The organism is Allobosea sp. P4_H5 (assembly GCF_056400825.1).
Genome location: NZ_JBFUKM010000012.1, coordinates 1 through 56274, shown reverse-complemented (window position 1 = coordinate 56274; position 56274 = coordinate 1). Strand labels below are relative to the sequence as shown.

The 56274-nt window shown below is 67.0% G+C and carries 49 protein-coding genes and 1 pseudogene (1 of these 50 only partly in view); 24 read left to right on the top strand and 26 right to left on the bottom strand.

Annotated features, from left to right (window positions below):
* The 5 genes in view from AC1DS0_RS23060 to AC1DS0_RS23040 are tightly spaced (at most 20 nt apart) and all read left to right on the top strand, a layout consistent with a single transcriptional unit that may run on beyond the window.
* Positions 1-1057, top strand: the 3' portion of a protein-coding gene (locus AC1DS0_RS23060) for an ABC transporter substrate-binding protein (protein WP_476816586.1). The gene continues 221 nt to the left of window position 1, outside the view; the window shows 1057 of its 1278 coding nt (coding positions 222-1278); its start codon lies off the left edge, out of view; the stop codon is at positions 1055-1057.
* A gap of 5 nt (positions 1058-1062) precedes the next feature.
* Positions 1063-2091 carry a carbohydrate ABC transporter permease gene (locus AC1DS0_RS23055; RefSeq protein WP_476816585.1) on the top strand — a complete coding sequence of 343 codons (1029 nt, stop codon included), beginning with the start codon at positions 1063-1065 and terminating at the stop codon, positions 2089-2091.
* Positions 2088-3140 carry a carbohydrate ABC transporter permease gene (locus tag AC1DS0_RS23050; protein ID WP_476816584.1) on the top strand — a complete coding sequence of 351 codons (1053 nt, stop codon included), beginning with the start codon at positions 2088-2090 and terminating at the stop codon, positions 3138-3140. The genes AC1DS0_RS23055 and AC1DS0_RS23050 overlap by 4 nt, the downstream gene beginning before the upstream one ends.
* Positions 3140-4207: an ABC transporter ATP-binding protein gene (locus AC1DS0_RS23045; RefSeq protein ID WP_476816583.1), complete on the top strand. Its 1068-nt coding sequence runs from the start codon at positions 3140-3142 to the stop codon at positions 4205-4207. Before AC1DS0_RS23050 ends, AC1DS0_RS23045 begins: the two co-directional genes overlap by 1 nt.
* Positions 4208-4227: 20 nt before the next feature.
* Positions 4228-6504 (top strand): TIM-barrel domain-containing protein, encoded by a 2277-nt coding sequence (locus tag AC1DS0_RS23040; protein WP_476816582.1) that lies wholly within the window; start codon positions 4228-4230, stop codon positions 6502-6504.
* A 57-nt stretch (positions 6505-6561) separates the two neighbouring features.
* Here AC1DS0_RS23040 and AC1DS0_RS23035 read toward each other — a convergent pair whose 3' ends face one another.
* The 6 genes from AC1DS0_RS23035 to AC1DS0_RS23010 form a co-directional block, all read right to left on the bottom strand.
* Positions 6562-7884 (bottom strand): MFS transporter, encoded by a 1323-nt coding sequence (locus AC1DS0_RS23035; RefSeq protein WP_476816581.1) that lies wholly within the window; start codon positions 7882-7884, stop codon positions 6562-6564.
* Between the two features lie 53 nt (positions 7885-7937).
* Complete coding sequence (locus tag AC1DS0_RS23030; RefSeq protein WP_476816580.1) at positions 7938-9014, bottom strand: Ldh family oxidoreductase; 1077 nt, start codon at positions 9012-9014, stop codon at positions 7938-7940.
* Positions 9015-9018: 4 nt separating this feature from the next.
* On the bottom strand, positions 9019-10317 hold the full coding sequence (locus AC1DS0_RS23025) for an MFS transporter (protein WP_476816579.1): 1299 nt from the start codon (positions 10315-10317) through the stop codon (positions 9019-9021).
* 62 nt (positions 10318-10379) lie between these two features.
* A complete protein-coding gene (locus AC1DS0_RS23020; protein WP_476816578.1) occupies positions 10380-11111 on the bottom strand; it encodes an SDR family oxidoreductase in 732 nt (243 codons plus the stop codon).
* 1 nt (position 11112) lies between these two features.
* Complete coding sequence (locus tag AC1DS0_RS23015) at positions 11113-12243, bottom strand: mandelate racemase/muconate lactonizing enzyme family protein (RefSeq protein ID WP_152015377.1); 1131 nt, start codon at positions 12241-12243, stop codon at positions 11113-11115.
* A gap of 24 nt (positions 12244-12267) precedes the next feature.
* Positions 12268-12951: a GntR family transcriptional regulator gene (locus AC1DS0_RS23010; RefSeq protein WP_152015378.1), complete on the bottom strand. Its 684-nt coding sequence runs from the start codon at positions 12949-12951 to the stop codon at positions 12268-12270.
* Positions 12952-13097: 146 nt separating this feature from the next.
* On the opposite strand from AC1DS0_RS23010, the gene AC1DS0_RS23005 reads away from it, so the two are divergent.
* Together AC1DS0_RS23005 and AC1DS0_RS23000 are read left to right on the top strand one after the other, a co-directional pair.
* The gene (locus tag AC1DS0_RS23005; protein WP_152015379.1) at positions 13098-13802 is read left to right on the top strand and encodes a GntR family transcriptional regulator; all 705 of its coding nucleotides are present in this window, start codon (positions 13098-13100) and stop codon (positions 13800-13802) included.
* 277 nt (positions 13803-14079) lie between these two features.
* Positions 14080-15039: a dihydrodipicolinate synthase family protein gene (locus AC1DS0_RS23000; RefSeq protein WP_476816577.1), complete on the top strand. Its 960-nt coding sequence runs from the start codon at positions 14080-14082 to the stop codon at positions 15037-15039.
* A 435-nt stretch (positions 15040-15474) separates the two neighbouring features.
* Here AC1DS0_RS23000 and AC1DS0_RS22995 read toward each other — a convergent pair whose 3' ends face one another.
* On the bottom strand, positions 15475-16509 hold the full coding sequence (locus AC1DS0_RS22995) for an Ldh family oxidoreductase (protein ID WP_476816576.1): 1035 nt from the start codon (positions 16507-16509) through the stop codon (positions 15475-15477).
* A 102-nt stretch (positions 16510-16611) separates the two neighbouring features.
* On the opposite strand from AC1DS0_RS22995, the gene AC1DS0_RS22990 reads away from it, so the two are divergent.
* Positions 16612-17613 carry a 4-hydroxyproline epimerase gene (locus AC1DS0_RS22990; RefSeq protein WP_476816575.1) on the top strand — a complete coding sequence of 334 codons (1002 nt, stop codon included), beginning with the start codon at positions 16612-16614 and terminating at the stop codon, positions 17611-17613.
* Positions 17614-17667: 54 nt separating this feature from the next.
* On the opposite strand, the gene AC1DS0_RS22985 is transcribed toward AC1DS0_RS22990, so the two are convergent.
* The 8 genes from AC1DS0_RS22985 to AC1DS0_RS22950 form a co-directional block, all read right to left on the bottom strand.
* Positions 17668-18513 (bottom strand): sugar phosphate isomerase/epimerase family protein, encoded by an 846-nt coding sequence (locus AC1DS0_RS22985; RefSeq protein WP_476816574.1) that lies wholly within the window; start codon positions 18511-18513, stop codon positions 17668-17670.
* A 113-nt stretch (positions 18514-18626) separates the two neighbouring features.
* Positions 18627-19241, bottom strand: coding sequence for an NIPSNAP family protein (locus AC1DS0_RS22980; protein ID WP_476816573.1), 615 nt, complete (start codon positions 19239-19241; stop codon positions 18627-18629).
* A gap of 21 nt (positions 19242-19262) precedes the next feature.
* The gene (locus tag AC1DS0_RS22975) at positions 19263-20981 is read right to left on the bottom strand and encodes an FAD-dependent oxidoreductase (protein ID WP_476816572.1); all 1719 of its coding nucleotides are present in this window, start codon (positions 20979-20981) and stop codon (positions 19263-19265) included.
* Positions 20978-22699: an FAD-dependent oxidoreductase gene (locus tag AC1DS0_RS22970; RefSeq protein WP_476816571.1), complete on the bottom strand. Its 1722-nt coding sequence runs from the start codon at positions 22697-22699 to the stop codon at positions 20978-20980. Before AC1DS0_RS22970 ends, AC1DS0_RS22975 begins: the two co-directional genes overlap by 4 nt.
* A gap of 9 nt (positions 22700-22708) precedes the next feature.
* Positions 22709-23515 (bottom strand): shikimate dehydrogenase family protein, encoded by an 807-nt coding sequence (locus tag AC1DS0_RS22965; RefSeq protein ID WP_476816570.1) that lies wholly within the window; start codon positions 23513-23515, stop codon positions 22709-22711.
* An 81-nt stretch (positions 23516-23596) separates the two neighbouring features.
* Positions 23597-26119: a branched-chain amino acid ABC transporter ATP-binding protein/permease gene (locus AC1DS0_RS22960; protein ID WP_476816569.1), complete on the bottom strand. Its 2523-nt coding sequence runs from the start codon at positions 26117-26119 to the stop codon at positions 23597-23599.
* Positions 26116-26985 carry a branched-chain amino acid ABC transporter permease gene (locus AC1DS0_RS22955; protein ID WP_476816568.1) on the bottom strand — a complete coding sequence of 290 codons (870 nt, stop codon included), beginning with the start codon at positions 26983-26985 and terminating at the stop codon, positions 26116-26118. Before AC1DS0_RS22955 ends, AC1DS0_RS22960 begins: the two co-directional genes overlap by 4 nt.
* Before the next feature lie 90 nt (positions 26986-27075).
* The gene (locus AC1DS0_RS22950; RefSeq protein WP_476816567.1) at positions 27076-28347 is read right to left on the bottom strand and encodes an ABC transporter substrate-binding protein; all 1272 of its coding nucleotides are present in this window, start codon (positions 28345-28347) and stop codon (positions 27076-27078) included.
* Between the two features lie 202 nt (positions 28348-28549).
* On the opposite strand from AC1DS0_RS22950, the gene AC1DS0_RS22945 reads away from it, so the two are divergent.
* The 7 genes from AC1DS0_RS22945 to AC1DS0_RS22915 all read left to right on the top strand — a co-directional run bounded on the left by AC1DS0_RS22945 (position 28550) and on the right by AC1DS0_RS22915 (position 35990).
* Positions 28550-29596: a Gfo/Idh/MocA family protein gene (locus AC1DS0_RS22945; RefSeq protein ID WP_476816566.1), complete on the top strand. Its 1047-nt coding sequence runs from the start codon at positions 28550-28552 to the stop codon at positions 29594-29596.
* Positions 29597-29600: 4 nt separating this feature from the next.
* Positions 29601-30458, top strand: coding sequence for an IclR family transcriptional regulator (locus AC1DS0_RS22940; RefSeq protein WP_091837826.1), 858 nt, complete (start codon positions 29601-29603; stop codon positions 30456-30458).
* 29 nt (positions 30459-30487) lie between these two features.
* Positions 30488-31345 carry a sugar phosphate isomerase/epimerase family protein gene (locus AC1DS0_RS22935; RefSeq protein WP_476816565.1) on the top strand — a complete coding sequence of 286 codons (858 nt, stop codon included), beginning with the start codon at positions 30488-30490 and terminating at the stop codon, positions 31343-31345.
* A 135-nt stretch (positions 31346-31480) separates the two neighbouring features.
* Complete coding sequence (locus AC1DS0_RS22930) at positions 31481-32908, top strand: FAD-dependent oxidoreductase (RefSeq protein ID WP_476816564.1); 1428 nt, start codon at positions 31481-31483, stop codon at positions 32906-32908.
* A 106-nt stretch (positions 32909-33014) separates the two neighbouring features.
* A complete protein-coding gene (locus AC1DS0_RS22925) occupies positions 33015-34067 on the top strand; it encodes an ABC transporter substrate-binding protein (protein WP_476816563.1) in 1053 nt (350 codons plus the stop codon).
* Between the two features lie 37 nt (positions 34068-34104).
* Positions 34105-34911 (top strand): ABC transporter ATP-binding protein, encoded by an 807-nt coding sequence (locus tag AC1DS0_RS22920; protein ID WP_476816734.1) that lies wholly within the window; start codon positions 34105-34107, stop codon positions 34909-34911.
* Positions 34908-35990 carry an ABC transporter permease gene (locus AC1DS0_RS22915; RefSeq protein WP_476816562.1) on the top strand — a complete coding sequence of 361 codons (1083 nt, stop codon included), beginning with the start codon at positions 34908-34910 and terminating at the stop codon, positions 35988-35990. Before AC1DS0_RS22920 ends, AC1DS0_RS22915 begins: the two co-directional genes overlap by 4 nt.
* A 16-nt stretch (positions 35991-36006) precedes the next feature.
* Here AC1DS0_RS22915 and AC1DS0_RS22910 read toward each other — a convergent pair whose 3' ends face one another.
* The 3 genes from AC1DS0_RS22910 to AC1DS0_RS22900 form a co-directional block, all read right to left on the bottom strand.
* Positions 36007-36696 (bottom strand): GntR family transcriptional regulator, encoded by a 690-nt coding sequence (locus AC1DS0_RS22910; protein WP_476816561.1) that lies wholly within the window; start codon positions 36694-36696, stop codon positions 36007-36009.
* 155 nt (positions 36697-36851) lie between these two features.
* Positions 36852-37670 (bottom strand): sugar phosphate isomerase/epimerase family protein, encoded by an 819-nt coding sequence (locus tag AC1DS0_RS22905; protein WP_476816560.1) that lies wholly within the window; start codon positions 37668-37670, stop codon positions 36852-36854.
* A 10-nt stretch (positions 37671-37680) separates the two neighbouring features.
* Positions 37681-38421, bottom strand: a complete 741-nt coding sequence (locus tag AC1DS0_RS22900; protein WP_476816559.1) for an SDR family NAD(P)-dependent oxidoreductase — start codon at positions 38419-38421, stop codon at positions 37681-37683.
* Between the two features lie 152 nt (positions 38422-38573).
* Here AC1DS0_RS22900 and AC1DS0_RS22895 point away from each other — a divergent pair, with 152 nt between their 5' ends.
* The 8 genes from AC1DS0_RS22895 to AC1DS0_RS22860 all read left to right on the top strand — a co-directional run bounded on the left by AC1DS0_RS22895 (position 38574) and on the right by AC1DS0_RS22860 (position 44626).
* Positions 38574-39287, top strand: a complete 714-nt coding sequence (locus AC1DS0_RS22895) for a hypothetical protein (protein ID WP_476816558.1) — start codon at positions 38574-38576, stop codon at positions 39285-39287.
* On the top strand, positions 39284-40189 hold the full coding sequence (locus tag AC1DS0_RS22890; RefSeq protein ID WP_476816557.1) for an NAD-dependent epimerase/dehydratase family protein: 906 nt from the start codon (positions 39284-39286) through the stop codon (positions 40187-40189). The genes AC1DS0_RS22895 and AC1DS0_RS22890 overlap by 4 nt, the downstream gene beginning before the upstream one ends.
* Before the next feature lie 131 nt (positions 40190-40320).
* A complete protein-coding gene (locus AC1DS0_RS22885) occupies positions 40321-41151 on the top strand; it encodes a transporter substrate-binding domain-containing protein (protein ID WP_476816556.1) in 831 nt (276 codons plus the stop codon).
* Between the two features lie 90 nt (positions 41152-41241).
* A complete protein-coding gene (gene aroQ, locus AC1DS0_RS22880) occupies positions 41242-41676 on the top strand; it encodes a type II 3-dehydroquinate dehydratase (protein ID WP_091837803.1) in 435 nt (144 codons plus the stop codon).
* Complete coding sequence (locus AC1DS0_RS22875; RefSeq protein ID WP_476816555.1) at positions 41673-42503, top strand: aldo/keto reductase; 831 nt, start codon at positions 41673-41675, stop codon at positions 42501-42503. The genes aroQ and AC1DS0_RS22875 overlap by 4 nt, the downstream gene beginning before the upstream one ends.
* Before the next feature lie 27 nt (positions 42504-42530).
* Positions 42531-43193 (top strand): amino acid ABC transporter permease, encoded by a 663-nt coding sequence (locus tag AC1DS0_RS22870; protein ID WP_476816554.1) that lies wholly within the window; start codon positions 42531-42533, stop codon positions 43191-43193.
* A 10-nt stretch (positions 43194-43203) separates the two neighbouring features.
* Positions 43204-43848 carry an amino acid ABC transporter permease gene (locus tag AC1DS0_RS22865; protein ID WP_476816553.1) on the top strand — a complete coding sequence of 215 codons (645 nt, stop codon included), beginning with the start codon at positions 43204-43206 and terminating at the stop codon, positions 43846-43848.
* Between the two features lie 58 nt (positions 43849-43906).
* Positions 43907-44626: an amino acid ABC transporter ATP-binding protein gene (locus AC1DS0_RS22860; protein ID WP_476816733.1), complete on the top strand. Its 720-nt coding sequence runs from the start codon at positions 43907-43909 to the stop codon at positions 44624-44626.
* 161 nt (positions 44627-44787) lie between these two features.
* Here the strand turns inward: AC1DS0_RS22860 and AC1DS0_RS22855 are convergent, their stop codons facing one another.
* The 8 genes from AC1DS0_RS22855 to AC1DS0_RS22820 all read right to left on the bottom strand — a co-directional run bounded on the left by AC1DS0_RS22855 (position 44788) and on the right by AC1DS0_RS22820 (position 54098).
* A complete protein-coding gene (locus AC1DS0_RS22855; RefSeq protein WP_476816552.1) occupies positions 44788-46446 on the bottom strand; it encodes an OFA family MFS transporter in 1659 nt (552 codons plus the stop codon).
* Positions 46447-46544: 98 nt separating this feature from the next.
* Entirely contained in the window at positions 46545-46814 is a 270-nt protein-coding gene (locus tag AC1DS0_RS22850; RefSeq protein WP_476816551.1) for a formate dehydrogenase subunit delta, read from the bottom strand.
* Entirely contained in the window at positions 46811-47563 is a 753-nt protein-coding gene (gene fdhD, locus AC1DS0_RS22845) for a formate dehydrogenase accessory sulfurtransferase FdhD (RefSeq protein ID WP_476816550.1), read from the bottom strand. Before fdhD ends, AC1DS0_RS22850 begins: the two co-directional genes overlap by 4 nt.
* A 79-nt stretch (positions 47564-47642) precedes the next feature.
* Positions 47643-50525 (bottom strand): formate dehydrogenase subunit alpha, encoded by a 2883-nt coding sequence (gene fdhF, locus AC1DS0_RS22840; protein ID WP_476816549.1) that lies wholly within the window; start codon positions 50523-50525, stop codon positions 47643-47645.
* Between the two features lie 10 nt (positions 50526-50535).
* Positions 50536-52107, bottom strand: a complete 1572-nt coding sequence (locus AC1DS0_RS22835) for a formate dehydrogenase beta subunit (RefSeq protein WP_476816548.1) — start codon at positions 52105-52107, stop codon at positions 50536-50538.
* A complete protein-coding gene (locus AC1DS0_RS22830) occupies positions 52104-52571 on the bottom strand; it encodes an NAD(P)H-dependent oxidoreductase subunit E (RefSeq protein ID WP_476816547.1) in 468 nt (155 codons plus the stop codon). Before AC1DS0_RS22830 ends, AC1DS0_RS22835 begins: the two co-directional genes overlap by 4 nt.
* Positions 52572-52798: 227 nt before the next feature.
* Entirely contained in the window at positions 52799-53713 is a 915-nt protein-coding gene (locus AC1DS0_RS22825) for a LysR family transcriptional regulator (protein ID WP_476816546.1), read from the bottom strand.
* 160 nt (positions 53714-53873) lie between these two features.
* Positions 53874-54098 (bottom strand): hypothetical protein, encoded by a 225-nt coding sequence (locus AC1DS0_RS22820; protein ID WP_476816545.1) that lies wholly within the window; start codon positions 54096-54098, stop codon positions 53874-53876.
* A gap of 274 nt (positions 54099-54372) precedes the next feature.
* Here AC1DS0_RS22820 and AC1DS0_RS22815 point away from each other — a divergent pair.
* A pseudogene (locus AC1DS0_RS22815) lies at positions 54373-56274 on the top strand (autotransporter domain-containing protein); the annotation flags it as partial.

Genomic DNA, 56274 nt, shown 5'->3' with positions numbered 1-56274 from the left:
CCAGCTCGCCTCGGGCCAGGGCCCTGACATCGCCCGTGTCGTCGACCTCGGCGGCATTGCCCGCTACGCGCTCGACCTGCGGCCGCATCTCAAGGACGCGGCCTATTGGGAGAAGAATTTCGGGCCGTTCCTGCCCTGGATGCGCCCCGAGGGCGACGCCAAGGCCATCACCGGCTTCATGACGCAGCTCACTGTCACCGGCCCCTTCGTCAACAAGACGCTGTTCGAACAGGCCGGCATCGCGATGCCGGGCGCCAAGGCGACCTGGGAGGATTGGGGCAAGGCGGTCAAGGACGTCGCGGCCAAGGTCCAGGCGCCGTTCCCGCTGGCGATGGACCGCTCGGGCCACCGCTTCTTCTCGGTGGCGGTTTCCGAGGGCGCCAAGGTCTTCGACGCCAAGGGCGAGCCGGCTGTCATCGACGACGGCTTCAAGCGCGGCGCCAAGCTGGTCTATGACTGGCATCAGAACGGCGTGATGAAGAAGGAGCTCTGGGGCTCGGTCTCCGGAACGGCCTATCGCGGCGCCAATGACGAGTTCAAGAACGCCCAGGTGGTGATGTACCAGTCGGGCTCCTGGCAGATCGCCCAGTTCGACAAGACGGTCGGCGATGCCTTCGACTGGATCGCGGTTCCCTCGCCCTGCGGCGCCGGCAATTGCTCGGGCATGCCGGGCGGGGCCGGTCTCGTCGCGATCAAGACGACCAAGAGCCCGGAAGCCGTCGCCAAGGTGATGGACTACCTTGCCAGCGAGCCGGTGCTGAGCGAGTTCTACGCCCGCTCTCTGTTCGTGCCCGGCCATCTCGGCATTGCCGCCAAGGGCCTCGACTATCAGGGCGCGAGCGCGCCGGCCAAGGCCGCGCTCAAGGTCTTCTCCGACCAGGTCGCGCAGCTCTCGCCGGTCGCCTATCAATTGCAGGGCTATACGAGCAACCGCGTCATCTTCAACGCAGTGATCAGCCGGCTCGGCCAGGCGATCTCGGGCGAGGGCAGCCTCGACGAGGCCTATAAGCGGATGGAATCCGACATCGCCCAGCAGATCGCCGAGCGCAAGAAGTAAGGCGGATGGCCTCCGACGCTCCCATCCCCGCAGCGCAGCCGGAACGCGCCGGCGCAGCGAGCCTCTTCGCCGCGCCGCTCGCGGTCCTGATGCGGCTGATCGACTGGCCGATGCAGGTTCTGCAGCGGCTGATCGGCGAGCGCCGGATGGCCTATGTCTTCCTGCTGCCCAATCTGGTTTTCTTCTCGCTCTTCGTCTTCCTGCCGCTCATCATCAACTTCATCTTCTCGGTGACGGGCGGGGCTGGGCTGTTCCCGTCCGAGCGGCCTTATGTCGGGGCGCAACAATACGCCTATCTCTTCGACTGCGGCTCGTTCCTCGACCCGTCCTCCTGCCGCGAGGATCATTTCTGGCGCGGCGTGTCCAACACCGCCCGCTTCACCGTCTTCCAAGTCACGGCGATGGTGCTGTTCTCGCTGCTGACGGCGGTAGTGCTGAACATGAAGATCAAGGCGCGCGGCTTCTTCCGCGCCGTCTATTTCTTCCCGGTGCTGCTCTCGCCGGTAGTGGTGGCGCTGACCTGGAAATGGATCCTGCAGCGCGATGGCCTGCTCAACGCCGCGATCACCTCGCTCGGCGGCGAGCGCATCCTGTTCCTGGTCGATCCGAGCTGGGCGATGTTCTGGATCGTCTTCGTCTCGATCTGGGCCCATATGGGCTTCTACACGCTGATCCTGCTCGCTGGCCTGCAGGCGATCCCCGCCGATCTCTATGAAGCCGCCGAGATGGATGCGACGCCGCGCTGGCGCACATTCTGGCGCATCACCCTGCCGCTGCTCTGGCCGAACATGATCGTGGTGATCGTGCTGGCGCTGATCCGCGGTGTGCAGACCTTCGACGAGGTCTTCGTCCTGACCGGTGGCGGCCCCGGCACCGCGACGCTGATGGTGGTGCACTACATCTACGAGACTGCCTTCGCCAATCAGGTCCAGAATTTCGGCCTGGCGGCAGCCGCCTCCGTCGTGCTCGGCGTCGTGCTGTTCGCGCTGACGCTGGCCCAGCTCGCGGCGAGCCGTCGCAAGGGGGCAGCATGAACAGGCTTGCCCGCATGGCGGTGGCCCGCCGCAACCCCGGTCGCTGGCATTGGACCGATATCGCGGCCTACGCCTATCTCGCGCTCGGCGTCGTCCTGATGTTCGGGCCGGTGCTCTGGCTCGGCATCTCCTCCTTCAAGACGCAGGCCGGCCTGCTCGAATTCCCGCCCTCGCTGCTGCCGATGTCGCAGAAGGAGGTCCGGGTCGACGGCCATGCCCAGCCGCTGCCGCTGTTCGAAGTGACGATGGAGGACGGCTCCAAGCGGGTGCTGGCGCAGGTCCGCCGCATCGGCATCCAGGCGCAGATGGTCGATCCGGCCAATCCAGGCCAGAGCATTCGCGTGCCGATCGACAAGCGCACCCCGGTGCGCGAGTTCAAGCTCGCCACCGAGAACTACACCGAGCCGCTGGAGCGCTTCGCCTTCACGCGCTTCCTCTGGAACTCGGTCTTCGTCACGGTGGTCGCAACGCTGATCACTTTGGTGATCAACTCGATGGCGGCCTATGCGCTCTCGATCTACGAGTTCCGCGGCAAGACGGCGGTGATGCTGATGGTGATCGGCACGCTGATGATTCCGATCACCATCATTCTGGTGCCGGTCTATCTCGTCATCACCGAGCTCGGTTTGGTCAATTCGCTCTGGGCGGTGATCCTGCCGGGCGCGGCGACGCCGACCGGCGTCTTCCTCTTGCGCCAGTATATGCTGACCCTGCCGCGCGACCTGATCGAGGCGGCGCGCATGGACAAGGCCTCGGAGTGGCAGATCTACTGGCGGATCGTCATGCCGCTCGCCATGCCGGCGCTCGCGGTCCTCGCGATCTTCTCGATCATGTGGCGCTGGAACGAGTTCCTCTGGCCGCTCGCGGTGCTGACCAAGACCGAGGCCTATACGCTGCAGATCGGCCTCAACGCCTTCCAGGGCGAGTTGCAGACGCAATGGCATTACCTGCTCGCGATGACGGTGGTGACGCTGCTGCCGGTCGCGCTGGTCTTCGTCTTCCTGCAGCGCTTCATCACCACCGGCATCGCCAATACGGGAATGAAATAATGGCGGGACTGAGCCTCTCCGGCGTCCGCAAGAGCTATGGCGCGACCACGGTGCTGCATGGCATCGACCTTGACGTCGCCGACGGCGAGTTCGTCGTCTTCGTCGGCCCGTCCGGCTGCGGGAAGTCGACGCTGCTGCGCTCGATCGCCGGGCTGGAGACGATCACCGGCGGGTCGATCGCGATCGATGGGGCTGATGTCACCGGGCTGCCGGCTTCCGAGCGCGGGCTCGCCATGGTGTTCCAGTCCTATGCGCTCTACCCGCATATGAGCGTCTACGCGAACATGGCCTTCGCGCTGGAAAACATGGGCTTCAAGCGCGACGAGATCGACAGAAGGGTGAAGCGCGCCGCCGGCATGCTGCGCCTGACCGATTATCTCGAACGCAAGCCCAAGGCGCTCTCCGGCGGCCAGCGCCAGCGCGTCGCCATTGGCCGCGCCATCGTGCGCGACCCAAAAATCTTCCTGTTCGACGAGCCGCTCTCGAATCTCGATGCGGAACTGCGCGTCGCAACCCGCAAGGAACTCGCCGCGCTGCATGCCGAGATCGGCGGCACGATGATCTACGTCACCCACGACCAGGTCGAGGCGATGACGCTGGCGCACCGCATCGTCGTGCTGCATGGCGGGCGGATTGAACAGGTCGGCACGCCGCTCGAACTCTACAACCGGCCCGACAATCTCTTCGTCGCCGGCTTCATCGGCTCGCCACGCATGAACCTGCTGCCGGGCAAGGTGGTGCGAGCTGGTGCGGTCGCGATCGGCGAGGCTGGTCACGAGGTCGCTTGCGCGACCGGGAGCTTGGCAGCGGGTGCATCGGTCACGCTCGGCATCCGGCCGGAGCACCTCTCGCTCGCCACGCAGGATGGCGGCGTGCCGCTCGCTATCGAGCTGGTCGAGCGCCTCGGCGGCGAGAGCTATCTCTATGGCGCCTCGCCCGGCCTGCCGCAGATCACGCTCCGGCTCGACGGCCAGAGCGAGCACCAGCGCGGCTCCGCCGTCGCGCTCGGCTTCCCGCAGCAGCACCTGCACCTGTTCGACGAGAACGGCCGGGCCGTCCGGTCCTGACGACTGACTAGAGAGATCCCATGAAAGCCCTGACGCAAGGCCGCTATCTCGGCCGCGACGGCGAAGCCGCCTTGTTCGATGTCGGCCTCGGCGCGACGATCGCTGTGCGTATCCTTGAAGGCGATATCGGCCGTGTCACGCTGAAGCCGCAGGACGGCTACCGGCTCGACCGCGGCTGGTCGATCGCGCCGGGCGGGCTCGAGCCCGCCTATGAAGGACGCTCGCGCGACGATCTCTCCGGCTTCGCCTGCCCGCAGGCGAGCCTCCGTGAAGGCGAGGGCAAGGTCACGCTCTCGGCTGGCGGCCTCACCGCCGAGGTCACGCTCTCGCCCTTCGGTATTGCCTGGCGCCGCGAGGGCGAGGCGACGCCCTTCCTGCAGGATCGCACGACGCAGGCCTATCTGATCTCGCCGCGCACCGGCGCGGTGGCGCATTTCATGGCGCGCGACTATGCCGAGCGGCATTACGGGCTCGGCGACAAGGCCGGTCCGCTCGACCGGACCGGGCGGCGCTTTGCCATCGACGCGGTCGATCCCTGCGGCTTCGATGCCGAATTGTCCGACCCGCTCTACAAGATGCTGCCCTTCTTCATCGTCGACGGGAAGGCGGGCGCCCATGGCGTGTTCTACGATAACCTCTCGACCGGCAGCGTCGATCTCGGCTGCACGCTCGACAACTATCACGGCCTGTTCCGATCCTGGAAAGGCGATGACGGCGATCTCGACTATTACGTCATGGCCGGCCCGACCGTGCCGGATGTGGTCAAGCGCTTCTCCTGGCTGACCGGCGGGCAGGCCTTCGCGCCACGCTGGTCCTTCGGCTTCGGCGTGACCTCGATGGCGATCGCCGATGCGCCCGATGCCGATGCCCGGATCAGCGACTTCATCGCCAAGTGCCGCAAGCACGCCATCCCCTGCGACAGCTTCCATTTCGGCTCGGGGTATACGCAGATCGGCCAGCGTCGCTACGCCTTCAACTGGAACCGTGACAAGTTCCCGGAGCCGCTGGCGACGATGAAGCGGCTGAACAAGGCCGGCATGCACACGGTCGCCAACCTGAAGCCCTGCCTGCTCGACGATCATCCGCGCCTCAAGGAAGCGCTGGACCAGGGTTTCCTGGTCAAGGATTCCAGGACCGGTGAGCCGGCTGTGGCGCAGTTCTGGGACGGGCTCGGCTTCCATATCGACTTCACCAACCCGAAGGGCCGGGCCTGGTGGCGCGCCGGCATCGAGAGCGCGCTGCTCGACCATGGCTTCACCACGGTCTGGAACGACAACAACGAATACGAGATCTGGGACGAGGACGCGGTCTGCGACGGTGACGGCCGCCCCTTCCGGCAGGCGCTGGCGCGCCCGGCGCAGCCGCTGCTGATGACCAAGCTCTCCTTTGAGGCTCAAGCCGCGCGCGAGCCGGGCAAGCGCCAGTATTCGATCACGCGCGGCGGCTGCGCTGGCATCTCGCGCTACGCCCAGACCTGGTCGGGCGACAACGAGACCGCCTGGAAGACGCTGCGCTACAACCTGACCCAGGGGCTCAATATGAGCCTGTCGGGCATGTTTAGCATCGGCCACGATGTCGGCGGCTTCCACGGGCCAACGCCGGGTCCCGAGCTCTTTGTGCGCTTCAACGAGTTCTGCGCGCTCTGGCCGCGCATGGTGATGAACTCCTGGAACGATGACGGCATCGTCAACCTGCCCTGGATGTATCCAGAGGTGATCCCGCAGGTGCGCGAGGCGATCTCGCTGCGCTACCGGCTGATGCCCTATCTCTACACTCAGATGTGGCGGGCGAGCCGCGACGGCATCCCGGCGGTGCGCCCGCTGCTCTATGATTTCCCGCAGGATGCGACGGCGGTCACGGTCGACGATGTCTTCATGCTCGGCCCGGACGTGCTGGTCGCGCCGGTGCTGGAGGAGGGCGCGCGTGAGCGCGCCGTCTACCTGCCGCAGCATGGGGGCGGCTGGTATGACTGGCACAATGGCGAGCATTATCCGGGCGGCGTCACCGTGACGGTCCCGGCTCCGCTCGGCCGGCTGCCGTTGTTCGCGCGGGCCGGAGCGCTGATCCCGCTCGGCGATGCCAAGGGTATCAGCAATGAGCGCGAGCTCCTGGTCTGCGGCGCGGTCGAGGGCGCTTCCGGCGAGCTCTACGAGGATGACGGCGAGACCGCCGACTGGCGCGGCGCCGGCTCGACGGTGCTGCGCTTTGAGGTCCGCAATGGCGAGGTCGCGATCGAGCAGCAGGGCGAGGCCAAGCCGCGTTTCAACAAGATCGCGATCCGGCAGATCGGCCAGTAGATCGATAGACTGACTCTGAGCCTGCGGCTATGGCCGCAGGCTCAGCCGAGGCGGCCGCTACTCGCTGCCGCGCTCATAGGAGCGCGAGCGGACGGCGATGACCGCGATCGCCGTCACGGCGCAGCACAGCATCAGATACGCGACGACATAGCTCGGCTTGCCGCCGCCCGCTGCCACCAGCGCCGCAGCGATGAAGGGAGTCGGGCCCGCGATCAAAAGGCTGTTGAGCTCGCGGGTCATGGCGATGCCCGAGAAGCGGTAGCGCGTCGGGAACAGGTTGGCGAGGAAGGCACCCTGCGCGCTGGCGAGGCCGCCGAAGCCGATGCCGTAGCCGATGCTGAGGGCGATCGTGCAAAGGACGATGTTCCTGGTGTCGAGCAGGGCGAACATCGGGAAGGCGTAGCAGAACACGAAGATCGCGCCGAACAGGTAGACTTTTGCATGCCCGACGCGGTCGGCGATGGCGCCCATGATCGGCGTCGTGACGATACCCGTCAGAGTCGCGATCATCACCGCGGTGAGCGAGTCGGTGCGGGTCATGCCGAGCGTATTGGTCATGTAGCTCAGGCTGAAGGCGCTCAGGATATAGGCGTTGGCGTTGTGACCGGTGACCGACAGGAAGCCGAAAAGCAATTCGCGCGGGCTCCTGGAAAGGAGTTCGCCGAGCGGGACCTTCGCCTCGTGGCGCTGCTCGGCCGCCTTCTCCATGGCCGCGACATATTCCGGGGTCTCGTCGAGATGCTTGCGGATGTAGAGGGCGACGAGGAACAGCAGCGCCGAGACTAGGAAGGGCACGCGCCAGGCCCAGCCGAGCAGGGTCTCTTCCGGCAGATAGGAGACGAGCAGGAAGCTCAGCGTTGCCAGCATGATGCCGACCACCGTCGCGGCCTGGAGATAAGCAGTGTAGTAGGCCTTGCGCTCCGGCGGCACATATTCCGCGACGAGGGTGACCGCGCCGGCATATTCGGCCCCGGCGCCGAAGCCCTGCAGCAGGCGCAGGATCACGAGCAGGATCGGTGCCCAGATCCCGGCCTGGGCATAGGTCGGCAGCAGGCCCATCGCCACGGTCGAGGCACCCATCAGAGCGATGGTGAAGATCAGCGCCGGCTTGCGGCCGAAGCGGTCGCCGATATGCGAGATCACGATGCCGCCGAGCGGCCGGCTGAAGAAGCCGACGGCGAAGGTGGCGAAGGCGGCGAGCACGCCGGCCGATTCCGAGAATTGCGGGAAGAACAGCTTGTTGATGATCAGGCCGGCCGCTGCGCCATAGAGCGCATAGTCGAACCATTCGATCACCGTGCCGATCGTCGCCGCCGTGACGGCGCGCCGGATATTCGCCTGCTCGGCCGGTGACTTTCCGGCCGCGATCGCCTGGGACATGGGGTTTCCTCGAAGCTTCGTTGTTTTTGGGATGACGGCCGACGGACTCGCGATCAGGCGATGGTGGCCGGCATGGGAAGGTCGAAGCGCGCTGCGCTCTCGGAGAGCCCGGCGACGATGCCGGCGGAAAGCTGGATGCCGTCGCGCATCTGGCGCTCGCGCCTGGTGAGCGCATGGGCGCCCGGCAGGTCGACATGGGCGAAGCCCGGGCGGGGCTGCGCCGCATGACAGCGCGCCGCCAGGACGGTGACCTGACGGTTGAAGTTCTCGGTTCCCCCGAAGGCGGCGGGGTCCATCACCAGAATGAAGACAGCGGCGCTCCAGCCATCGCCGCCCTCGGCCCGGCCGCGCCCGGCGAGGCAGCCGGTGAGGAGCTCGACGATGAGCCCGATCGAGAAGCCCTTGTGCCCGGCCTCCAGCCCACCGAGCGGTAGGATCGAGCCCGGCGGATCGGCTGCGATGATGTTGGGGTCGGTCGAGGGCCGGCCCTGCGCGTCCATCAGGAAGGGGTGCGGCAGGTGTTCGCCGCGCTGGCGGAAGGCGGCGACGCCGCCATTGGTCATCAGCGCCGTCGACATGTCGATCAGGATCGGCGCATCCGGCGTGGGCGCGCCGAAGGCGATCGGGTTCGAGGTCAGCACTGGCGTCACCCCGCCGAAGGGAGCGACGCTGCTGTGGCCGGGATCGGTCAGCGTCAGCAGCATCAGGCAGCCGGCGTCGATCGCCGGCTGGAGATAGGCGCCGAGGCAGGCGGTGTGATGGCTGCGCTGGATCGCGACCGCGCCGATGCCGAAGCGCTTGGCCCGGCCGATCGCTTCGGCGGTGGCGCGCCGCGCCAGCCAGGGACCGGGCAGCTTGCGGCCATCCCAGGTCTGGCAGGCGCCGATATCGTTGAGGATCCCGGGCTCGCCGGCGGCGGTCATGCCGCCGCTCTCGATCTCGCGCAGATAGAGCGGCAGCAAGGCAAGGCCATGCGTCGACTTGCCGAGCAGGTCGCCTTCGACGAGGACCTCGGCGACGTCGCCCGCCTTGTCCTGCGGCAGGCCGGCGCGCTCCAGCAAGGTGCGCGCCAGCGCTGCGAGTTCGTCGGCGCGATAGCGGGCGCCCACCGTCTTCGTCTCCTGGCTCATGGCCTCACCGCGCCCTTTTCGGCCAGAAGGAGGCGATCAACAGGCCAGCCACCACCATCATGCCGGCAATGACGTTGATCGCGAGCTGGGTGCTCTGCATCCGGTCGTTGACCCAACCGATGAAGGTCGGGCTGAAGATGCTGCCGAGATTGCCCATCGAGTTGATGAAGGCGATGCCGCTCGCCGCCGCCACGCCGCCCAGGAAAGTCGACGGCACGGTCCAGAACACTGGGAAGATGGCAAGGATGCCGAGCGTTGCCAGCGATAGCCCTGCCACCGCAATGGTGAGATCATGCGGGAAGGCGGCGCTCACCGCATAGCCGATGCCGCTGGCGATGGCCGAGAGTGCGAGGTGCCATTTGCGCTCACCGCTCCGGTCCGAATTGAAGGCGACGGCGAGCATGCCGAGACCGCCGATCAGCCAGGGGATCGCGGTGACGAGGCCCACTGTCTGGGTGTCGAGCTTCCCGGCGTTCTTGATGAGCTGCGGCATCCAGAACGTGACGCCGCCCAAGCCGACGAGGATCAGGAAATAGACACCGGACAGGAACAGCGCGCGCGGATCGGAGAAGGCACGCGTCAGCGAATGCTGTGCAGGCGCGACCGATTCATTGGCGGCGATATCCGCCTCGATGGCGCGCTTCTCGGATTCGGATAGCCAGCCCGCTACGGCCGGCCTGTCGTCGAGAAAGAAGAACACGACGAGACCGAGAAACACGGCTGGAAGGCCTTCCAGCAGGAAGAGCCACTGCCAGCCGGACCAGCCGTTGATGCCCGCGAAATGTGTCATGATCCAGCCCGCGAGCGGGCCGCCGGTGACACCGGCCAGCGAGATCGCCGTCATGAACAGCGAGTTGGCGCGGGCGCGGCGCCGCGGCGGAAACCAGTAGGTGAAGTAGAGCACCACGCCCGGCAGAAAGCCGGCCTCCATCGCGCCGACGATGAAGCGCATCGCGTAAAACTGGAACGGCGTCGCGACGAACATCATCAACGCCGACACGATGCCCCAGGAGACCATGATGCGCGCGATCCATTTGCGCGCCCCGACCCGGTGCAGGATGACGTTGCTCGGCACCTCGAAGAGGATGTAGCCGACGAAGAACAGGCTGGCGCCGAGGCCGTAGACCGTGTCGGAGAATTTCAGCTCGTCCTGCATCTGCAGCTTGGCAAAGCTGATGTTCACCCGATCGTAGTAAGCCACGATGAAGCAGAGGATCAGCAGGGGAATGAGCCGCCAGTAGACGCGCTTATAGAGAACGTCCCCGGCTGCGCCCGCGGTGAGCGGCAAGGCCTGTGTCGTCATGAATATTTCCTCCTGTCGCCGCCGGCTTGTTCTTGTCGTTCGGGCGCGAGGCTGTGGGGCCTTCAGATCGTCCAGCCGCCGTCGATGATGTGAGCCTGGCCGGTGGTGTAGGTCGCGCCTGCCAGGTAGACGACGAGATCGGCGATCTCCTGCGGCGTGCCGATCCGCCCGATCGGTTGGCGGGAGACGAAGGCGGCACGGGTTGCCTCATAGTCGCCTTGCGCACTCAGCCGCTGCTGCAATGACGGGCTCTCGACCGTGCCGGGGCAGATCGCGTTACAGCGGATGCCCTGGGCGACATAGTCCGCCGCGATCGACTTGGTCAGGCCGAGCACCGCCGCCTTGGTCAGGCCATAGGCGAAGCGGTTCGGCACGCCCTTCACGCTGGAGGCGACCGAGGCCATGTTGACGATGCAGCCGGATTTGCGCGCGAGCATGCCGGGCAGCGCCGCCTTGATCGTGCGCACCATCGCCTTGACGTTGAGGTCGTAGGCGAAGTCGAGGTCGGCCTCGCTCACCTCCAGTACCGTGCCGCTCTGGACGATGCCGGCGCAGTTGAAGAGCACATCGACCCGGCCGATCCCGGCGAAGAGGGCAGCGACGGCGGCGGCATCGAGCACGTCGAGCCTGCGGCGCTGCAAGTTCGGCCCGGCCTCGATCGCGGCCAGTGCGCCCTCGTTGATGTCCGTCGCCCAGACGATGGCGCCGGCACGGTCGAAGGCCTCAGCGGTGGCGCGGCCGATGCCTTGCGCCGCGGCGGTGATGACGACGATCTGTCCTGCGAGCGTACTCATCTCAAGCTCCCGCTTTGAGGGACGGCGCTGCGCCATGGCTCCTGCGGTGGACGATCGTGCGCTCCAGCGCCTGCCAGTCCCAGTCGATGCCGAGGCCGGGCTGGTCGGACGGGATTGCCTTGCCGTTCTCGATCCGGATCGGCGAGGAGGTCACGAGGTCGAGCTGCGGGATGTATTCGAGCCAGCGGCTATTGGGCACGGCGCAGCACAGGCCGAGATGGATCTCCATCAGGAAGTGCGGGCAGACCGGCACGTTGAAGGCCTCGGCCATGTGCGCGACCTTGAGCCAGGGCGTGATGCCGCCGATGCGGCCGACATCGACCTGGACGATCGAGCAGGCGCCGGCCTCGAGATAGTCCTTGAACTGCGAGAGCGAATACATGGACTCGCCGACCGCGATCGGCACCGTCGTGGACTGCGACAGGCGGCGATGGCCGCCGACATCGTCGGCGTGGATCGGCTCCTCGAACCAGGCGACGTCGAGCTTCTCGTAGTGGCGGGCGCGGCGGATCGCCTCGTCGAGCGAGAGGCCCTGATTGGCGTCGGTCATGATCTCCCAGCCGAAGCCGACCTTGTCGCGCACGGCCGAGAGGCGCTTCACGTCCTCGGCGACATGCGGGCGCCCGACCTTGACCTTGGTGCCGCCGAAGCCGCGTTCCTTGGCCTTGACGGCCTCGTCGACGAGCTCAGCCTCGTCCATGTGGAGCCAGCCGCCCTCGGTGTAATAGAGGTCGATGCTGGTCTTAGCGCCGCCGGCGAGGCGGTGCAGCGGCAGGCCGGCCTTGCGGGCGCGCAGGTCCCAGAGCGCGGTGTCGATCGCCGCGAGCGCGATCGAGGTGATGGCGCCGACCGTGGTGGCGTGGACGCGATAGAACAGAGCGCGCCAGAGCCCCTCGATCTCCTCGGCATCGCGGCCGATCAGCACGGGGGCGAGATGGTCGTCGATCAGCTTGCAGACCGAGGAGCCGCCGGTGCCGATGGTGTAGCTGTAGCCGGTGCCGGTGACGCCGTCGGCATCGGTGATGCGCACCAGCGGCGTCTCCTGCAGTTCGAAGCTCTGCACGGCGTCGGTGCGCTTGACCTTGGGCTTGAGGTCAGCCTGCAGCACTTCGACGGATACGATCTTGGCCATTCCGGATGTCCTTGTCGGGGAGTTTCAGCGTGCGCTCGGCTGGTCGGCATGCCAGCTGCCGTAGCGACGCCATGAGGTCGTCAGATGGGCCGCGACGGCGGCCTGCGCCCCGTCCTCGTCGCCGCGCTCGATCGCGTCGAGGATGGCGCGGTGTTCGCCCAGCATCGGGCCGATGTCGTGCGGGATGCGGCTGAACAGGCGGGCATGGTGCAGATGCGGATGCAGGCTGCGCACGGCCTGGGCGAGAATCTCGTTGCCGCCGGCCGCCAGGATCGCCTCGTGGAAGGCCTCATCGGCCTGGCTGGCGCCGACATAGTCCGATGTCTGCCCCTGCAGCGGGGCCGCCTCCATAGCCGCGATGCTCTCGCGCATGCGGGCGATGGCATCGGGATCGCGGCTGCGGGCGAGCTGCCTCGCGGCCCAGCCCTCATTGAGGATGCGGAAGTCGCGGAGCTGCTCGAACCAGTCGCGTGACGGTTCGGGCGCGACGGAGAAGCCGGTGAAGGACGCCGCGGCGACGAGGCCGAGCCCCGACAGGCGGGTCAGCGCCTCGCGGATCGGCGAGGAACTGACCTCGAACTCGCGCGACAGCGCATCGATGTTGAGCTTTTCGCCGGGCGCGTAGTCGCGGTCGAGGATGCGCTCCATCAGCAGCGCCGTCACCTGATCGACCAGTGCGACGCGCGCCAAAACGGGCTTGCGGATCATCTTTTGCCTTCTCCCTGCCGGCTACTATCAAACACGGATCATCGATCGTCAATGACCGATCGTGCATGATCGATGAAATGAGGATGCGGCATCGTTTGCTGCGCTCTCGCTGGAGCTGTATTCGTCATGTCGACAAGGGACTGCACATGACCGAAAAGACCATGGCCGCGCCGACCGAGCGCAAGCGGGGCGAGGGCGTCAAGCTCGTCTACGACATCCTGCGCGACGACATCATCGACCTCGTGCTGCCGCCGGGCAGCCCGATCGACGAGATCCAGTTGGCCGAGCGGCTTTCGATGTCGCGTACGCCGATCCGCGAGGCGCTGGTGCGCCTGGCGAGCGAGGGGTTGGTGACGACGCTGCCGAACCGCTCGACGGTGGTGTCGAACATCGACTTCCTCAACCTGCACACTTTCTTCGACGCGATCACGCTGATGTATCGTGTCACCACAAGGCTGGCGGCGCAGTTCCATGTGCCAGGGGATCTCGACGGCATCCGTGCCCGGCAGGCCGCCTTCGCCGGGGCCGTCGAGGCGCAGGACGCGCTCGCCATGATCGCCACGAACCGCGATTTCCATGCGGCGATCGCCGAAGCCGGGCGCAATCCCTATTACACCGGGCTGTTCTGCCGCCTGCTCGACGAGGGCCGGCGTATCCTGCGGCTCTATTACTCCTCGTTCGAGGATCGCTTGCCGCAGCGCTATGTGGCGGAGCATGAAGAGATGATCGCGGCGATTGCCGCCCGCGACGTCGAGGGCGCCGACCGGCTGGCCAAGGCCCATGCCGACCAGATTGTCCAGCAGATCCAGCAGTTGATCGCGCGCGACCGGCGCCTGACGCTGGCGCTTTAACGAGCTACCCGATCTCCGTCATTCCGGGACTTCGCGCAGCGAAGGGCCCGGAATCTAGAATCGATGCCGGTGGCCCAGAAGCCGCGGGAACGGCAAGGCTTCTTCTGCCATGGCATCGGTTCTGGGTTCCGGGCTCAGGCCTTCGGCCTGCCCCGGAATGACGAATTCCTGCGTGTCAAAAATTCTTGTCGACAAATAAAATACAAAGAGTATTATATCTGTCGATTGAGGCGGCGATGCACGCCGCCCGTGGAGCCGCCAGCCTGAGGAGCGCATGATGAAGGCCCAGATCTTTTCCGGCTGCATGCCGGCGCTGATGACCCCCTGCAAGGACGACCGCAGCCCCGACTTCGATGCGCTGGTGCGCAAGGGCAAGGAGCTGATCGCGACTGGCATGTCGGCCGTGGTCTATTGCGGCTCGATGGGCGACTGGCCGCTGCTGACCGACGCGCAGCGCATGCAGGGCGTGGAGGCCCTGGTGAAGGCGGGCGTGCCGGTGATCGTCGGCACCGGCGCGGTCAACACCGCCTCCGCCGTCACCCACGCCGCCCATGCCCAGAAGGTCGGCGCCAAGGGGCTGATGGTGATCCCGCGCGTGCTTTCGCGCGGTTCGGTGGTCGAGGCGCAGCGCCACCACTTCAAGGCGATCCTCGCCGCCGCGCCCGACCTGCCGGCGGTGATCTACAACAGCCCCTATTACGGCTTTGCCACCCGCGCCGACCTGTTCTTCGCAGTGCGGGCCGAGCATCCGAACCTGGTCGGCTTCAAGGAGTTCGGCGGCGCAGCCGACATGCGCTATGCGGCCGAGACCATCACCAGCCGTGACGATGACGTCTCGCTGATGATCGGTGTCGACACCTGCGTCTTCCACGGCTTCGTCAATTGCGGCGCGACCGGCGCGATCACCGGCATCGGCTGCGTGCTGCCCAAGGAGGTGCTGCACCTCGTCAGCCTGAGCCAGGCGGCGGCGAAGGGCGATGTCGAGGCGCGCCGGCTGGCGCTCGAGCTGGAGGCGGCGCTCGCCGTGCTGTCCTCCTTCGACGAGGGGCCGGAGCTCGTCCTCTATTTCAAGCACATGATGGTGCTGAAGGGAGACGCCGAGTACACCCTGCACTTCAATCCGACCGATGCGCTCGGCGAGAGCCAGCGCGGCTATGTCGAGGCGCAGCTGAAGCTGTTCGATGGCTGGTATGCGCAATGGTCAAAGCAGGCCAGTGCGCTGAAGCACGCCGCCTGAGGACTGCCAAGGATAGGCCCTCCCGACGACGGGAGGGCCTATCCATTGGGCCGTGTGAGTCAAGTTGCCCGACGTAGCGAATGTCGCAGTCCGGTCGGAAGCAGAAGTCGAGCTCGGCTTAATCCCCTTCCATTGGTGGCCGCCAACGTTTCGGAGCCTTTTTCTGCGGCCAGAGCAACCACGTCAGAATCAGGATCATCAGAGTGGCCATGATTACCAATGGCCAGACGATAGGTTCCCACCATGCGGCTGGGGGATAGCCCAGATCACGCATCAAATCCGTCATCAGCGGCCTGCGGCCGTGAATGACAGGGTATTGCAATGCAAAACCGGTCAGCGCCAAAACGAAAGCCGTAAGCATTCAAAGTATTGATGGACGCATTTGATCATCTCCTGTTGCGGAGGCTTGTTCCTCACCATACAGCTTTTTGGTTGTCAGGCGATCGCGTCGAGGCCCTGCGCCTCCAGCCGGTCGAGCAGCGCGATCTCGGCGGCGGTCAGAACGATGCCCTCCGCCAACGAGCCTTCGCGGGCCTTGAAGCGGCGCTGCGAGGGCAGGCGCGCGCCCTGGCCGGCGATCGCTTCGAACAGCGTCTCGGCGCGGGCGAACGGATCGCCGGGGCGGCCGGCGGCGAAGCGCTCGGGCGAGAACGCCAGGATCAGTTCGCCATGCTGCGGCGCCAGCGTCGTGGTTCCCAGGAAATCGAGCGCGCCCTGACTGGTCAGGTCGCCGATCATCACGCCGGCCAGCAGTTCGATCATGGTCGAGATCGCCGAGCCCTTGTGCCCGCCGAAGGGCAGCATCGCCCCGGCGAGCGCCGCGGCCGGATCGGTGGTTGGCTGGCCTGCTGAGTCGAGGGCCCAGCCCTCGGGCAGGGGCTTGCCGGCACGGCGATGCAGCTCGATCTCGCCGCGTGCCGCGACGCTAGTGGCGAAATCGAAGACGTAAGGGTGCCCACCCTGGCGCGGCCAGCCGAAGGCGAGCGGGTTGGTGCCGAGCAGGGCGGTCGTCCCCCCGGAAGGCGCGACAGTGGCATAGCTCGGACACATCGCCAGAGCGGCGACGCCCATCTCCGCGAGCGCCTCGACCTCTGGCCACAGCGCCGAGAAATGCGTGCAGTCGTTGATCGCCAGTGCGGCCAAGCCGAGCTTCCCGGCTCGCTCGGCGAGGGCGGGAGCCCCCAGCTCGAAGCCGGCACAGGAGAAAGCGCCGCCTGCGGAAACGCGCAGCACGGCCGAGCCGTCGTCATGCAGCACGGGCTCGGCGTCGGGCGAGACCTTGCCGGCCTTGATGGTGCGCAGGCAGCCTTCGACCCGGTAGACGCCATGCGATTTGCAGCCGTCGCGCTCGCCGGCGGCGATCACGCGGGCGAGCGCCGCCGCATGCTGCGACGACAATCCGCCCTTGCGGAAGACCGCCTCGATCCGGCGCGTCAACGCCTCCATGCTGAGGATCGTCGTCTCGCTCATGGCGTTGCCTCGCTCTGTCGTTGCAAATCTGTATACATGCTGTATTCAAAAAGACGACATGACTTCAAGCAGGCTTTGCGCGCCTCAGGAAGGTTCTGAACCATGGCCAGCCACACCTTCTCCTGCATCGACGGCCACACCTGCGGCAATCCGGTCCGCCTGGTCTCGGGCGGCGGGCCGCGCCTCGAAGGCGCAACCATGCTGGAGAAGCGGGCACATTTCCTGCGCGAGTTCGACTGGATCCGCACCGGGCTGATGTTCGAGCCGCGCGGGCACGACATGATGTCGGGCTCGATCCTCTATCCGCCGACGCGGCCCGATTGCGACGTCGGCGTGCTGTTCATCGAGACCTCGGGCTGCCTGCCGATGTGCGGCCATGGCACGATCGGCACGATCACCATGGGCATCGAGAACGGGCTGATCACCCCGCGCGAGCCGGGCAAGCTCTCGATCGACGCGCCGGCCGGCAAGGTCGACATCAGCTATCGCCAGGAGGGTCGCTTCGTCGAGGAGGTTCGCCTCACCAATGTTCCGGGCTTCCTCTATGCGGAGGGGCTGACCGCCGAGGTCGAGGGGCTCGGCGAGATCGTCGTCGACGTCGCCTATGGCGGCAATTTCTATGCGATCGTCGAGCCGCAGAAGAATTTCCTCGATATGGCCGACCATACCGCCGGCGAGCTGGTCGGCTGGTCGCCGAAGCTGCGGACGGCGCTGAACGCAAAGTACGAGTTCGTCCATCCGGAGCACCCGGAGATCCAGGGACTCTCCCACATCCAGTGGACCGGCAAGGCGACGCAGGACGGCGCCCATGCCCGCAACGCCGTGTTCTACGGCGAGAAGGCGATCGACCGCTCGCCCTGCGGCACCGGCACCTCGGCGCGGATGGCGCAGCTCGCCGCCAAGGGCAAGCTCGCGGTCGGTGACGAATTCGTGCACGAGTCGATCATAGGCTCGCTGTTCAAGGGCCGGGTCGAGGCGGCGACGACGGTGGCGAACCGCCCGGCGATCATCCCTTCGATCGCCGGTTGGGCCCGGATGACCGGCTACAACACCATCTTCATCGACGACCGCGACCCGTTCGCGCACGGCTTCGTGGTGAAATAGGCGAAGGCGCGCCGGCCGTATCGCTGGCCGGCTTGAGCCTTCGCTCGTGGACGCTCATGCGTCGCAGCGCAGCGAAGCGCCCTTGGCCACCGCCTCATCGCGAGCGGCCAGGGTGGTCCGCGCCGCCGCCAGCGCCTGGCGGGCCCATTCGCGGATGCCGAGCTGTGCGGACCGTTCGAGATGCGGGACCTCGACGCTGACCGGCAATTCGGCCGGGAGCTGGCTGAAGATGCCGACGAGGTCGATGCCGCCTTCACCGGGCAGCAGGCGGGCCTGCCGGGCGGTGTGGACCAGGCCTTCGGTCGTGGCGGGGATCTCGGCCGGCGCGTCGCAGAGCTGGGCATAGCTCAGGCGCGCGGCCGGGATCGCGGCGATGTCCGCAAGCGTCGTCCTGGAGCGGCCGGCATGCAGTGCATCGACCAGCACGCGGCCATTTGGCTGATCGGCCGCGGTGACGATGCGCAGCGCCATGCTGGCGTCGGGCACGTTCGTCCACGGCATGAATTCGAGATCGCCGGTCAGGCCATAGGGCGCCGCCGCCTCGCAGAAGGCGGCGAAGGAGGCGGTCAGCCGCGCCTCGTCAGGATCGTCGCCGGCGACCAGCACGGCGCGGGCTTGCAGCACGCCGCAGACCTCGAGGAAGGGCTTGACGGTCTCGACGGAAAAATCGGCGCCGAGCCGGATGATCTCGACATCGAAGACCGGGACGCCATCGGCGATGGCGCGCCGGGTTTCGGCCAGCAGCGCGGCGTCCTCGATCAGCGGGCTGGTGTCGCCGCCGGGCGCGGCCGGGAGTGCGCGCAGACCGACCGCGTCATAGCCGAGCTCGGCGGCGAGCCGGACGGCGTCTGGCGGGCTCAGCGGCACGGTGGTGAGATAGGCGAGCGACATCAGCGGCATGGTCGACATCCCTGTTGGAGCGCTGACGCTTCGTTGAATCGCCAGCACTCTCTATCCTTTTGGTGGAGCATGATCTTTCCGGAAAACCGGTTCCCACTTTTCCGGATCATGCTCTAGGCGAGCGGCGAGATCGCGGCCGGCAGCGCGATCGTCGAATACATCTCGCCGGTCAGCCATTCCGGCCCGCCCTTGGGTGGCCAGATGCCCCTGGCGACGGAGTCGGCCCGGACGGCGGCGCGCTGATCGAGGCTGGAGAAGGGCCAGATATGGGTGAAGCGCGGCGGGCCGTCGAGCGCGTACATGGCGATGACGAGCGGAGAGAGCTCGATGCGCGCCGGCACGGCGGCCTGCCAGGCCGCGATCGTCGCCGGCACGCCGCCATGCTTCAGCATATAGGTGCGGATCTCGTAGACGGCGCCGAACTTGCCGGGCTGGACCGGCGGCAGGAAGGGGAATGGCGCATAGCTGTCGAAGGCCAGCTTGGCGATGTCCTCGCCGGCGCCGAACGGATTGCCGCTTGAGAGCAGGCGCTGGCGCTCGGACAAGAGTTCGGCCTCGTCCGCGAAACCGCGCAGCAGGATGACCTGGTTGAGCGTGCCGATCTCGCTCGTCCAGTAGCCGAGCAGCCGGCCCTTCGCCTCCGGCGCCTTCAGCGCAGCGTCGATCGCGGCGACGACCGCGCCGGCCTTGCCCAAGCGGACGGTGAGGGTGGCGATTTCATAGCGCATGGTGGGTCTCCGGGCGCGGGGTCAGGAACGGTTGTTGGCGAGTGGGATGCCGCCGGCATGGTGGGCGGCGACGTAGCCGAAGGTCATGGCCGGGCCGAGCGTGATGCCCCCGGCCGGGTAGCGGCCGGCCATCATGCTCGACATGTCGTTGCCTACCGCATAGAGGCCCGGGACCGGCTCATCGCGCTCATCGAGCACGCGCGCCTGCGCATCCGTCTTGAGGCCGGCGAAGGTGCCGAGACTGCCGGGCACGATCCTGACCGCATAGAACGGCCCCGGTCCGAGCGGCGCGACGCAAGGGTTCGGCTGATTGTCGACCGCGCCCTGGATGCGGTTGTAGGGCGTATCGCCACGGCCGAATTCGGGGTCGCGGCCCTCGGCGGCGGCGGCATTGTAGGCTTCGAGCGTTAGGGCCAGCCCGGCGGCATCGATGCCGCAGGTCGCAGCGAGCTCAGCGATCGTCGTGCCGCGCTTGAGATAGCCATTGCCGAGCCATTGCCGGACTGGGAAGGGCCGAGGCCGGACGCGGCCGAGCCCGTAGCGGCGCAGGAAGGCATGATCGCAGAGCAGCCAGGCTTCAGCCGGCTCGCCGGCTGGCGTCGCGGTGAACAGCGCCTGCATCACGTCGTGATAGGAATCGGCCTCGTTGCAGAAGCGCCTGCCGTCACCGCGCACCATCAGCGCGCCCGGCTTGGCCCGCTCGACCAGATGCGGGAAGCGGCCAGGCTCCCCACCCGGCTTCGGCACCAGCGAGACCGGCGCCCAGGCGCCGGCATGCGCCAGGTCCGTCCGGACACGTCCGCCTGCGGCCTCGCCGAGCCTGAGGCCGTCGCCGGTATTGGCACAAGGAGCGGCCGACCAGTGCTCCCGGCCGCTCGGCGCATGCGGGAAAAGCGCCGACTTCCGCGCGAGATCATGCGGGAAGCCGCCGGTGGCGAGCACGACGCCGCGCCTCGCCCGGATCGTCTGGCGCTGGCCTTCGGACTCGACGACCGCGCCGGCGATACGCTCGCCGTCGCGCAGCAACTCCACCGCCGCGGTGTCCTTGAGCAGGGTGATGCCGAGATCATCGGCGGATTTCAGCAGGCGCGCGACGAGGGCATTGCCATTGACCAGATGCAGGCCGCGGCCATGGCTGGCGCGGTCGACCAAGTGGCGCGCCAGCCGACGCAGGACATGCAGGAAGGAGGGGAGCTTGCGCGTCGCAAGCAGGAAATGCTGGAGGTCGGCGCCGGAGGCGATGTTCATGCCGAAGGGCGCGATCTCCTCGAGTGGCGGGCGCAGATCCTGCAGGCGCGCACCGAGCTCGCGCCCGTCGAAAGGCTTGGCGCAGAGCGAGCGGCCGCCGGTGCCGGCGCCGGGCGTGTTGCCGTGGAAGTCCGGCATCAGGTTGCCGTCGATGAAGTCGACCGCGCTTTCGCGCCGGAAGAAATCGACCATGCGCGGCCCCTGCTCGATCAGCATGGTCACGAAGGCCTCGTCATAGCCCTCGCCCAGTTCATGGCGCAGATAGGTGCGGATCGTCTCCTCGTCCTCCTCGATCCCGACGGCGCGGGCGAGCGGGTTGCGCGGCAGCCACATCCAGCCCCCGGACCAGGCGGTAGTGCCGCCGAAATGACGTTCCTTCTCGATCACGACGACATCGAGCCCGAGCACGGCGGCAGTGACGGCGCTCGCCAGCCCGCCGGCGCCGGAGCCGATCACCAGCAGGTCGCAGGAGCTGGGCAGGTCACTGCTCATCCCGGCGTACGCTCCCCGAGTGCATGGCGGATCGCGCACCAGGCGAAGGTGATGGCCGGGCCGATGGTGATGCCGGGGCCCGGATAGGTCCCGCCCATGATCGACTGCGCCTCGTTCCCGCAGGCGTAGAGCCCGCCAATCGGCCGGTCGCCTTCGCCGAGCACCTGTGCGTTCTCGTCGATGACCAGCCCGGTCGCGGCGCCGATATCGCCGGGCGTCAGCTTGACCGCGTAGAAGGGCGCGGTCGCGATCGGACCGAGCGTCGGATTGGGCAGGCTGCGCGAGGCATCGCCGTTGATGCGGTGATAGTCGGTGGTGCCGCGGCCGAACTCCGGATCGACGCCAATGCGGGCATAGTCGTTCATCTGCGCGATGGTCTGCGCGAGCGTCGCAGGATCGATCGAGAGCTTGCCGGCGAGTTCCGCCACGCTCGCACCTTCGACGAGATAGCCGTCGGCGAGGAAGGGCCTGAGGTCACGCGTGCCCATCCTGACCATGCCGAGTCCGTAGCGGTGCAGGCCCTTGGCGTCGGTGATGATCCAGCAGGGAATGGTCGGGCGCGTCTGGTTCGCCTCGAACATGGCGCGGCTGAACAGGTGGTAGGAGGTGGATTCGTTGACGAAGCGCCGGCCGGTCTGATCGACGCAGACGGTGCCCGGCTTGCTGCGGTCGAGCACGAAATGCGGGAAGACGGCGGTGCTGCCGTCCGCCCTCGTCCGCGTCGAGACCGGCGCCCAATAGGCGTTGTCGCGGCTGCCCTCGCCGAAGCGCGCGCCGAGTTTCAGCGCGAGATCCTGAATCGCGCCTGTATGGCCGGGAGCGGCGGGGCTGAACGCGGGCGTCGGGCTATGGAGCATGGTGCTGCGGCGCTGCGGATGGCGGTTGAAGCCGCCGGCCGCGAGCACGACGCCGAGGCCGGCTGCGATCGCACGCGTCACGCCGCCCTGCTCGACGACGATACCGGTGACACCGTCAGGCCCGCTCGGTAAATCGGTGATCGTAGCGTTGAGCAGGACGGTGCCGCCATGCTGCCTCAGGGTCAGCAGCAGGCTGCCGATCAGCGCGTTGCCCATGACGAGGCGCGTGCCGCGCTTGCCGCGGAGGCGGTCAAGCCCGTAGCGGCCGAGGATAGCGGCTGCGTGCTTGAAGGAGGCCCAGGACGCCCGGAGTTTGAGCAGGTGGCCGATATCGGTGCGGTCGATCATCATGCCGCCGAACAAGGTGAATTCGGGGATCGGCGGGCGGATGCGCTGGAGATCGGCGCCGAGCTGGCGGCCGTCGAAGGGAATGGGTTCAAGGGCGCGCCCGCGCAGGGTCGAGCCTTCGACATCCGATTCATAGTCGGGATGGGTGGCGTAGGGGCGGAAGTGAACCGCCGTACGCTGCTCCAGCGTGGCGATCGCCTGCGGTCCCGCGCGCAGGAAAGCCTCGCGCAGTCGAGCCGAGGAATGATTGCCGACAACGCCGTCGAGGAAGCGGGCTGCCTTTTCGAATGAATCGCCGGTCGCGACCTTCTCGGCATGGAGCGAATTTGGCACCCAGGTCGTGGCGGCGGATAGGGCGCTGGTGCCGCCGACATGGTCGGTGCGCTCGACGACCAGCACTGAGCGGCCCTCGATCGCGGCGAAGACGGCCGCCGCCAGCCCGGCGGCGCCGGAGCCGGCGACGATGACGTCATAGGAAGTCTGTTCCGGCAGGGCCGCCAGTGTCGTGAACATCTGGGAACCTCAGCCGATGCGTTCGCCGGCGAGCAGGAAATCGACCATTGCGCTCTGCAGCGCCTGGTACATGTCGCTACCTGTAGAGGTCTTGCAGCCGCGTTTGCGGGCGGCCTCGATCAGCGGCGAGACCACGGGAACGGTGATGACGCAGCCGACGAAGGTTTCGGGCGCGAGCTTGTCGACCTCGATCGGCAGCGGGTCACCGGGCTTCATGCCGGCCGGAGAGGCATTGGCGACGAACTCGAAACCGGTCGGGTCGGCCGAGCCGGCGGTGACCTTCGTGCCGTTGCGGCCGTCGAGGCGGGCGATCAGCCGGTCGCGGCGCTCGGCGTCCGCATCGTGGATGGCGAGCTCGCGCACGCCGGCATCGACGAGGGCGAGCGCGATCGCCGAGCCGGCGCCGCCCGCGCCGACCAGCAGAGCGCGCTTGCCGGCGGACTCGCCGCCATTGGCCTTGACCGCCCCGACGAAGCCGAGCCCGTCGACGATGTCGCCATGCCAGGCGCCGTCCTTGCGCCGGCGCATGATGTTGACGGTGCCGAGGAAGTCGCCGCGCTCGGTTGCGCTGGCGCAATGGCGGTGGCAGGCGAATTTGTGGGGCACGGTGACGATGATGCCGTCGCAATTGGGCACATGGTCGAGCGCGCTCAGGAAGGCATCGAGATGCTCGGGCGCGACGCGCACCGGCGCGACGAGGCCATCGTGGCCGCGCGCGGCGAAGGCGGCGGTCATGCCGGCCGGCGACTTCACCTGCGCGATCGGCTCGCCGACGATGACATTGAGGCGCGTCGCGCCGGTGATGGTGATGCTCATGGTCATATCCTCCGGCAGCAGCAGTTCATGTTTGGCGCATTTTCTTCACGCGAACCGGTGTCCACTTCGCTCGAAAATGCTCTAGGCCGCGCGAGTGTCCTGGGTTTCGACGACGCCGAGAAGGCGCGCCTGCAAGGCTTCGTCATGCTCCAGCTGGGCGGCGTCGCCGGCGAAGGCGACCTGGCCGTTGACCAGCACATAGGCGCGGTCGACGATCGGCAGCACGAGCTCGGCATGGTGCTCGACGATGACCATGGCGACGCGGCCGCGCAGCTTCACCAGCGCTTCCATGACTTCGTTGACCACGGCCGGGGCCAGCCCCTCGAAGGGCTCGTCGAGCAGAACGAGCTTGCTCGGCACCATCAGGGCGCGGGCGATCGCGACCATCTGGCGCTCGCCGCCGGAGAGGTTCTCCGCCTTGGCGGCCTGCCGCGTCCTGAGGCGCGGGAACAAAACGAAGGCCTCGTCCAGCGTGATGCCGCCCGGCCGCTGCGCCAGGAGCAGGTTCTCGGTGACGGTGAGGTTGGGGAAGAGCCGGCGCCCCTCCGGCACCAGCGAGATGCCGAGCCGGTTAATCTCGAAGGGCCGGAGCTTGCGCAGGTCGGAGCCGGCGAAGCTGATCGAGCCGGCGTCGAGCGGCAGGCTGCCGGTCAGCGCGCGCAAGGTCGTGGTCTTGCCGACGCCGTTGCGGCCGAGCAGCGCCACCGCCTCGCCCTCGCGGATCGTAAGGTCGACGCCGGAGAGCACGGTGCTGCCGCCATAGCCGACGGCGATGCCCCTGGCGTCGAGCAGGACCGGGCTCTCTCCGCCCGCGCGCCGCGCCACGGCCGGAGCAGACGCCCGCTCGCCATCCTTGGCGGCGCCGAGATAGGCGGCGATGACCTCGGGATTGCGCGCGACCTCGGCCGGCTTGCCGTCGGCGATCATCCTGCCCTGGTGCAGCACGGAGATGCGGTCGGAGATCGCCAGGACCCGGTCGATGTCGTGCTCGATCAGCAGCACGGCGTGGCGCTGGGCGAGCTTGCGGATGAGGTCGGCGACGACGATGCGGTCGGCCTCGGCGAGGCCCGCCAGCGGCTCGTCGAGCAGCAGCAGCTTGGCCTCGATCGCCAGGGTGACGCCGATCTCGAGCAGGCGCTTGGCGCCATGCGGCAGGTCCTGGGCGAGCTCGGCCGCCTGCTCGACGAGGCCGACGGCGTCGAGGATCGACCAGGTCCGGGCGTTGATCGCGTCGTCGGCATGGGCGTCGCGCAGCAGGCCGCGCGCGCCAATCCGCTGGGCCTGCACGGCGATGCGGACATTCTCGAACACGCTGAGGTTCGGGAAGATCGAGAGGATCTGGAAGGAGCGGCCCATGCCGAGCCGGGCGCGGGCATGCATCGGCAGGCGGGTGACCTCGTTGCCCTCGAAGAAGACCTGGCCGCTCGTGGGTGGCAGCACGCCGGTCAGCATGTTGTAGAAGGTGGTCTTGCCGGCGCCGTTGGGGCCGATGATCGAGTGCAGCACGAAGGGCTTGACCTGAAGGTCGATCTCCTTGGCCGTCACGAGGCTGCCGAACTGCTTGGAGAGCTTGCGCGTCTCCAGGATCGGCTTGTCCGGATCCATCGCCTGGGCGGCGCTGACATAGGGTTCGATCAGCGCCGGCCGCGGCGGGATGCTGTTGCGGGTCAGGGTCCAGCGCTGCTTGCCCAGGAGGCGCTGGGCCAGGCCCTGGATGCCCTCCGGCGAGAGCAGCGCGAACAGGATCAGGACCGGCGCGAAGATCAACCACCAGTTCTCGGTGATCGCCGAGAGCCGGTTCTCCAGGATGATGAAAGTAATCGCGCCCCAGAGCGGGCCGAGGAAATGGTGGACGCCGCCGAGCACCGTCATCAGCAGCGCGTCGCCCGCATGCTGCCAGCTCAGATTGTTGGCGTAGACGCCCTGCAGCAGGAAGGTCAGCAGCGCGCCGGAAAAGCCGACGAAGCCAGCCATGACGACGAAGGAGCCGAGCCGGAGCAGATAGACGTTGAAGCCGAGGCTGCGGGCGCGCTGCTCATTGTCGCGCACCGCCTGAAGCGCCCGGCCGAAGGGCGAATGCACCAGCCGCCAGAGCAGGCAGATGCCGGCGACGACCGCGGCCAGCACGAAGAGATGGAAGGAAAGGTCGCTCGGAAAGCTGATGCGGGCGACGCCCTGCAGCCCGTTCTCGCCGCCGGTGACGGCCGTCCATTTGAAGGCGATCTCGAAGGCGATCTGCGAGCAGGCCAGGGTGAGCAGCGAGAAATAGAGGCCCTTGCGGCGCAGGATCAGTGCCCCGAGCCCGAACGCGAGCGCCAGCGAGAACAGCACGGCGAGCATGATGCCGAAGACATCGTTGCTGATCCGCCCGAGCACGAAGAAGGCGGCGGCATAGCTGGCGCAGCCGAAGAACACCGAGGCGCCGAACGGGACGAGCCCGGTGTAGCCGACGAGCAGGTTCACGCCCATGCCGTAGAGCGTATAGATCGCGATCTGGGTGATCAGGCCGATCGGCGCGCCGAGGCCAAGCCAGAGCAGCGTCAGGCCGGACAGGACGAGGCCGGCCCAGAAGGCGGGATGCGCAAGAAAGCTGCGGAGATTCATTCGAAGCGCTCCCATTTTTCACCGAAGAGGCCACGGGGACGCACGAGCAGGATCGCCGCCATCAGCACATACATCGCCGCCCCCGCCCATTCCGGCTGGAACTGGATGGTCATGGCGATGGTGACGCCGACGAGCAGCCCGGCGACGATCGCGCCGGCATAGGAGCCGAGCCCACCGATGGTGACGATGACGAAGGCCGGCATGATCGCGCTCGCCGCCATCGTCGGCGTCACTGTCCATAGGGGGGCTGCGAGCAGTCCAGCCAACCCGGCGAGCAGGCAGCCGATGCCGAAGACGAAGCTGAATACCACCGGCAGGTTGATGCCGAGCAGGCCGACCATCTCGGCATCGCGCGAGCCGGCCCGGATGATCCGGCCGAAGGGCGTGTAGGTCAGGAAGGCCCAGAAGGCGACGAGAGCGGCGACCGTCACCAGCAGAACGAACATCCGGTACTTGGTCAGGAGGATCGGCCCGTATTCGACGAAGCCGGAGAGGAAGCGCGGGGCGCTGAACGGCAGCGGCGCACCGCCGAAGATCATGCGCAGCACCGCTTCGAACAGCAGCGCCAGCGCGAAGGTCAGGATCAGGCCGAGCAGCGGCTCCTTGCCGTAGAGATGGCGGATCAGCACGATCTCGACCAGCATGCCGAGCGCGCCGGTGACGAAGGGCGCGAGCAGCGCCGCCCACCAGCCGAATTCGCGTGCCAGCACCAAAGCGACATAGGCACCGAGCGCGAAGAAGGCGCCATGGGCGAAGTTCACGATGCCGAGCAGCCCGAAGATGATCGAGAGGCCGACGGCGATCAGGACATAGAGGAAGCCCAACACCAGGCCGTTCACGGCCTGGGACAGGATCATATCGAGCATGGCAGGCGCTCCTCGAACGGGCGCGACGAAAGGGGGGGAAGGAGTGGCCGGCCTTGGTCCGGCCGCTCCCTCACCCGGCTGGGCGGAGCGTCAGAGCGCGTCCATCTTGCAGGCGCTCTCGGCCTGCGAGCCGAAGGCCTTGTCGATGTCGCCTTGCGTCTTCGGCAGCTCGGCCTTGATGTCGAAATAGTCCCATTTGTCGGTGATCTTCGGCTTGATGCCGGCGATCAGCAGGCGGTTGACCATCTGGTGGTCGAAGTCGCGATAGTGGACGTCGAGGTCGCCGCGCTTGACCTGCCATTTCTCGAGCGCTGCGACGATCGCTGCCGGCTCGGTCGATTTGGCGGCCTCGATCGCGTCGAGCAGGCTCTTCATGCCGAACCAGCCCATCCACGCCTTGTCGGCGGCGGGGCGGTTGTATTTCTTCTCATAGGCTGCCGCCATCGCCTGCTCTTCCGGCGGGTTGTTCGGGTTCTTGTAGTACCAGGTCAGGGTGTAGAGCCCGTCGGCAGCCTCCGGCCCAACGCCCCAGAGATCGGTGTTCCCCACCGAGATCTCGGCGAAGGGGATGCGCCCGCGCATGCCGAGTTCGTTCCACTGCTTCAGGAAGGTGGTGAGGTCGCTCGCCGCGACGCCGCCGATGACGACGTCGGGCTTGGCGGCACGGATCTTCAGGATGAAGGAGCTGTAGTCGGGCGTGCCGACCGGGACCTCGTCGGCGCCGACGATGGTGATGCCATTCGCCTTGGCATAGGCCTCGAAGGCCTTCTTGATGTCCTGGCCGAAGGCGTAGGCGGCCGTCAGCAGATACCACTTCTTGCCGATCTCGCCGCAATAGGGCGCGAGCGCGCGGACATGCACCTCGACCGGCGGCTGCAGGCGGAAAGTGTACTTGTTGCAGGATTTGCCGGTGAGGTCGCCGGTGGCGGCGTTGGCGGCGATGTAAGGGATCTTGGCCTTCTTCGCCACGGCCGAGATGCCGAGCGCGAAGGAGCTCAGCGCGCCGCCGACCATGCCGACGACCTTGTGCTCGCCGACGAGGCGCTCGGCATTCTGCTGGGCGCCCTGCGGGTTCGGCTCGTCGAGCCAGACGATCTCGGCAGGACGGCCGAGCAGGCTGTTGTTGCGCTGCTCCAGCGCCAGCATTCCGCCTTGGGCGAGATATTCCGACTGGTCGACGATGCTGCCGGTCTTGGCCCAGAGCATGCCGATCTTGATCGGCTCGGCCGCGGCGGCGTTGCCGATATAGGGCATGCCGAGCCTGGCCGAGACGAGCCCGCTCGCGCCGAGTGAGCCGGCGCCGAGGAGAAGGCTCCGGCGCCTGATGGTGGAAATCCGCTGCGGCTTGTCTGCGTCGGTCACGACGTCCCTCCCTGCGTTGGCGTTCCCCGGAAGCCTTGTCTGGCTCCGATTGGCTGGCTCCGCGCTGCGGAGACGGCGGCGATCCTCTAGCATGAATGGAATAGAATTCCAGTCTTATTTTTAAAAATGGAATCTTATTCCATTTTCCTTGACCAAAGTCCTCGCCGGCGGGATAAGGAGGGGCAATGCAGGAGGCAGGCCCATGGCGCCATTTTCAGTCGGGATCGTCGGGGCCGGAGCGATCGGCCGGCTGCATGCGGACGTGATCGCGGGGACGGATTTCGCGGTGGTCGCCGGGGTGGCTGACCCCACCGAGGTCGGCCGGACCTTTTGCGAAGAGCGCGGTTTGCGCTGGTTCCCGGACCATCACGCCCTGATCGCGGCGGGTGGCGTCGAGGCGCTAATCGTGGCGACGCCGAACCAGACCCATCTGCCGATCGGGCTCGATGCGATCGCACATGGGATTCCGGCACTGATCGAGAAGCCGGTCGCGGTGACGGTGGCAGAGGGCGAGGAACTCGCGGCGGCCTCGGCGCGCGCCGGCGTGCCGGTCCTCGTCGGCCATCACCGCCGCTACAATCCGATCATCGCCACGGCGCGCGAAACGGTGCAAGGCGGCGGTCTCGGGCGGCTGACCACGGCCACCGTGCTCTACACCTTCTACAAGCACGACGCCTATTTCGATCTGGCCTGGCGGCGCGAGCCCGGCGGCGGGCCGGTGCTGATCAACCTGATCCACGAGATCGACCTGATCCGCTTCATCTGCGGTGAGATCGTCGCGGTGCAGGCCGTCACCTCCGACCGCATCCGCGGCCTGCCGGTCGAGGACACCGCGGCGGTGCTGCTCGAGCTTGCGAATGGGGCGCTGGTCACGGTCAGCCTGTCCGACACCGCCGTTGCGCCGTGGAGCTGGGACTTGTCCTCCGGCGAATTGCCCAATTATCCGGCGCAGCCCGCGCCGGTGACCTCGCATTTCCTCTCGGGGACGGAAGGCTCGCTGACGCTGCCCGGGCTCGACCTCTGGCGCTATGATGGCGAGAAGAGCTGGTTCGCGCCGATCTCACGGCAGGCGCTGCCTGTAACGCGCGAAAGTCCCTATCTGCGCCAGCTCAGGCACCTGCGCGATGTCGTGCGCGATGGCGCCAGGCCGCTGATCGACGCCGCTGATGCGACCCGCACCTTGCGGGCCACACTTGCCGTCCATGAAGCGGCACGCCAGAGACAACGCCAGGAACTCCATTATGGATAGGGCCATGGCGAAGAAGCTCGTCGCTGACACGGAAGAGGCCGAGGCCGATCAGGCCCCGAGCGGGCTGCTCGAACGGACGCTGGGGGTGATCGAGCTCCTGGCCGCTCATGCGCACGGGCTGCCGCTCTACGAGATCGCCGAGCGGCTGAGCATTCCGCGCAGCGCGACGCATCGCGTGCTGACCAGCCTGGTCGAGCGCGGCTATGTCCGGCAGGAACGCCATCACGGCATGTACCAGCTCACGGCCAAGATCGCCTCGCTCGCCTTCAGCTTCCTGGCCGGCAGCGGCATCACCGATCTCGCCCAGCCCGTGCTCGACCAGCTGGCGCGCGAGACGGCCGAGCTGGTCCGCCTCGCCTTGATCGACGGGCGCGAGCTGATCTGGGTGGCGAAATCGCAGGGCTCGCCCTTCGGGCTGCGCTACGACCCCGATATGGGCCAGTCGGGCCGGCTCTCCTGTTCGGCCAGCGGCCATGCCTGGCTCTCCTGCCTGCCGGAGGAGGAGGCGCTCGCGATCGTCGAACGCCAGGGCTACGGCTCGCGCGAGGAATTCGGCCCGAAGGCGCCGCAGACGCCGGCTGCTCTCCTCAAATATCTGCGCCAGGCGCGCAAGCGCGGCTTCAGCATGGTGAGCCAGACCTATTCGCCCTGGATGAGCGCGACGGCGGCGCCGATCCGCAGCGCCCAGAGCGGCGAGGTCATCGGCGCGCTGGTGATCGCCGGGCCGCATATCCGCCTGACCGAGGAGAAGATGCTGACCTTCTCGCCGATGCTGCTCAGCGCCGCGCGCGAACTGTCGCTGGCGCTGGGGGCGAGCCCGACGCTGGTCTCGCATCAGCCGCGGGGACCCTTCTTCGGCTGAGGCCAGGCTTCACAGGGACAAGCGAGAGAATGCAGCTGGCGGCCCACACCTTCGGTTTCGTCTGGCAGGAGGAGGCGGAGGCTGCGGTCGCGGCGCTGGCTCGCGCCGGCTTCCGCCGGATCCAGCTGATGGCGACGCCGCCGCATTTCGATCCATGGCGGGAAGACAAGGTCCGGACCGCAGCATTGCGCCGGCTTGTCGCCGACCACGATCTTGAACTGCTGGCCGCGGACCTCGCCAGCAGCGACATCAATCTCGCCAGCGCCGCCCCCGAGGTCGTCGCCTTCTCGGTCGAGGCCTATCGCAGGCTGGCGCTGCGCTGTGCCGAGCTGGGAGCCCGTCATGTCTGCGTCGGTTCCGGCCGCCGTCACGCGCTGCTCGCCAAGGCCAATGACAGTCTGATGCAGAGCTTCCGGCCGGCCTTCCGGCAGGTGGTGGAGGCCGCGCGCCGGGCCGGAGTCGGCGTCATCCTGGAGAATCATCCGCAGGGGCTGCTCGACAGTGCCGCGACGATCGCGCGCTTCCTCGACGAGGAGGGCTATGACGACATCAAGGTGATCTATGACGTCGCGAACGGCTTTGCGATCGGCGAAGACCCGGCGCAGGGCCTGCGCCTGCTCGCCGGCCGCATCGGCATCGTCCACCTCTCCGACAGTCCGGCGGGCCAATGGCGGCACGACCTGATCGGCAGCGGCGCCATCGATTTTTCCGCGATCAGGCACGAACTGGAGCGTCAGGGCTATGCCGGGCCGGTGGCGCTGGAGATCCTGTCGGAGGCACCACTCGCCGGGCTGCTCGATGGCGTCGCGCGGCTGGTGGCGCAAGGCTGGCGCTTCGAGGGAGCGTTACCGAACGCTGCCGAACTCGGCGGTCGCGATGCAGACTGAGCGCACGGCACCCATCGCAAATTCATTTGAACGCGGCGTGACGGCAACCTTATCCTCATTGCCATGAGGCTGCTGCCGGGCGCCGCGCACCAAATCGCGAAGACGCTCGGCCACGAGCCGCCAGGGAAACGCATCATGGGATCGATGGAAGGCGAGGGAGGACGGCTGTTCTTCCGCTCCGAGACCTTCGACACGCAGAAATTCGAGCGCCGCCGCCCATCGGACCGGACGGTCGCGGAGCCGGCACGCACGCTGCCTGTCCATACCGAATGCGACGTCCTGGTCGTCGGCGGCGGGCCGGCCGGCACGGCGGCCGCCGTCGCCGCGGCGCGGCTCGGTGCCGATGTCGTGCTGCTCGAACGCTACAACCACCTCGGCGGGCTCTCGACCGGCGGTCTCGTCATCTGGATCGACCGGATGAGCGACTGGCAGGGGCGGCACGTCATCCGCGGCTTCGCCGAGGAACTGCTGTCGCGCCTGACCCGCGACAAGATCGCTGGCCCTGAGCCGGCGGAGTGGGGCTCGCATGATCCGCAGCGCGTCGCCTATTGGGGCCAGCGCAATGCCGCCTTCAACGGCACCGTGACCCATGCGCCGACGCTCGATCCGGAATGGCTCAAGGCGGAATCGCTCGCCATGGTCCTGGAGGCCGGCGTCCATCCGATCTTCCACGGCTGGGGGGCGAGCCCGATCATGGAGGGGCGCCGCGTCGCCGGCTGCGTCTTCGAGAGCAAGGAGGGACGGCGCGCCATCCTCGCCCGGGTGACGGTCGATGCCACCGGCGACGGCGATCTCTATGCCGGCGCGGGCTCGGCCTATGACACCGAGGTCGACACCCGCGACATTCATGGCTGCATGAACACCTCCTGGCTGTTCGGCGGCGTCGACATGCAGGCCTTCCTGCGCTTCAGGGCGCAGACGCCGGAGCAGTTCACGCAGTTCATGGCGCGAGGGCGCGAGGCGCTGGGCTTCTTCGACAAGCCTTCGGTGTCCTGGCGCGACGATATCGCCGTGTTCATGGGGCCGCGCTTCGCCGGCTATTCGGCGCTCAAGGTCGAGGACCTCTCCGAGGTCGAGATCAGGAGCCACCGGCTGATGCTGGAGCATCTTGCCTTCTACCGCGCCCATGCGCCGGGCTTCTCCGACGCCTTCATCATGCTGTCGGGCTCGCAGCTCGGCGTGCGGCATGGCCGGCGCCTGGCCGGGTGCGGCAAGCTGACCCGCGAGGACTGGAACGGTGTCGTGGCGCCCGACGAGATCGGCGTCTCGCCCTCGCTCGCGCCGAAATTCCCGAACGTCTCGGTGCCCTATGGCGCGATCGTGCCGCGCGAGATCGACGGTTTGCTGGCGCCCGGCCGGCATCTCTCCTGCGATGCGACCAGCCATTCCTTCATGCGCGAGATCCCGCAATGCTGGCTGACCGGCCAGGCCGCCGGCATCGCCGCGGCGATCGCTGCCGACCGGTCGCTGGCGCCGAGCGAGGTGCCGATCGCCGATCTCAGGGCCGCGCTGAAGGTGCAGGGCGCCTATCTCAGCGAGGCCCCCGCCATGGCGGATGGATGAGCATGCGCCGTCGCGCGGTTGACGAGAGCTCATGAGCAGGCCGAAGAAGCTTGCCGGAGACGAACGGGAAAGCGGTGCCAAGCCGCCGCCAAGGGAGGAACTGAGGATGTCGTTTGGATTTGCCCGCTGGCGCAGCGCCTGTGCCGCCCTGTTCCTCGGCCTTGCCGGGATCTCGTCCGCCTTGGCGCAGGCGCCGGCATTGAAGCCGCTCGATCCGCCGCAGGCGGTGCGCGTCGCCTATGTACCGATCACAAAGTTCGCCACCGCCTATGTCGCGGAGGCGCGCGGGCTATTCAAAAAGTACGGGCTCGACGTCAAGCTCGACAGCGTCAAGTCAGGCACCGAGGCGATCGCCTTCCTCGACAAGGGCTCGGTCGATGTCGGCGGCATCGCGATCGTCGCCTCGCTCTGGTCGGCCTGGAATCGCGGGCTGGACATCCGGGTGATCGCGCCCGGCGCGCTCGACCCGATGACGGATGGGCCGACCAAGCTGATCGTCCGCAAGGACTTGATCGAGAGCGGCGCGGTCAAGACCGTCGCCGACCTCAAGGGCAAGCGCATCGCTGCGGCCGGCGGGCCGGGCAGCGGCGGCGAATATTTCGTCAGCAAGGCGCTGGAGAGCGCCAAGCTCAGCCTGCGCGACGTGCAGTTGCTCAATGTCGGCAATGCCGACATGCCGGCGGCGATGGAGGGCAAATCGGTCGATGCGGTGCTGACCTCCTCGCCCTATTCCGACCAGATCCTCAAGGCTGGCACCGGCAAGCTCCTGGTGCAGGACATCACGCCCGGGCTGATGACGGTCGCCTTCGTCGCTTCCGGCAAGTTCCTCAAGGAGCGGCCGGAAGTGGCCGAGCGTTTCGTGCTGGCGATGGCCGAGGCGGCCCGGCTGATGCAGGGCGCCGATTATCTCTCGCAGGCCAATATGGACGCCTATCTCAAGTTCACGCCATCGACGGCAGAGGCGATCAAGGGCGGCGGCGCCATCGTCTTCGATCCGAACATGGCGATCCCGACCTCTGGCCTCGCCGATATCGAGCGCGTCCATCGCGAGAATGGCCGCACCGAATACGAGAAGCCGCTCGACATGGCCAAGGTCGTCGACGAGCGCTTCGTCGGCAAGGCGATCGAGACGCTCGGCAAGGCTGCTTCCGCCAAGTGAGGAGTCGCTGGCCAGCAGCCCGGAGGGCCACGTGGTGATGACGATGGCCATGCCGGCCGTGGCCGCGCCGAAGATCGGCGCGCGCAACGTCAGCAAGCATTATCCCACAGTCGACGGGGTCATGGTCGCGCTGGAGGATTTCTCGCTCGACGTTGCCGATGGCGAATTCGTCTGCATCGTAGGCCCGTCCGGCTGCGGCAAGTCGACTTTCCTGCGCATGGTCGCCGGGCTGGAATCGATCTCGCAGGGCGCGATCGAGATCCGGCCTGGCGCGGATGCGGGTAAGCCGCTGAACAGCGTCGTCTTCCAGGAATATGCGATCTTCCCCTGGAAGACGCTCGCCGACAACGTCGCCTTCGGCCTGCAGATGCGCGGTATCGGCCGCAAGCAAAGGCTCGACACCGCCCGCTTCTGGCTTGACCGCGTCGGCCTCTCCAAGTTCGCCGATTATTACCCGCACCAGATCTCGGGCGGGATGAAGCAGCGCGTCAGCATTGTCAGGGCGCTCGCCAACGATCCCGAGGTGCTGCTGATGGACGAGCCGCTGGGCGCGCTCGACGCCCAGACCCGCGTCGTCATCCAGGAGGAGTTGCTGCGGATCTGGGAGGAGACGCGCAAGACCGTGCTCTACATCACCCATAGCCTCGATGAGGCCGTGCTGCTCGGCGACCGTGTCATCCTGATGAGCGCCCAGCCAGGCAGGCATCTTGCGACCTTCAAGATCGATCTGCCGCGCCCGCGCAGCATCGCGACCACGAACCTGCCGCGCTTTGCCGAATATCGCGCCGCAATCTGGGAGAAGCTCAGCGCCGAGGTGACGCGGGCGATGGAGGCGCGGCCATGACCATCACCTCCGCCAATGAGACCGAGACGAGCCGGGACACCGCGCCTCACGCGATGGGCGGCAGCGACGACAAGCGCGCCCTCGTCCTGCTCGTCGCCGGCGGGCTGGCGGCGCATGTGCTGCTCGCCGTCCTCGGCCTGTGGCGCGACTTCGCCTGGCCGGCGATCGGGCTCAGCTTCATCCTGCTGGTGCTGATCGGCGAGCGTGCCGGCCGGCTCGTGCCGGTGCGGGGCAGGGGCATCTATGAGCGCACGCTCGCCTTCGGCTTTCCGGCGCTGGTGCTGCTGACCTGGCAGCTCGCTGGCGATTACGGCTTGCTCAACACCACCTGGTTCCCGCAGCCCTCGCGCATTGCAGCCGGGCTCTGGGACCTGACGGTGCGCTATGACCGCTTCTCCGGCACCAGCCTCCTCGGCCGGCCCTGGCTGATCCCCGAGGTCTACGCTGCGGACGGCATGGCCGGGGTCTGGAAGCTGCTGTCGGAGAGCCATCTCCTGGCGACGATCGGGCGGGTGCTCGGCGGCTTCCTCCTCGGCGCGGTGCCGGGCGTGCTGCTCGGCGTCGTCATGGGCATGAACCAGACGGTGCGCCTGATGCTCGATACGACGCTGTCGGCGATCTATGTCCTGCCCAAGATCGCGATCTTCCCGATCGTGATGCTGATGTTCGCCGATCCCTTCGGCGAAGCCCCGAAGATCGTCGTGGTCGCGCTCGCGGTCTTCATCCTGATGGCGATCAACACGATGGCCGGCGTCCGCGGCATCGACAACGTCTACCTGATGGCCGGGCGCAATTACGGCGCGCGCGGCTGGTCGATGCTGCGCCATGTCATCCTGCCCGGCGCCATGCCGGTGATCTTCGCCGGCCTGCGCATCGCGCTCGGCACCGCGATGATCGTGATCATCTCGGTCGAGTTCGTGCGGGCCAAGCAAGGCGTCGGCTACATCACCTTCTACTATTGGGAGGTGCTCAACCCCGAGAAGATGTATGCCGGCCTCGTCGTGGTGATGGCGCTCGGCGTGCTGCTGACCTACGGCCTGCAATGGCTGCAGCGCCGGCTGATGCCCTGGCAGCGCTGAGACGTCGGTCGGCAGCTCAATCCAGCAACGGGCTGAACTGGTCGAGCGAGGAGCTGCGGGAGGCTCGGCTGCCCGTCGCGCGGCCGGCCGGCACCGTGATTGCGTAACGCTCCGTCATCTTCAGGATATGAGTCGAGATCGCCTCGATGGCTCCGGGAAGGTCGCTTCTTTCGAGCTTGTCGATGATCGCAAAGTGCTCCGCGCTGGCCTCGTTACGGATCGTGCCGGTGGAATTATGCGAACGAATCGCTGCCACCTTCCCCGACACCAGCCGATAGGCATCGATCAGATAGCTGTTACCGCTGTTCTCGATCAGAGCCTTGTGAAAATCGGTGTCGGCATTGGCACTGCCGGAATGATCGTTGGCCAGGATCGCCTCCTGCATCCTGCGGGCGGCGGCCGTCATGGCGGCGAGGGTGTCGCTTCGCTTGCGGACCATGGCCAGGCTCAGCGCCTCGGTCTCGATCATGCGGCGGAATTCGCAGAGGCTCTCGATATCCTCCCGCGTCGGCAGGAAGACGAAACTGCCGCGCTGCGGCCGGATATCGATCAGGCCCTCCTGTTCCAGCGCCGTCAGCGCCTCGTGGACCGGGCTGCGGCTGACCCCGAACCGGGAGGCGAGCTTGTCCTCCGACAAGGCGTCGCCGAGCTCGACCTCGCCGTCGAGAATGGCCCGGCGCAATCGCTCGGTGACGCGCGCCGTCAACAGCCCTCGTGGCCTTGAATCCACTGTGATGGACCTCCTCGACCTTAATCGGACGCCAAGCTCGCATCGAACGAAGCGAGCCGTATCCGCAACTTTGTAGCGTCAGTCAGAAGAGCGGTCTTCCGGCAGGCGGCTTTCTGTCAAGTTGCAAGTGATCACGTCACAAGTGAATCGAGGAACGCCCGCGTCGCCTGCATCCCGCGCTTTGCCTTCTCCGTAAAGCTCAGCCCCGCAACGCTCGCATGCGGGGTCTCGACGCTGATCCAGATGTCGCGCGGGAGCTGCGCCATCAGCTCCTTCAGCCAGAGATCGCCCTCGCCAGGCAGCAACCTCGCGCCGCGCGCCTCGGCGATGGCGTCGGCATCGCTGGCGGGCTGCGCGGCCGGCGCGTCGCAGAGCTGGAGATAGAGCATGAGCTCCCCAGGCAGCGCCGCGACGCTGGCCGGGCTACCGCCCGAGCGCGAGAGGTGCAGCGTGTCCAGGAGGATGCCGACATTGTCGCGGCCGGACGCCCTCGCCAGCGCGGCGGCGCCCTCGACCGTCGCCGCCGCGCGCCAACGCATGAACTCGATTGCCATCTTGATGCCGTGCCTGTTGGCGACATCGGCGATCCGTCCGAGATTGTCGGCCGCGCGCGCTTGTTCGGGGTCTTCCGAGGCGATCTGCATCAGCTTCATGCCGAACTCGGCTGCGGTCTCGATCACCGGCAGCCAAGCTTCGACATCGGTCTGCGGCAGCAAAGTGAAGACCTCGCCGTCGAGGAAGCTGATGCCGAGATCTGCGGCCACGCTCCTGATTTCGCGGATCAGGGCCTTGTCGCCGACGATCGGGTGAGCGAGCTCGAGGCCATGCGGCGCGATCAGCCTGAGGCCGGCAGCGTCGTATCCGGCCGCCGCGGCGGCCTGTACATGCTCGACCGGCGGGCAGCCCTGTACGGTCAGGAAGGCGAGCGACAGGGGATAGGTCTGATACACGGCGAAATCCTCAATAGGTCGCGCGGCCGCCGGAAATATCGAAGACCGCGCCCGTCGAGAACGAGCACTCCTCCGAGGCGAGCCAGCCGACCAGCGCCGCGACCTCCTCCGCCCGGCCGAGCCGGCCCATCGGGATCTTGGCGGTGACGAAGGCTTTGAACTCCGGCGTCAGCTGGTTGAGCATCTCGGTCTCGATCGCCGCCGGCGTCACGCAGTTCACCACGATCTGCGTCGTAGCCAGCTCCTTGCCGATCGACTTGGTCAGGCCGATCACGCCGGCCTTCGAGGCGGAGTAGGCGACTGCGTTCGGGTTGCCCTCCTTGCCGGCGATCGAGGCGAGATTGACGATGCGGCCATAGCCGGTCTTCAGCATCTCGCGCACCGCCGCCTGGCAGCAATGGAAGACGGCGTCGAGGTTGAGCGACATGACGAAGCGCCAGCCCTCGGCCGGATACTCCGCGAACGGGGCGAGCGGGCCGTTATGGCCGGCGCAGGTGACGAGGATGCCGAGCGGGCCGAGGTCGGCCACTACCTTCTCGGTGGCGGTGGTGACCGCGGCGGCATCGGTGACGTCGACCTTGTAGCCCCTGGCGTTCGGCAGCTTCGCTGCCGCCTGCTCGGCGCGGCCGGCATCGATGTCCCAGATCGCGACCTTGTGTCCCTTGGCCGCGAGCCGTTCGGCGATCGGAAAACCCAACCCGCCCGCTCCGCCGGTCACGATCGCGACCCGGGCTGTTTCCGCTGCCTGCATGTCTTCCTCCCCGTTGGATCGTCCCAGCGATTAACCGCTTGACTCATCCAACATACTAACATTCTAGTGGGCTAGTTGTTGAGGAAACGATCCCGTTGTCAAGCTGCCGGATACAGGCTGGCTGGCGGCGGGAGGCTCGAGAGACGGACGAGATGGGACTGAAAGGTTCAGCCTTCCTGGCGATCTGGCACGACATCGCCGAGGGTCAGCATGGCGAATATATCGAGTGGCATACCCGCGAGCACATGCCGGAGCGCCTTTCCGTGCCGGGCTTCCGGACCGGCAAGCGTCTGCATGCGCCGGAGGCCGGCCGCTATGTCTTCGGTACGATTTATGCCGGCGATGATCTCGAGGTCTTCCGCTCGCCCGGCTATCTCGCCCGGCTGAACCATCCGACGCCGTGGACGGCCGCGGTGGCGCCGAGCTTCCAGAATTTCCTGCGTGTTGCCTGCGAGCGGGTCGCGAGTGCCGGCAATGGCGATGGCGGCAGCATGGCGACCATCCGCTTCGATTTCGCGCATCCAGGCGCCGAAGCCACGTTGAGACAGGCGGCGCAGGCGCTCGTCGATGCGATCCTGGCGCTGCCCGGCGTGTCCTGTGTCCATCTCGGTATCGCCCGCTCCGAGGTTTCGGGCGTGCGCACCCGCGAGACCGAATTGCGCAGCGCGATGGCAGAAAAGGCCTTTGACGCTGTGATCCTGGTCGAAGGTTCGCAGCGCGCCGGCCTTGAAGCGGCCCGGTCGGAGATCGAGCGCCTCGCGATCGCGACCGCTACGCTGACCGCGCCGGTGGTGGACCTCTATGAGACCGCCTTCAGCCTGACCAGCGAGGACATGCAGGACGCGAACCGGCAGGTGCGGGCATGAAGCGCATCCTCGTCACCGGTGGCGGCGGCTTCCTCGGCGGCTGGATCCTGAAGCGCCTGGCGCAGGACGGCCATGCCGTCAGGATCTTCGATCGCTCGACCGATCGGCGCGTGCTGCGCGAGATTGCCGGCGAGCTGGCCGAACAGGCCGAATGGGTCCAGGGCGACATCACCGATGGCGCGGCCCTGGTGCAGGCGGCGCGCGACTGCTCCTCCATCATCCATCTCGCCGCCCTGCTGACGCCGGCCTGCAAGGCCGATCCAGTCCTCGGCGCGCAAGTCAATCTGATCGGGACGCTCAACGTCTTCGCGGCAGCCAAGGCCAACGGCATCGCGCAGGTCGCTTATGCCAGCAGCGGCGCCGTCTTCGGGCCGGATGACGGCGCAAGGCCGGAGCCGATCACCCATTACGGCGCCTTCAAGCTGGCGACCGAGGGCTGCGCCCGCGCCTATTGGCATGACGACGGCATCGCCAGCGTCGGCCTGCGCCCGACCATCGTCTACGGGCCGGGCCGCGAGATCGGCCTGACCGCCGGCCCGACGCTCGCCTGCCGCGCCGCGGCGGCCGGGCAGCCCTACACGATCGATTATTCCGGGGCGCAGGACCTGATCTTCGTCGGTGATGTCGCCGCGGCCTTCGCGGCGGCGGCGACGAAGCCGATCACGGGCGCGCACGCCTTTTCGCTGACCGGCGGAACTGCAGACGTTTATGATGTCATCGCGGCGATCGAGGCGGACGTGCCGGGGGCACGGATCGGCTTCGACGGGCCGACGGTGCCGATGGCAGCTGAAATCGCGCCGACCCCGTTCGAGGCGGTTCTGGGGACGATCCCGCAGACATCGCTGCGCGAGGGCATCGCCCGGACGCTGGCGCATTACCGTGCGCTCGCGCCGGCGGCCTGAGCGGGCCGCAGGGGAGAGTGCGCAAGCCGATAGAAGAGATTGCCGTCGCGAAAACGGGGCCCGGAACGGCCACTACAAAACCACCGCGACGGCAAAAGCTGGTGACGACACAACAACCCGGAGGAGGAATCATGTTGGGCAAGTTTTCGCGCCGTGCCGCGCTCGCGATGGTCGCGGGTCTCGGTCTCTTCGGCACCGTATCCCAGGCTGACGCGCAGGCGCTCGAGAAAATCAAGAAGGCCGGCGTCATCCGCATCGGCGTCATGGGCGAGCAGGCGCCCTGGGGCTCGATCGACGCCAGCGGCCAGAACATCGGCTATGACGTCGATGTCGGCCGGCTGATCGGCGAGGAGCTCGGCGTCAAGGTCGAGTTCGTGCCGAACGCGGTCGCCGCCCGCATCCCGAACCTCTTGACCAACAAGGTCGACCTGCAGATGGCGGTGATGGGGATGTATCCCGACCGCGCCAAGGCGGTGCAGTTCTCCAAGCCTTATTCCGGCCTGAAGATCATCCTGCTCTCCAGCAAGAAGAACAAGATCGAGAAGATCGAGGACGCCCGCAACCTGCGCATCGGCGTGCCGCGCGGCGCCGCTCAGGACAAGGCGATCACCACGCTGCTCGGCGATGTCCCGAACATCCGCCGCTTCGACGACGACAGCTCGACCATGCAGGCGCTCGTCTCCGGGCAGGTCGATGCGATCGGCGGCAACACCACCTACAAGATCAATCTCGACAAGGCCTCGCCCGGCAATGATTTCGAGCAGAAGCTCGTCTTCAACGAGCAGTGGCAGGGCATCACCACCAAGCTCGGCGATGCCGAGATCAATGCCTGGCTGAACACGGTCATCGACAAGGCCGCGGCCGACGGCCGGCTCGAGAAGATCAGCCAGAAATGGCTGGCCCAGCCCCTGCCGACCTTCCCGGCTTCGGTCGAGGGCGTGCCCTTCACCGTCACCAAGTAAGGGCGGCTCAGGCTCCTGCACGCCAAGACGGGCATGGGCGCGGCGGTTCTTACCGCCGCGCCAACTTCACCGCTGTCGCGGAGGACGGGAATGCGGACGATCTTCATCCTGAACGGGCCGAACCTCAATCTGCTGGGGCAGCGCGAGCCGGAAATCTACGGCCATACGACGCTGGACGAGATCCGCGGCTGGTGCGAGGCCGATGCGGCAGAGCTCGGCCTCGCCGTCGAGTTCCGCCAGTCGAATTTCGAGGGCGAGATCATCGAGGCCATCCACGCAGCCCGGATCAAGGCGGCCGGGATCATCATCAATCCGGCCGGCTACAGCTTTACCTCGATCGCGATCCTGGATGCGCTCAAGATGTTCGAGCGGCCCAAGATCGAACTGCACATCTCGAACATCCACCAGCGCGAGGCGATCTACCATCATTCGCTGGTTTCGAAGACGGCGACCGCCGTCATCGCCGGCCTCGGCGCCTATGGCTACCGGCTCGCCCTGCGGGCCATGGCGGAGATGACCCGATGACGGCGTCGATGACCAAGACGATCCAGGGCGAAGCAATCCCCGCTCTCGGGCTCGGCACCTTCGAACTGACCGGGCCGGTGGGCAAAGCGGCGATCCGCGCCGCGATCGACCTCGGCTATCGGCAGATCGATACCGCGATCCGCTATGGCAACGAGGTCGAGGTCGGGCGGGCGATCCGCGCCTCCGGCGTGGCGCGCAGCGAGCTCTTCGTCACCACCAAGATCTGGTTCAACGACCTTCAGCCCGACACGGTCCACCGCCGCGTCGACGAGAGCCTGGAGCGGCTCGGGCTCGACCAGGTCGATCTCCTGCTGGTCCATTGGCCGGCAAAGGACATCCCGCTCGGCGAGACGCTGGCGGCTTTCGCCGAGGAAAAGAGCAGGGGCCGGACTCGCCTGATCGGCGTCAGCAATTTCACGGTCGCGCTGCTCGACGAGGCGCTCGACGTGCACAAGGCCGATCTCTTCTGCAACCAGGTCGAATACCATCCCTTCCTGTCGCAGCAGAAGCTGCTCGCTAGGATGCAGCGGGCCGGCATGCTGCTCAATGCCTACCAGCCGATCGCGCGCGGCAAGGTCTTCGACAACGACGTGCTCAAGGCGCTCGGACACAAATACGGCAAGAGCGCCGGGCAGGTGACGCTGCGCTGGCTCACCCAGCAGGACGGGGTCGGGGCGATCCCACGCTCGGCCCGCCCGGAGAACATGCGCGCCAATCTCGACATCTTCGATTTCGAGCTGTCGCCGGACGACATGGCGGCGATCCATGGGCTCGCCAGCGGCCAGCGCTATTCGCGCTTCGACTGGGAACCGGCCTGGGATGGCTGAAGACAGGAAGCGCGCAGGGGAGGTTCGATGACACTCGATTTCAGCGTCGTGACCGGCGCCTGGCAATCGCTGCTCCTGGGCACGTTCGGAACCCTGTTCCTGGCCTTCTCGGGGATGGCGCTCGCGATGATCATCGGCATCCTCGGCGTGGTTATCCTCAGGATGCAGCTGCGGCTGCCTTCGTTGCTGGTCAACGCCTTCATCGAGATCGTGCGCAACACGCCGTTTCTCGTGCAGATCTTCTTCCTGTTCTTCGCCCTGCCGCTCGCCGGCATCCGCCTCAACCCGACGCTGACCGCCATCCTGGCGCTCGGGGTCAATGGCGGCGCCTATGCGATCGAGATCATTCGCGGCGGCGTCGAGAGCGTGCCGAAGGGCCAGACGGAGGCGGGTCTGGCGCTCGGCCTGCACAAGCACGAGGTCTTCCGGCTGATCGTGCTGAAGCCGGCGTTGCGGGCGATCTACCCGTCGCTGTCGAGCCAGTTCATCCTGCTGACCCTGACCACGGCGATCTGTACCTCGATCTCCGCCTATGAACTGACCTCGGTCGGCCAGCGCATCGAGGCGGAGACCTTCCGCAGCTTCGAGGTCTATTTCACCCTGACCGGCATCTATCTGGTGATCTCGCTGGTGACGATGTGGCTGCTCGCGGCGATCGGCCGCCGCGCCTTCAGCTATCCGCAGCGTTGAGGAGGGCGGGATGGGCATCCTCGAACTCACCTATCTCCTGCAGGGCCTGCTCTGGACCTTGCTGCTCGCCGCGATCGGCTTTGCCGGCGGCATCGTCTTCGGCGTCGTCATCGCGCTGATGCGGGTCTCGGACTCGCCCTGGCTGCGGATCCCAGCGATCGGCTGGATCGGCCTGTTCCAGGGCACGCCGCTGCTGATGCAATTGTTCGTCGCCTATTTCGGGCTTCCCTTGCTCGGCTTCGACCTGCCGGCCTGGGCTGCCGTCTCAGTGGCGCTGACGGCGCATGCCTCGGCCTTCCTCGGCGAGATCTGGCGTGGCGCGATCCAGGCCGTGCCGCGCGGCCAGAGCGAGGCCGCCGATGCGCTTGGCCTCCCCGCCCGCAGCCGGATGTTCGACGTGATCATGCCGCAGGCCTTCAAATTATCTCTGCCGGCGACTGTTGGCTTCCTCGTGCAGCTGCTCAAGGGGACTTCGCTCGCCGCGATCGTCGGCTTCATCGAGCTGACCCGGGCCGGCACGATCGTGTCCAACCAGATCTACAAGCCGTTGCTGGTCTTCGGCGTGGTCGGGGCGATGTATTTCGCCCTGTGCTGGCCGCTCTCGCTCTGGGGCCGCCGGCTCGAGCAGAAGATGGCGGCCGCGACGGCGAAATGAGGGGATGACCGTGATCGAGCCCAACAGCACCAAAAACGCCGCCGCCCCGATGATCGAGATGCGGCATGTCGAGAAGTTCTATGGCCCCTTCCACGCGCTCAAGGACGTCAATCTCAATGTGACCAAGGGCGAGAAGATCGTGCTCTGCGGCCCCTCGGGCTCGGGCAAGTCGACGCTGATCCGCTGCATCAATCACCTCGAGGCGATCAGGAGCGGCGAGATCACCGTCGCCGGCCATCGGCTGAACGACAGCCAGAAGGCGGTCGACGCGGTGCGCCGCGAGGTCGGCATGGTTTTCCAGCAATTCAACCTGTTCCCGCACAAGACCGTGCTGGAGAACTGCATCCTCGCGCCGATGCGGGTGCGCGGCCTCTCGCGCGCCGAGGCGGAAGCGACGGCTCGCAAATATCTGGAGCGCGTCCGCATCGGCGACCAGGCGGCGAAATTCCCGGCGCAGCTCTCCGGCGGCCAGCAGCAGCGCGTCGCGATCGCGCGGGCGCTGTGCATGGAGCCGAAGGCGATGCTGTTCGACGAGCCTACTTCGGCGCTCGATCCGGAGATGGTCAAGGAAGTGCTCGACACCATGGTCTCGCTCGCGCGCGACGGCATGACCATGATCTGCGTGACCCATGAAATGGGCTTCGCCCGGCAGGTGGCGGACCGCGTCATCTTCATGGCCGACGGCGCCATCGTCGAGGAGAACGATCCCGAGAGCTTCTTCCGGGCCCCAGCGCATGCCCGCACCCGCGCCTTCCTCGGCGAGATCCTGCACCACTAGAGCAGTTCCGCGATTCTCCGGATCGCGGAACTGCTCTAGTTCTTTATCTTATCGCATTTTCTTCACGCGAACCGGTATCCACTTCGCTTGAAAATGCTCTAGCCCCATCGAATGCATAAGGGGGCCGGACGCGCCGTGAAGCGCGTCCGGCCCTTTCCGGCTTAGCGGAACAGCGCCAGCGACTTGCTCAGCGTGATCCAGACGCCCCAGGCGAGCGGCAGGCCGACCACGGCCCAGGCGAGCAGCGCCGTGCCGTCGAAGCCGCCCTTGCCGATGCCGAAGGAACCGTACTGGACGGTGGCGTTGGCGCTCGCGCTCCTGGCCTGCAATGCCGCGACCTCCGCATCCTTCATGAACCACTTGGCCGCGACGGGGCGGACGAGCAGGTTGCAGATGAAGCCGAGCACCAGCATGCCGGCGAGGATGTACATGGTCCGGTCATAGACCTGCGCCCGCGGCACGCCGGCATTGATCTGCGCTTCGCGGATATAGTTCACCACCACCGGGCCGATGATGCCGGCGGTCGACCATGCCGTGAGCAGCCGGCCATGGATCGCGCCGACGAACTGGGTGCCGAACATGTCGGCGAGATAGGCCGGTACCGTCGCGAAGCCGCCGCCATACATCGACAGGATGATGCAGAAGAAGGCGACGAAGAGCGCAAGCGAGCCGGCATGCGCCGCCCAGGGCGAAAGCCCGTACATCAGCACGCCCAGCCCGAAGAAGGTGGCGTAGGTCAGCTTGCGGCCGAGCTTGTCCGAGAGCGAGGCCCAGAAGAAGCGACCCATGATGTTGAACAGCGAGAGCAGGCCGACGAAGGCGGCTGCGATCGTGGCGATCTGCTTTTTCTGCTCGGCGTCGAGGGTGGCGAAGCCGATCTCGGGCTTGCCGATCAGCGACCCCGCGAAGATCTCCTGCAGCATCGGCGAGGCCATGCCGATGACGCCGATGCCAGCCGAGACGTTGAGCGTCAGCACGGCCCAGATCAGCCAGAACTGCGGTGTCTTGTGCGCGTCCTTGAGATGGACATGGCCGGAGGTGATCATCGCGTTCTGCGTCGCCGGCGGGGTCCAGCCATCCGGGCGCCAGCCCGAGGGCGGGATGCGGTAGCCGAAAGTGCCGGCCATCATGAAGACGAAGTAGATCAGCGCCATGACGACGAAGGTCTGCCAGACGCCGACGGAGGCCGGGGTCTTGAACGTGTTCATCAGCATGTCGGCGAGCGGCGAGCCGATCATGGCGCCGCCGCCGAAGCCCATGATCGCCATGCCGGTCGCCATGCCGCGCCGGTCCGGGAACCATTTCACCAGCGTCGAGACCGGCGAGATGTAGCCGAGGCCGAGGCCGATGCCGCCGATCACGCCGGAGCCGAGCCACATCAGCCAGAGCTGGTGGGTGTAGACGCCGAAGGCCGAGATCAAGAGGCCGCCGCACCAGCACAGGGTCGAGACGAAGGCGGCCTTGCGCGGGCCGACGCGCTCGAGCCAGCCGCCCCAGATCGCGGCGGACGAGCCGAGCAGCACGAAGAACAGCGTGTACATCCAGCCGAGATCGGCGACCTTCCAGTCGCAGGCGGTGGTGAACAGCGAGGCGATGAGGCCGACATCGGCTGCGCAGGCGACGGGCTTGGTCACGCCGATCGCCTGGCTGAGCGGCAGCCAGAACACCGAGAAGCCATAGGCCATGCCGATGCACAGATGGATGCAGAGCGCGGCCGGCGGCACGAGCCAGCGGTTGAAGCCGGCCCTAGCGATGATCCTTTCGCGGTCGAGCAACCCTATGCCGGGGGTCGTCTCGCCGATTCCTTCTGCGATGCTCATCCCTCGTCCTTTTCCCCAAAACGCTGCCGTCCGCACCGGGGACTACCCCGGCTCGTTGCAACTGCCAATCGCGACGCTTGATCGGCCGTCGCGGCCATTCACCCGCTCGGCGCGGGCCTTATCTTGGCGCGCGCCTGCCGCACAAGCGGCGACAGCGCTGACGCATCCTTTTCGAAGCCGGTGCGGAAATCCTCGCGCATGCGCTTCGTCCAGAACTGGTTGATGTGGTCGGCGATCGCAGCGACCGCCTCGGCCTCGGGATAGGACTTGAAGAAATCGCCGATCTGGTTCGCCATGGAGGCGAGCTTGGCGAGGGTCTCGCCGGCATGATCTTGGGTCATCGCCTCGTTGCTCTTCGCCTCGATCATCTCGCCACGCTCTCCACGGTGTCGGCGAGGCGTCCGGCGAAGACGGTCGCGGAATCGGCTCGGGCGATGCAGACCAGGGTCAGGCCGAGCGCGTTCGCACGCTCGATCGCCAGCGAGGTCGGCGCCGAGATCGAGACCAGCGTGCCGGCCCCGAAGATCGCTGCCTTCTCGACCATCTCGAAGGAGGCCCGGCTGGTGACCAGCACGAAGCCGTTGCCCGCATCGTGGCCGGCGCGCAGGCGGGCGCCGATCAGCTTGTCCAGGGCGTTGTGCCGGCCGACGTCCTCGCGCACCGCCAGGATCGCGCCATCGCGGTCGCACCAGGCGGCGGCATGGACCGAGCGGGTCAGGCGGTGCAGCGGCTGCTGGCGTTCGAGTGCGCCGAGCGCCGCGCCGATTGCCGCAGGCGCGATCGGCGTCGCCGTGGCGGTGCGCGCTTCCGCCGTCGGCAGGTCGGCAAACGCCTCGACGCCGCAGAGGCCGCAGGAGGTGCGGCCCGAGAGGTTGCGGCGGCGGGCGAGATGCTCGCGAAAGCGGCCGGGCGCCAGCTCGACGCTGACGACGATGCCGTCCTGCTGCGGGGTGGCCGTGATCCCCCTGATCTCCTCCACGCTGCGGACGATGCCTTCGGTCAGGCTGAAGCCTGCGACGAAGTCCTCAAGGTCGGACGGCGTCGCCATCATCACCGCATAGGGCATGGTGCCGTAGACGATGTTGACGGGTGCTTCGACCGCGACTTCGGCGCTCACTCGATCAGCGTGATCGTCCGAACCGAAACGCACGGTCCGGACCTGGACCGCGTGGCTCGCCGGTGGCTGGGCGGGCGGGTTATTCCGCGGCATCGGGCAAGCGCCCCGCGATCAGGCGCAGCGAGACATCCTGCTCGCGATTGCGCTCCTGCCATTCGGAATAATAGTTCGTCCTGCGGACCTCGACCGCCGTGACCTTGTATTCCGGGCAGTTCGTCGCCCAGTCGGAATAGTCGGTAGTGATGACGTTCGCGCCTGTCTGCGCATGGTGGAAGGTGGTGTAGACCACGCCCGGCTGCACCCGCTCGGTGATCTCGGCGCGTAGCGAGATGTCGCCGGAGCGGCTGGCGAGCGCGACGAGATCGCCGTCCTTGATGCCGCGGCTCTCGGCGTCGAAGGGGTGGATTTCCAGCATGTCCTCGTCGTGCCAGGCCTGGTTCTCGGTCCGCCTGGTCTGCGCGCCGACATTGTATTGCGAGAGGATGCGCCCGGTGGTCAGGATCAGCGGATAGCGCGGGCCGGTTCGCTCCTGCGTCGGCACGTATTCGGTGATCATGAACTTGCCCTTGCCGCGCACGAAGCGGTCGACATGCATCAAGGGCGTGCCGGCCGGGGCCTTGTCGTTGCAGGGCCACTGCACCGAGCCGAGCTTCTCGAGCTTGTCGTAGCTCACTCCGGCGAAGCTCGGCGTCAGCCTGGCGATCTCGTCCATGATCTCGCCGGGATGGCCATAGGCCATGTCGTAGCCGAGCGCCCGCGAGAGATCGATCGTCACCTGCCATTCCGATTTGCCCGACAGCGGCGCCATCACCTGGCGGACGCGGTTGATGCGGCGCTCGGCATTGGTGAAGGTGCCGTCCTTCTCCAGGAAGGAGGAGCCCGGCAGGAAGACATGGGCGTATTTCGCCGTCTCGTTCAGGAACAGGTCCTGGATGACGACGCATTCCATCGCGGCGAGACCCGCGGTGACGTGCTGGGTGTTCGGATCGGACTGGGCGATGTCCTCGCCCTGGACATAGAGCCCCTTGAAGCTGCCGCCGACGGCTTCATCCAGCATGTTCGGGATGCGCAGGCCCTGCTCGGCGTCGAGCGGCACGCCCCACATCATCTCGAAGACCTGCCGCGTCGCATCGTCGGCGACATGGCGATAGCCCGAGAATTCGTGCGGGAAGGAGCCCATGTCGCAGGAGCCCTGGACATTGTTCTGCCCGCGCAGAGGATTGATGCCGACGCCGTCGCGGCCGATATTGCCGGTTGCCATGGCAAGGTTCGCCATCGCCATCACCGTGGTCGAACCCTGGCTGTGCTCGGTGACCCCGAGGCCATAATAGATCGCGCCATTGCCGCCGGTGGCGTAGAGCCGCGCCGCGGCGCGGACGTCGGCCGCCGGCACGCCGGTGAACTCCTCCGTGGCCTCGGGCGAATTGCGTTCCTCGGCGACGAAGCGGGCCCAGAGCTCGAAATCGGCGAGGTCGCAGCGTTCGCGGACATAGGTCTCGGCGATCAGCCCCTCGGTCACCACGACATGCGAGATCGCGTTGAGCAGCGCGACATTGGTGCCGGGCTTCAATTGCAGGTGATGGTCGGCCTTGATGTGCGGCGACTTGACGAGGTCGATGCGGCGCGGATCGGCGACGATGAGCCGGGCCCCCTGACGCAGGCGCTTCTTCATGCGCGAGGCGAAGACCGGATGGCCGTCGGTCGGGTTGGCGCCGATGACGATGATGACATCGGACTTGGCGACCGACTTGAAGTCCTGCGTTCCGGCCGAGGTCCCGAGCGTGGTCTTCAGGCCATAGCCGGTCGGCGAATGGCAGACGCGGGCGCAGGTATCGACATTGTTGTTGCGGAAGGCGGCGCGCACCAGCTTCTGGACGAGGAAGACCTCCTCATTGGTGCAGCGCGAGGAGGTGATGGCGCCGACCGACTCGCGGCCGTACTTGGCCTGGATGCGCTTGAACTCGCTGGCGGCGTGGCCGATCGCCTCATCCCAGGACACTTCGCGCCAGGGATCGGTGATCTTTTCGCGGATCATCGGCTTGGTCATGCGGTCCTTGTGGGTCGCATAACCCCAGGCGAAGCGGCCCTTGACGCAGCTATGGCCCTCATTCGCCTGACCGCCCTTATAGGGCACCATGCGGACGACGCGGTCGCCCTGCATCTCGGCCTTGAACGAGCAGCCGACGCCGCAATAGGCGCAGGTCGTTACCTTGGAATGCTCGGGCTGGCCGAGCTCGATCACCTTGTTCTCCATCAGGGTCGCAGTCGGGCAGGCCTGGACGCAGGCGCCGCAGGAGACGCATTCGGAGCCGAGGAAATCGGTCGGACCTGCGGCGACGCGCGAGTCGAAACCGCGGCCGGTGATGGTCAGCGCGAAGGTGCCCTGCACCTCGGCACAGGCGCGCACGCAGCGATTGCAGACGATGCACTTGCTGGGATCATAGGTGAAATAGGGGTTCGAGGTGTCCTTGGACAGCCAGTTCTCGTTGGCGTAGCCGTCCATCATCGCCGGCTTGACGTGGTTCTCGCCGTCATAGCCGTAGCGGACCTCGCGCAGGCCGACCGCTCCGGCCATGTCCTGCAGTTCGCAATCGCCGTTGGCCGAGCAGGTCAGGCAGTCGAGCGGATGGTCGGAGATGTAGAGCTCCATCACGCCCTTGCGCAGGGAAGACAGGTTCTCCGTCTGGGTGCGCACGACCATGCCGTCCTCGGCCGGCGTCGTGCAGGACGAGGGCGTGCCGCGCCGCCCCTCGATCTCGACCAGGCAGAGCCGGCAGGAGCCGAAGGGTTCGAGCGAGTCGGTAGCGCAGAGCTTGGGGATCTTGGTGCCCAGGCTCATCGCCGCCGCCATCACCGAGGTGCCGGCCGGGACGGTGACGCTCTCGCCGTCGATCGTCAGCGTCACCGTCTTCTCGGCGAGCCGGATCGGGGTTCCGAAATCGATCTCCTTGATCAGGCTCATCGATGTCTCCTCACTCGGCCGCCAGCGGCAGCGTCGGCGCCGGCGGGCGGTCGAAATCCTCGAAGAAATGGTTGAGCGCGCTCATCACCGGCATTGGGGTGAGCCCGCCCATGGCGCAGAGCGAGGCGTCGGTCATCAGCTTGTTGAGATCGCGCAGCACGGCGAGGTTCTTCGGCCGCTCGGTGCCCGCGATGATCCTGTCGACCAGTTCGACGCCGCGCGTTGCGCCGATGCGGCAGGGCGTGCACTTGCCGCAGCTCTCCTTGGCGCAGAACTCGAAGGCGAAGCGGGCTTGTTTGGCCATGTCGACCCTGTCGTCGAAGACGACGATGCCGCCATGGCCAAGCATCGCCCGGATTGATGCCAGCGCCTCGTAGTCCATCGGGGTGTCGAGCTGCTTGGCGGTGAGATAGGCACCGAGCGGGCCGCCGACCTGCACGGCCCGGATCGGCCGGCCCGACAGCGTGCCGCCGCCCATATCCTCGATGATCTCGCGCAGCGATATGCCGAAGGCGAGCTCGATCAGTCCGCCGCGCCTGATATTGCCGCCGAGCTGGACCGGCAGCGTGCCGCGCGAGCGGCCCATGCCGTAATCGGCGTAAGCCTTGGCACCGTGGGTCAGGATCCAGGGCACGGCGGCGAAGGAGAGCACGTTGTTGACGATGGTCGGCTTGCCGAACAGGCCCTGCAAGGCCGGGATCGGCGGCTTGGCCCGGACGATGGCGCGCTTGCCCTCCAGACTCTCCAGCAGCGAGGTCTCCTCGCCGCAGATATAGGCGCCGGCCCCGAGACGGACCTCGAGCTCGAAGGCCTTGCCCGAGCCGAGCACGGACGGGCCGAGCAGGCCGGCATTGCGCGCCTTCAGGATCGCCCGCTGCAGCGCCTTGTGGGCGTGCGGATATTCCGAGCGCAGATAGATGTAGCCTTTGGTGGCGCCGACCGCGATCGCGGCGATCGTCATGCCCTCGATCAGCAGGAAGGGATCGCCTTCCATCAGCATCCGGTCGGCGAAGGTGCCGCTGTCGCCTTCGTCGGCATTGCAGACGATGTATTTCTGTGTCGCCCTGGCGTCGTGGACGGTCTTCCACTTGATCCCGGTCGGGAAGCCGGCGCCGCCGCGGCCACGCAGGCCGGATTCCTTGACCTCCTCGACGATCGCCGCGCCGGTGAGCGAGAGCGCCTTCTCCAGGCCCTTCAGCCCGTCATGGGCGCGGTAATCGGCGAGCGAGAGCGGGTCGGTGAGGCCGACGCGCGCGAAGGTCAGGCGCTGCTGGCGCTTCAGCCAGTCGAGTTCCTCCACAGGGCCGAGGCGCAAGGCGTGCGCGCTTCCGCTCTGGAAGCCGGCCTCGAACAGGCCGATGACGTCTTTAGCCGCGACCGGGCCATAGGCGATCCGCCCCTCCGAGGTCTCGACCTCGACCATCGGCTCGAGCCAGAGCATCCCGCGCGAGCCATTGCGGATGAGCTCGACGTCGAGACCGCGAGCCTGCGCTTCCTTGGCAATCGCCTGCGCCACGCCTTCCGCGCCGACCGAGAGGGCGGCGGCATCGATCGGCACGAAGATACGAATGGTGTCGCTCATGCCTGAGCTCCGCACAGCGCCGCGACCCGATCGGCATCGACCCGGCCGAGCAGTTCGCCCTCGACCAGAACGGAGGGGCCGAGCGCGCAATTGCCGAGGCAATAGACGGTCTCGACCACCGCATCATGGCTGCCATGGCTGTCGACGACGATGCCGTGATCGCGGGCCAGGTCCTGCACCAGCGTTTCGCAGCCGAGCGCCTGGCAGGCTTCGGCCCGGCAGAGCTTGACGATACGGCGCGGCGGCGGGGCGGTGCGGAAGTCGTGATAGAAGGAGATGGTGCCGTGCACATCGGCCCGCGACAGGTTCAGCGCGTCGGCGATCAGCGGCACGGCCTTGGGATCGACATAGCCGAACTCCTCCTGCAGTGCATGCAGGATCGGCAGGGCCGCTCCTTCGAGATGCGAAAGCCCCGCGATGATCAGGCGAGCGCCGTCTTCGTCCCAGGCCGGGTATGCCGCCATGTCTCCTCCGTCCCCAGCCGGTTCGGCTCTCGATTGGAGGAATTGGACCTTAAGCTTGGAATCGGTTCAAATCGTTTGTTCCAACCGTATGATAGGTAAAACCTATCAAAAATAACCGAAGCGCGGATGGGGCCGGATGAGCATAGCACGATCTGGCCGATAAGCATCGATTATCGCGCGATTTTGCGGCGCACAAAAAACCCGCGCTACGACGCGATAGAGCAGGGCTATCGTACGATCGGGCGCTTCGGGAGCGCGGCCTCGGCGACCGGGCGCGTCATCATCAGGAGGTTGCGCGCCAGCGGCGCAAAGGGCTGCCGGTCGGCGACGATCAGGCCGATGGTGCGTTGCGCGGCCGGTTCGACCAAAGGCAGCGCCTTGGTGCCGATCGGCACGCCGAAGAATTCGAGCAGCTGGATCGAGACGATGCTGGAAACGCCCTGGATGCCGGCATGGGAGCAGAGGTTGAAGATCGAGTTGGTTTCGATCGCCGGCCGCGGCGCCGCCCCGACCGAGCGGAAGATGCCGTCGATGATGCGCCGGTTCTGCATGTCGGAGGTGAGCAGGCAAAGCTTGAGCTCGGCGGCTTCCGCCCAGGTGATCGTATCGCGTTCGCCGAACTCACCATCCTCGCGCGTCAGCAGCACGTAGGATTCCAGATAGATCGGCTTGGAGATCACCCGGTCGAGCGGCTCGTTGTCGAGATAGGTCAGGCCGACATCGAGCTCGAAATCGTCGATGCGCTGCTGGATCTCGGCGGAGGTCAGTGACAGCACCGTCAGCGACACTTCGGGGTAGCGCGAGGAGAACGGCGCGGTGATGTGCGCGATCATCGGCAAGGCGGTCGGGATCGCGCCGAGCCGGATGCGGCCGCTGATGCCCTCGCGCAGCTCCGCGATCGATTCCTTCATCAGGTCGGCCTCGGCGAGGATGCGCCTGGCATGGGCCAGCACCGCCTCGCCCTCCTTGGTCAGGCCCTGGAAGCGCCGGCCGCGCTCGACGATCAGCACGCCGAGCTCTTCCTCGAGCTGGACGATCGCGGCCGAGAGCGTCGGCTGCGAGACATGGCAGGCCTCGGCCGCCTTGCGGAAATGCTTTTCGCGAGCAAGCGCGTCGAGATAGACTAGCTGGCGGATGATCATGGCCGCATCTCAGGCATCCCCGTCGAACGGCGCTGGCTCCGGTTCGACTCCCACTCCCTGCGGCGCGCCGCGAGCAGTCTTCCCAGATTCCCGAGATTTCCGATAGGCACGACGAAAAGGGGCCGCTGCCGCGGCCCCTTCCCAAAGCTCGTGCCGCCGCTCAGTTGTGATGCGGCAATACACCGGCACCGCGGCCCGGCCGGCTTTCCACGTCCTTGAAGTGCTCGTGATAGGCGAGGTACTGCGCCTGTTCGGCGAGGGCTCGCTGGTTCTGGACCTGCTCATGCACGATGCTCTCGGCCCCGAGCTCGGTGGCATAGGCCATGGAGCTCGCTCCCGAAAGCAGAAGTGCCGCCGCGAGGGCGACAATCTTGCGCGAAAGCATGGCAATCTCCTGTGTGATCAAGTCGCCCATGAGATGAGCTAGTCACCGCAGGGCGGTTTCCAACGGCCCTGCGACGAGCAAGGGCTCACATTCCCGTTACGCCCTCCAGCTCCGGCAAATGGTCGCCGTCGAAGGCCGGATACTCGTCGCGCGACCGTGCAGGTTGGAGCAAATCCGCCACACCCGGCCATTTTGACGGGATGTGAACGGCTGTTCATTGCCTCGCGCGCGGGGCTGCCTAAGCCTGCCGCTGCGGTTGGGGCCTGATTTGTCGATGCCGAACGATCTGAAGCTTGCGCGGATGCTGCCGGCGCGGGGCCGGCTATGCCAGTCCGTTTCGTCGCTCGCGCTCGGCCTTGCTCTGCTCGCTGCCGTGCCTGCCGCTCTCGCCCAGTCGGTGACCGGCACCGGCGACGTCAATCCGACCGTGCCGGGGCCGCCGCTGCCAGACTGGAATCTCGGTGGCGCGCCCCTCACCGTCGGCGAGACCGGGACTGGCACGCTGACGATCGAGACCGGCGGCACGGTCTCGAACACCAATGGTACGATCGGCTACAACGCCGGCAGCACCGGCACGGTGACGGTGACCGGCCCCGGCTCGAGCTGGACTAACAGCAGCTCCCTCTATGTCGGCGATTCCGGCACCGGCACGTTGACCATCGAGAATGGCGGCACGGTCTCGAACACCTACGGCAATATCGCCAGAAACTCCGGCAGCGTCGGCGCGGTGACGGTGAGCGGTTCCGGCTCGCGCTGGAGCAACAGCGACGCGCTCCTTGTCGGCAACGCCGGGACCGGCACGCTGACCGTCGCGGCAGGCGGAACGGTCTCGAACACCACGGGCCAAGTCGGCTTCAACCCCGGCGGCATTGGCACGGTGGCGGTGACGGGCGCCGGTTCGAGCTGGACCAACAGCGGCGACCTCTCAGTTGGCTACCTCGGCACTGGCACGCTGACCGTCGCGGATGGTGGGACGGTCTCGAACACCACGGGCTATGTCGGCAGAGACTTGGGCAGCACCGGCGCGGTGACGGTGAGTGGTTCCGGCTCGCGCTGGAGCAACAGCGGCGACCTCTATGTCGGCCACTCCGGCACCGGCACGCTGACCATCGAGAATGGCGGCAGCGTGAGTACCGCGCTCTTTGGTTATATCGGTACTTTGAGCGGCGGCACCGGTACTGTGACTGTGAGCGGCGCTGGCTCGACCTGGACCAACAGCGGCGAGCTCACTGTCGGCTATGGCGGTACCGGCACGCTGACGATCGAGAGTGGAGGCAAGGTCTCGAACACCACTGGCTATGTCGGCAGAAACGCCGGCAGCACCGGCACGGTGACGGTGACCGGCGCCGGCTCGCGCTGGACCAACAGCGCCGAACTCTATGTCGGCTATCAGGGCACCGGCACGCTGACCATCGCCGATGGCGGCACGGTCACCACCGCCGGGGCGGGCGGCTCCATCGGCACGCAGGCCGGTTCGACCGGTACTGTGAAGGTGACCGGCGCGGGCTCGACCTGGACCATCAACAACGTCTCGGCCATGACCGGCGAGCTCTATGTCGGCTCGGCCGGCACCGGCACGCTGATCATCGAAGATGGCGGCGCGGTCCGGAATACCTCCGGCTATCTCGGCTATGCCTCCGGCAGCACCGGCACCGTGACGGTGACCGGCACGGATTCGCGCTGGACCGTCGTCGGCATCCTCGATGTCGGCCATGACGGCGCCGGCACGCTGACCATCGCCAATGGCGGAATAGTCCAGGCCGTCCTCAGCCAGATCGGAAAAAACGGCTCCGGTACCGGCGCCGTGACAGTCACGGGCGCCGGCTCGATCTGGCAGACCAACAATGGCATCGAAATCGGCGGCAACGGAACAGTGACCGTCGAAAAGGGCGGCTATGCCAGAGCAACGTGGGTGAACCTTTACGGCGGCACGCTGAACCTGGTCGGCGATGCCAGCAGCGGCCGTGGCGTGCTGGAAGCCAACTACATCATCGTCAACCCCGGAGGCACGCTCAATCTGGACGGCGGCATCCTGCGCGCGCGCATGAGCTCGTCATGGTTTCTCGACAGTTATGGCGTGGTGACCATCGGCGCCAACGGCGCCTTCTTCGACAGCAACGGCTACGACATCGACGTTTCGGCCAATCTCGGCGGCAGTGGCGGGCTGACCAAACAG

What these genes read in the sequence shown, in the direction of transcription:
- AC1DS0_RS23055 (WP_476816585.1), top strand. Translation starts at nt 1,063, where the DNA reads ATGGCCTCCGACGCTCCCATCCCCGCAGCGCAGCCGGAACGCGCCGGC.
- AC1DS0_RS23050 (WP_476816584.1), top strand. Translation starts at nt 2,088, where the DNA reads ATGAACAGGCTTGCCCGCATGGCGGTGGCCCGCCGCAACCCCGGTCGC.
- AC1DS0_RS23045 (WP_476816583.1), top strand. Translation starts at nt 3,140, where the DNA reads ATGGCGGGACTGAGCCTCTCCGGCGTCCGCAAGAGCTATGGCGCGACC.
- AC1DS0_RS23040 (WP_476816582.1), top strand. Translation starts at nt 4,228, where the DNA reads ATGAAAGCCCTGACGCAAGGCCGCTATCTCGGCCGCGACGGCGAAGCC.
- AC1DS0_RS23035 (WP_476816581.1), bottom strand. Translation starts at nt 7,884, where the DNA reads ATGTCCCAGGCGATCGCGGCCGGAAAGTCACCGGCCGAGCAGGCGAAT.
- AC1DS0_RS23030 (WP_476816580.1), bottom strand. Translation starts at nt 9,014, where the DNA reads ATGAGCCAGGAGACGAAGACGGTGGGCGCCCGCTATCGCGCCGACGAA.
- AC1DS0_RS23025 (WP_476816579.1), bottom strand. Translation starts at nt 10,317, where the DNA reads ATGACGACACAGGCCTTGCCGCTCACCGCGGGCGCAGCCGGGGACGTT.
- AC1DS0_RS23020 (WP_476816578.1), bottom strand. Translation starts at nt 11,111, where the DNA reads ATGAGTACGCTCGCAGGACAGATCGTCGTCATCACCGCCGCGGCGCAA.
- AC1DS0_RS23015 (WP_152015377.1), bottom strand. Translation starts at nt 12,243, where the DNA reads ATGGCCAAGATCGTATCCGTCGAAGTGCTGCAGGCTGACCTCAAGCCC.
- AC1DS0_RS23010 (WP_152015378.1), bottom strand. Translation starts at nt 12,951, where the DNA reads ATGATCCGCAAGCCCGTTTTGGCGCGCGTCGCACTGGTCGATCAGGTG.
- AC1DS0_RS23005 (WP_152015379.1), top strand. Translation starts at nt 13,098, where the DNA reads ATGACCGAAAAGACCATGGCCGCGCCGACCGAGCGCAAGCGGGGCGAG.
- AC1DS0_RS23000 (WP_476816577.1), top strand. Translation starts at nt 14,080, where the DNA reads ATGAAGGCCCAGATCTTTTCCGGCTGCATGCCGGCGCTGATGACCCCC.
- AC1DS0_RS22995 (WP_476816576.1), bottom strand. Translation starts at nt 16,509, where the DNA reads ATGAGCGAGACGACGATCCTCAGCATGGAGGCGTTGACGCGCCGGATC.
- AC1DS0_RS22990 (WP_476816575.1), top strand. Translation starts at nt 16,612, where the DNA reads ATGGCCAGCCACACCTTCTCCTGCATCGACGGCCACACCTGCGGCAAT.
- AC1DS0_RS22985 (WP_476816574.1), bottom strand. Translation starts at nt 18,513, where the DNA reads ATGCCGCTGATGTCGCTCGCCTATCTCACCACCGTGCCGCTGAGCCCG.
- AC1DS0_RS22980 (WP_476816573.1), bottom strand. Translation starts at nt 19,241, where the DNA reads ATGCGCTATGAAATCGCCACCCTCACCGTCCGCTTGGGCAAGGCCGGC.
- AC1DS0_RS22975 (WP_476816572.1), bottom strand. Translation starts at nt 20,981, where the DNA reads ATGAGCAGTGACCTGCCCAGCTCCTGCGACCTGCTGGTGATCGGCTCC.
- AC1DS0_RS22970 (WP_476816571.1), bottom strand. Translation starts at nt 22,699, where the DNA reads ATGTTCACGACACTGGCGGCCCTGCCGGAACAGACTTCCTATGACGTC.
- AC1DS0_RS22965 (WP_476816570.1), bottom strand. Translation starts at nt 23,515, where the DNA reads ATGAGCATCACCATCACCGGCGCGACGCGCCTCAATGTCATCGTCGGC.
- AC1DS0_RS22960 (WP_476816569.1), bottom strand. Translation starts at nt 26,119, where the DNA reads ATGAATCTCCGCAGCTTTCTTGCGCATCCCGCCTTCTGGGCCGGCCTC.
- AC1DS0_RS22955 (WP_476816568.1), bottom strand. Translation starts at nt 26,985, where the DNA reads ATGCTCGATATGATCCTGTCCCAGGCCGTGAACGGCCTGGTGTTGGGC.
- AC1DS0_RS22945 (WP_476816566.1), top strand. Translation starts at nt 28,550, where the DNA reads ATGGCGCCATTTTCAGTCGGGATCGTCGGGGCCGGAGCGATCGGCCGG.
- AC1DS0_RS22940 (WP_091837826.1), top strand. Translation starts at nt 29,601, where the DNA reads ATGGCGAAGAAGCTCGTCGCTGACACGGAAGAGGCCGAGGCCGATCAG.
- AC1DS0_RS22935 (WP_476816565.1), top strand. Translation starts at nt 30,488, where the DNA reads ATGCAGCTGGCGGCCCACACCTTCGGTTTCGTCTGGCAGGAGGAGGCG.
- AC1DS0_RS22930 (WP_476816564.1), top strand. Translation starts at nt 31,481, where the DNA reads ATGGGATCGATGGAAGGCGAGGGAGGACGGCTGTTCTTCCGCTCCGAG.
- AC1DS0_RS22925 (WP_476816563.1), top strand. Translation starts at nt 33,015, where the DNA reads ATGTCGTTTGGATTTGCCCGCTGGCGCAGCGCCTGTGCCGCCCTGTTC.
- AC1DS0_RS22920 (WP_476816734.1), top strand. Translation starts at nt 34,105, where the DNA reads ATGACGATGGCCATGCCGGCCGTGGCCGCGCCGAAGATCGGCGCGCGC.
- AC1DS0_RS22915 (WP_476816562.1), top strand. Translation starts at nt 34,908, where the DNA reads ATGACCATCACCTCCGCCAATGAGACCGAGACGAGCCGGGACACCGCG.
- AC1DS0_RS22900 (WP_476816559.1), bottom strand. Translation starts at nt 38,421, where the DNA reads ATGCAGGCAGCGGAAACAGCCCGGGTCGCGATCGTGACCGGCGGAGCG.
- AC1DS0_RS22895 (WP_476816558.1), top strand. Translation starts at nt 38,574, where the DNA reads ATGGGACTGAAAGGTTCAGCCTTCCTGGCGATCTGGCACGACATCGCC.
- AC1DS0_RS22890 (WP_476816557.1), top strand. Translation starts at nt 39,284, where the DNA reads ATGAAGCGCATCCTCGTCACCGGTGGCGGCGGCTTCCTCGGCGGCTGG.
- AC1DS0_RS22885 (WP_476816556.1), top strand. Translation starts at nt 40,321, where the DNA reads ATGTTGGGCAAGTTTTCGCGCCGTGCCGCGCTCGCGATGGTCGCGGGT.
- aroQ (WP_091837803.1), top strand. Translation starts at nt 41,242, where the DNA reads ATGCGGACGATCTTCATCCTGAACGGGCCGAACCTCAATCTGCTGGGG.
- AC1DS0_RS22875 (WP_476816555.1), top strand. Translation starts at nt 41,673, where the DNA reads ATGACGGCGTCGATGACCAAGACGATCCAGGGCGAAGCAATCCCCGCT.
- AC1DS0_RS22870 (WP_476816554.1), top strand. Translation starts at nt 42,531, where the DNA reads ATGACACTCGATTTCAGCGTCGTGACCGGCGCCTGGCAATCGCTGCTC.
- AC1DS0_RS22865 (WP_476816553.1), top strand. Translation starts at nt 43,204, where the DNA reads ATGGGCATCCTCGAACTCACCTATCTCCTGCAGGGCCTGCTCTGGACC.
- AC1DS0_RS22860 (WP_476816733.1), top strand. Translation starts at nt 43,907, where the DNA reads ATGCGGCATGTCGAGAAGTTCTATGGCCCCTTCCACGCGCTCAAGGAC.
- AC1DS0_RS22855 (WP_476816552.1), bottom strand. Translation starts at nt 46,446, where the DNA reads ATGAGCATCGCAGAAGGAATCGGCGAGACGACCCCCGGCATAGGGTTG.
- AC1DS0_RS22850 (WP_476816551.1), bottom strand. Translation starts at nt 46,814, where the DNA reads ATGATCGAGGCGAAGAGCAACGAGGCGATGACCCAAGATCATGCCGGC.
- fdhF (WP_476816549.1), bottom strand. Translation starts at nt 50,525, where the DNA reads ATGAGCCTGATCAAGGAGATCGATTTCGGAACCCCGATCCGGCTCGCC.
- AC1DS0_RS22835 (WP_476816548.1), bottom strand. Translation starts at nt 52,107, where the DNA reads ATGAGCGACACCATTCGTATCTTCGTGCCGATCGATGCCGCCGCCCTC.
- AC1DS0_RS22830 (WP_476816547.1), bottom strand. Translation starts at nt 52,571, where the DNA reads ATGGCGGCATACCCGGCCTGGGACGAAGACGGCGCTCGCCTGATCATC.
- AC1DS0_RS22825 (WP_476816546.1), bottom strand. Translation starts at nt 53,713, where the DNA reads ATGATCATCCGCCAGCTAGTCTATCTCGACGCGCTTGCTCGCGAAAAG.
- AC1DS0_RS22820 (WP_476816545.1), bottom strand. Translation starts at nt 54,098, where the DNA reads ATGCTTTCGCGCAAGATTGTCGCCCTCGCGGCGGCACTTCTGCTTTCG.